This is a genomic window from Streptomyces sp. CoH27 (assembly GCF_020181035.1).
In the GTDB taxonomy this organism is placed as follows: Bacteria; Actinomycetota; Actinomycetes; order Streptomycetales; family Streptomycetaceae; genus Streptomyces; species Streptomyces camelliae.
Genome location: NZ_JAIQYY010000020.1, coordinates 170,456 through 220,374, shown reverse-complemented (window position 1 = coordinate 220,374; position 49,919 = coordinate 170,456). Strand labels below are relative to the sequence as shown.

Annotated in this window: 38 protein-coding genes and 2 tRNA genes; 24 read left to right on the top strand and 16 right to left on the bottom strand. The window is 69.7% G+C overall.

Going from position 1 to position 49,919, the window contains the following annotated elements; genetic code table 11:
- Positions 1-72: 72 nt before the first annotated feature.
- On the bottom strand, positions 73-2,361 hold the full coding sequence (locus LE548_RS31400) for a transglycosylase domain-containing protein (RefSeq protein WP_225100385.1): 2,289 nt from the start codon (positions 2,359-2,361) through the stop codon (positions 73-75).
- Positions 2,362-3,147: 786 nt separating this feature from the next.
- On the opposite strand from LE548_RS31400, the gene LE548_RS31395 reads away from it, so the two are divergent.
- The 3 genes from LE548_RS31395 (at position 3,148) to LE548_RS31385 (ending at position 6,319) form a co-directional block, all read left to right on the top strand.
- Positions 3,148-3,831, top strand: coding sequence for a PadR family transcriptional regulator (locus LE548_RS31395; RefSeq protein WP_225100384.1), 684 nt, complete (start codon positions 3,148-3,150; stop codon positions 3,829-3,831).
- A 43-nt stretch (positions 3,832-3,874) separates the two neighbouring features.
- Positions 3,875-4,957 (top strand): inositol-3-phosphate synthase, encoded by a 1,083-nt coding sequence (locus LE548_RS31390; RefSeq protein ID WP_225100383.1) that lies wholly within the window; start codon positions 3,875-3,877, stop codon positions 4,955-4,957.
- A 102-nt stretch (positions 4,958-5,059) separates the two neighbouring features.
- Positions 5,060-6,319: an MFS transporter gene (locus tag LE548_RS31385; RefSeq protein WP_225100381.1), complete on the top strand. Its 1,260-nt coding sequence runs from the start codon at positions 5,060-5,062 to the stop codon at positions 6,317-6,319.
- A gap of 74 nt (positions 6,320-6,393) precedes the next feature.
- On the opposite strand, the gene LE548_RS31380 is transcribed toward LE548_RS31385, so the two are convergent.
- The gene (locus LE548_RS31380; protein ID WP_225100380.1) at positions 6,394-7,836 is read right to left on the bottom strand and encodes a CCA tRNA nucleotidyltransferase; all 1,443 of its coding nucleotides are present in this window, start codon (positions 7,834-7,836) and stop codon (positions 6,394-6,396) included.
- 298 nt (positions 7,837-8,134) lie between these two features.
- Here LE548_RS31380 and LE548_RS31375 point away from each other — a divergent pair, with 298 nt between their 5' ends.
- The 7 genes from LE548_RS31375 (at position 8,135) to trxA (ending at position 17,939) form a co-directional block, all read left to right on the top strand.
- Positions 8,135-10,516, top strand: a complete 2,382-nt coding sequence (locus tag LE548_RS31375) for a DUF6049 family protein (RefSeq protein WP_225100379.1) — start codon at positions 8,135-8,137, stop codon at positions 10,514-10,516.
- Between the two features lie 45 nt (positions 10,517-10,561).
- A complete protein-coding gene (gene murJ / locus LE548_RS31370; protein WP_225100377.1) occupies positions 10,562-12,961 on the top strand; it encodes a murein biosynthesis integral membrane protein MurJ in 2,400 nt (799 codons plus the stop codon).
- 118 nt (positions 12,962-13,079) lie between these two features.
- Positions 13,080-14,801, top strand: coding sequence for a protein kinase family protein (locus LE548_RS31365; RefSeq protein ID WP_225100376.1), 1,722 nt, complete (start codon positions 13,080-13,082; stop codon positions 14,799-14,801).
- A 24-nt stretch (positions 14,802-14,825) separates the two neighbouring features.
- Positions 14,826-15,563 (top strand): RNA polymerase sigma factor SigM, encoded by a 738-nt coding sequence (gene sigM, locus LE548_RS31360; protein WP_225100375.1) that lies wholly within the window; start codon positions 14,826-14,828, stop codon positions 15,561-15,563.
- Entirely contained in the window at positions 15,560-16,438 is an 879-nt protein-coding gene (locus LE548_RS31355) for an anti-sigma factor (RefSeq protein WP_225100374.1), read from the top strand. The genes sigM and LE548_RS31355 overlap by 4 nt, the downstream gene beginning before the upstream one ends.
- A 156-nt stretch (positions 16,439-16,594) precedes the next feature.
- The gene (gene trxB, locus LE548_RS31350) at positions 16,595-17,566 is read left to right on the top strand and encodes a thioredoxin-disulfide reductase (protein ID WP_225100373.1); all 972 of its coding nucleotides are present in this window, start codon (positions 16,595-16,597) and stop codon (positions 17,564-17,566) included.
- Positions 17,559-17,939 carry a thioredoxin gene (gene trxA, locus LE548_RS31345; RefSeq protein ID WP_374116195.1) on the top strand — a complete coding sequence of 127 codons (381 nt, stop codon included), beginning with the start codon at positions 17,559-17,561 and terminating at the stop codon, positions 17,937-17,939. Before trxB ends, trxA begins: the two co-directional genes overlap by 8 nt.
- Positions 17,940-18,010: 71 nt before the next feature.
- Here trxA and LE548_RS31340 read toward each other — a convergent pair whose 3' ends face one another.
- From LE548_RS31340 to rpmH, 9 genes are all read right to left on the bottom strand, one after another.
- The gene (locus tag LE548_RS31340) at positions 18,011-18,628 is read right to left on the bottom strand and encodes a GNAT family N-acetyltransferase (RefSeq protein ID WP_225100370.1); all 618 of its coding nucleotides are present in this window, start codon (positions 18,626-18,628) and stop codon (positions 18,011-18,013) included.
- 321 nt (positions 18,629-18,949) lie between these two features.
- Positions 18,950-20,053, bottom strand: a complete 1,104-nt coding sequence (locus LE548_RS31335) for a ParB/RepB/Spo0J family partition protein (protein ID WP_225100369.1) — start codon at positions 20,051-20,053, stop codon at positions 18,950-18,952.
- Positions 20,050-21,123, bottom strand: coding sequence for a ParA family protein (locus LE548_RS31330; protein WP_270086482.1), 1,074 nt, complete (start codon positions 21,121-21,123; stop codon positions 20,050-20,052). The genes LE548_RS31335 and LE548_RS31330 overlap by 4 nt, the downstream gene beginning before the upstream one ends.
- Positions 21,124-21,424: 301 nt before the next feature.
- Entirely contained in the window at positions 21,425-22,141 is a 717-nt protein-coding gene (rsmG, locus tag LE548_RS31325; protein WP_225100368.1) for a 16S rRNA (guanine(527)-N(7))-methyltransferase RsmG, read from the bottom strand.
- 116 nt (positions 22,142-22,257) lie between these two features.
- On the bottom strand, positions 22,258-22,770 hold the full coding sequence (locus tag LE548_RS31320) for a R3H domain-containing nucleic acid-binding protein (protein ID WP_225100367.1): 513 nt from the start codon (positions 22,768-22,770) through the stop codon (positions 22,258-22,260).
- 15 nt (positions 22,771-22,785) lie between these two features.
- On the bottom strand, positions 22,786-24,063 hold the full coding sequence (yidC, locus tag LE548_RS31315) for a membrane protein insertase YidC (protein WP_225100365.1): 1,278 nt from the start codon (positions 24,061-24,063) through the stop codon (positions 22,786-22,788).
- Positions 24,064-24,066: 3 nt separating this feature from the next.
- Positions 24,067-24,441, bottom strand: a complete 375-nt coding sequence (gene yidD / locus LE548_RS31310) for a membrane protein insertion efficiency factor YidD (RefSeq protein ID WP_225100364.1) — start codon at positions 24,439-24,441, stop codon at positions 24,067-24,069.
- A complete protein-coding gene (gene rnpA, locus LE548_RS31305) occupies positions 24,438-24,809 on the bottom strand; it encodes a ribonuclease P protein component (protein ID WP_225100362.1) in 372 nt (123 codons plus the stop codon). The genes yidD and rnpA overlap by 4 nt, the downstream gene beginning before the upstream one ends.
- Before the next feature lie 21 nt (positions 24,810-24,830).
- Positions 24,831-24,968, bottom strand: a complete 138-nt coding sequence (gene rpmH / locus LE548_RS31300; protein ID WP_003956500.1) for a 50S ribosomal protein L34 — start codon at positions 24,966-24,968, stop codon at positions 24,831-24,833.
- A gap of 363 nt (positions 24,969-25,331) precedes the next feature.
- Here rpmH and dnaA point away from each other — a divergent pair, with 363 nt between their 5' ends.
- The 9 genes from dnaA (at position 25,332) to LE548_RS31255 (ending at position 38,137) form a co-directional block, all read left to right on the top strand.
- Positions 25,332-27,296, top strand: a complete 1,965-nt coding sequence (gene dnaA, locus LE548_RS31295; protein WP_225100361.1) for a chromosomal replication initiator protein DnaA — start codon at positions 25,332-25,334, stop codon at positions 27,294-27,296.
- A 912-nt stretch (positions 27,297-28,208) separates the two neighbouring features.
- Positions 28,209-29,339 (top strand): DNA polymerase III subunit beta, encoded by a 1,131-nt coding sequence (gene dnaN, locus LE548_RS31290; protein ID WP_225100360.1) that lies wholly within the window; start codon positions 28,209-28,211, stop codon positions 29,337-29,339.
- Between the two features lie 189 nt (positions 29,340-29,528).
- Entirely contained in the window at positions 29,529-30,404 is an 876-nt protein-coding gene (gene gnd / locus LE548_RS31285) for a phosphogluconate dehydrogenase (NAD(+)-dependent, decarboxylating) (protein WP_225100358.1), read from the top strand.
- 44 nt (positions 30,405-30,448) lie between these two features.
- The gene (gene recF / locus LE548_RS31280) at positions 30,449-31,570 is read left to right on the top strand and encodes a DNA replication/repair protein RecF (RefSeq protein ID WP_225100357.1); all 1,122 of its coding nucleotides are present in this window, start codon (positions 30,449-30,451) and stop codon (positions 31,568-31,570) included.
- Positions 31,567-32,115 carry a DUF721 domain-containing protein gene (locus tag LE548_RS31275; RefSeq protein ID WP_225100356.1) on the top strand — a complete coding sequence of 183 codons (549 nt, stop codon included), beginning with the start codon at positions 31,567-31,569 and terminating at the stop codon, positions 32,113-32,115. The genes recF and LE548_RS31275 overlap by 4 nt, the downstream gene beginning before the upstream one ends.
- Positions 32,116-32,499: 384 nt before the next feature.
- A complete protein-coding gene (gyrB, locus tag LE548_RS31270; RefSeq protein WP_308030817.1) occupies positions 32,500-34,581 on the top strand; it encodes a DNA topoisomerase (ATP-hydrolyzing) subunit B in 2,082 nt (693 codons plus the stop codon).
- A 42-nt stretch (positions 34,582-34,623) separates the two neighbouring features.
- Positions 34,624-37,218: a DNA gyrase subunit A gene (gyrA, locus tag LE548_RS31265; protein ID WP_225100354.1), complete on the top strand. Its 2,595-nt coding sequence runs from the start codon at positions 34,624-34,626 to the stop codon at positions 37,216-37,218.
- A gap of 18 nt (positions 37,219-37,236) precedes the next feature.
- Positions 37,237-37,971 carry a DUF3566 domain-containing protein gene (locus tag LE548_RS31260; protein ID WP_225100353.1) on the top strand — a complete coding sequence of 245 codons (735 nt, stop codon included), beginning with the start codon at positions 37,237-37,239 and terminating at the stop codon, positions 37,969-37,971.
- Positions 37,972-38,060: 89 nt separating this feature from the next.
- A tRNA-Ile gene (locus LE548_RS31255) sits at positions 38,061-38,137 on the top strand.
- A 203-nt stretch (positions 38,138-38,340) separates the two neighbouring features.
- Here LE548_RS31255 and LE548_RS31250 read toward each other — a convergent pair.
- On the bottom strand, positions 38,341-42,588 hold the full coding sequence (locus LE548_RS31250; RefSeq protein WP_225100352.1) for a WD40 repeat domain-containing protein: 4,248 nt from the start codon (positions 42,586-42,588) through the stop codon (positions 38,341-38,343).
- A 629-nt stretch (positions 42,589-43,217) separates the two neighbouring features.
- On the opposite strand from LE548_RS31250, the gene LE548_RS31245 reads away from it, so the two are divergent.
- Both LE548_RS31245 and LE548_RS31240 read left to right on the top strand, forming a co-directional pair.
- The gene (locus LE548_RS31245) at positions 43,218-43,688 is read left to right on the top strand and encodes a hypothetical protein (protein ID WP_225100351.1); all 471 of its coding nucleotides are present in this window, start codon (positions 43,218-43,220) and stop codon (positions 43,686-43,688) included.
- A 92-nt stretch (positions 43,689-43,780) separates the two neighbouring features.
- Positions 43,781-43,978 (top strand): ferredoxin, encoded by a 198-nt coding sequence (locus LE548_RS31240; RefSeq protein WP_225100350.1) that lies wholly within the window; start codon positions 43,781-43,783, stop codon positions 43,976-43,978.
- 16 nt (positions 43,979-43,994) lie between these two features.
- Here the strand turns inward: LE548_RS31240 and LE548_RS31235 are convergent, their stop codons facing one another.
- Together LE548_RS31235 and LE548_RS31230 are read right to left on the bottom strand one after the other, a co-directional pair.
- Positions 43,995-44,771 (bottom strand): glycosyltransferase, encoded by a 777-nt coding sequence (locus tag LE548_RS31235; RefSeq protein ID WP_225100349.1) that lies wholly within the window; start codon positions 44,769-44,771, stop codon positions 43,995-43,997.
- A gap of 218 nt (positions 44,772-44,989) precedes the next feature.
- Positions 44,990-45,337 carry a DUF6344 domain-containing protein gene (locus tag LE548_RS31230; RefSeq protein WP_225100348.1) on the bottom strand — a complete coding sequence of 116 codons (348 nt, stop codon included), beginning with the start codon at positions 45,335-45,337 and terminating at the stop codon, positions 44,990-44,992.
- Positions 45,338-45,695: 358 nt separating this feature from the next.
- Here LE548_RS31230 and LE548_RS31225 point away from each other — a divergent pair, with 358 nt between their 5' ends.
- Together LE548_RS31225 and LE548_RS31220 are read left to right on the top strand one after the other, a co-directional pair.
- Positions 45,696-45,824: a DLW-39 family protein gene (locus LE548_RS31225; RefSeq protein ID WP_003999697.1), complete on the top strand. Its 129-nt coding sequence runs from the start codon at positions 45,696-45,698 to the stop codon at positions 45,822-45,824.
- Positions 45,825-46,135: 311 nt separating this feature from the next.
- On the top strand, positions 46,136-47,440 hold the full coding sequence (locus LE548_RS31220; protein WP_225100347.1) for a hypothetical protein: 1,305 nt from the start codon (positions 46,136-46,138) through the stop codon (positions 47,438-47,440).
- Here LE548_RS31220 and LE548_RS31215 read toward each other — a convergent pair.
- Both LE548_RS31215 and LE548_RS31210 read right to left on the bottom strand, forming a co-directional pair.
- Entirely contained in the window at positions 47,404-48,831 is a 1,428-nt protein-coding gene (locus LE548_RS31215) for a serine/threonine-protein kinase (RefSeq protein WP_225100346.1), read from the bottom strand. The two genes, LE548_RS31220 and LE548_RS31215, sit on opposite strands and share 37 nt — an antisense overlap.
- Positions 48,832-48,989: 158 nt before the next feature.
- The gene (locus LE548_RS31210; protein ID WP_225100345.1) at positions 48,990-49,538 is read right to left on the bottom strand and encodes a helix-turn-helix transcriptional regulator; all 549 of its coding nucleotides are present in this window, start codon (positions 49,536-49,538) and stop codon (positions 48,990-48,992) included.
- A gap of 182 nt (positions 49,539-49,720) precedes the next feature.
- On the opposite strand from LE548_RS31210, the gene LE548_RS31205 reads away from it, so the two are divergent.
- Positions 49,721-49,793 (top strand) — tRNA-Ala (locus tag LE548_RS31205).
- Positions 49,794-49,919 lie beyond the last annotated feature (126 nt).

Here is a 49,919-nt window from a genome sequence, read left to right as displayed (position 1 = left end):
GGCATCCGCTGGGGCGGACGCCCCCTCGCCGCCGCGGCCTGAACGACCCGGCGAACCTATGCGGTCAGAGCACTAGCCGCCGGTCTGGCCCGCGAAAATGCCTCCGTTGCCGTTGCCTCGGGTGCCGCCACCACCGGTTGTATCCGTCGGATTGGGCGACGGAGAAGTTCCTCCGGTGGTGCCACCCGTGCTCGTGCCACCGTTGCCGTTGCCACCATTGCCGCCATTGCCGTTACAGGGGTTGCCCCAGTTCCACTGGCAGGTGTCGCTCGTCGACGGCGAGGGGGACGGGGACGCCGCGCTGGGCGACGGGCTCGGCGACGCGCTCTGCGTCGGGCTCGGGGTGATGCTCGGAGTCGGGGTCGGGGTCGGAGCGCCCGCCTCGTCCTGGACCTTGCCGATGTCCGTGGCCTGCGGGAAGCCCTGGTCATTGGCGTTCTTCAGCGCGGCCTTCATGTACTCGGTCCACACCGATGTCGGGATGTCACCACCGTGGATCGACGCGACGCCGGCCGTGCCGTTCATGGACAGCAGCTCATGGTCCTTCGGGTTCTCACGGAACATCGCCACCGAGGTGGACAGCTGCTGGGTGTAGCCGACGAACCAGGCCGACTTGTTGCTGTCCGTGGTGCCGGTCTTGCCCGCCGCCGTACGGCCCAGGGCCTTGGCGTTCTCACCCGTACCGTTCTGGATCACGTTCTGCAGGACGTCCGTGACGTTGTTCGCCACGTTCTCGTCCATCGCCGGGGTGACCTTCGGCTTGGTGAAGCCCTGCACTTCCTGACCGTCCTTCTTCACGGAGGTCACCGAGTACGGGTCCGCGTGCTGGCCGGAGGCAGCGAACGTCGCGTACGCGTCGGCCATACGGATCGCGCTCGGGGTCGAGGTGCCGATGGCGAAGGACGGGTTGAGCGTCGAGAAGCTGTCGCCGAGGATTCCGGACGCCTTGGCGACGTCCCGGACCTTCGTCAGTCCCACATCCACACCGAGCTGCACGAACGGCGTGTTGATGGACTGCTCCATCGCCTTGCGGAGGGTGATGTACCCCCACTTGTATTTGCTCTCGTTGTTCTGATAGAAGGGCGAATTGTCCTTGTTGAGGTAGTACGACCCATCTGGCTTGAACACCTTGAGGTGGTCGTCGCCGTTGTACTTGCTCAGCGGGGAAAGACCCTCCGGTTCTGTCTTGTAGGTCCCGTACTGCATGGCCGCGGCGAGCACGAACGGCTTCCACGTCGAACCGACCGGGACACCTGCGGTGTCCGCGTTGTTCGTGAAGTGGCCGTTCTCGTAGCCGTCACCGCCGTAGAGGGCGACGATCGCGCCGTCCTTGGGAACCACCGACGCCGCGCCGAACTGGACATACTTGTCCAGGTCACGGTGTTTCGGGTCGAGGCGGTCCTTCTGGACCTTCTTCACGGCCGCTGCCAGCTCGTTGACCTTGTCCTTCTGGAAGGTCGTCCGGATCTGGTAGCCACCCTGGTCGAACTGCGTCTCGGTGATGTCCGAGTGCGCGAGGACGTACTTCTTCGCCGTGTCCACCAGGTAGCTGATCTGGCCCGTCATGCCCTTGGTCGCCTTCCGGCCGTCGGGCATGGGGTACTGCTTGATGGCCTCCTGGTACTGGGCGTCCGTGAGGTGGTGGTCGTTGTGCATCTGCTGGAGGATCCATCCCCAGCGGTCCTGCGAGCGCTTGGTGTTGGCCTGCTGGGTCGCCGACTTGTCGAAGTCCGGGTTGCCGGCCGGGTCGAAGTACGTCGGGCCCTTGAGTAGCGCCGCGAGCACCGCGCACTCGCTCGGCGTGAGGTCCTTCGCGTCCTTGCCGTAGTACGTCTGCGCCGCCGCCTGGATCCCGTAGGCACCCCGGCCGAAGTACGAGGTGTTCAGGTAGCCCTGCAGGATCTGCTGCTTCTTGAGCTTCGTCCCCACCTTGATGGAGATGAACATCTCCTTGAACTTACGGGTGACGGTCTGTTCCTGGCTCAGGTAGGTGTTCTTCACGAACTGCTGGGTGATCGTGGAACCACCCTGGGTCTGGCCGCCCCTCGCCATGTTGACCAGGGCGCGCAGGAGACCCTGGGGGTCGACACCCGAGTCCTGGTAGAAGCTCTTGTTCTCGGCCGAGATCACGGCCCACTGCATCGCCGCGGGGATCTGGTCGATGCCGATGTTCTGCCGGTTGACGCCGGTGCCCGTGGCCACCATCTGCGTGCCGTCGGCCCAGTAGTAGACGTTGTTCTGCGATTTGGCCGCGTCGTTCTCGTTGGGGATCGAGACCATCGCGTAACCGATGCCCGCCACCGCCACCAGGCTTCCGATGAAGCCGATGAACATGCCTGTCACGAGCTTCCAGGACGGCATCCAGCGGCGCCAGCCGTACTTCCCGGACCGGGGATAGTCGATGAGTCTCTTCTTGCCGGGTGCGGTCGTCGCGCGGCCCCTGCCGCGCCCGGGACCGCTGGGACCGCCCGGACCGCCACGCCGGGCCCCTGAGCCCGTGTTGTCGCCGCCTCTGCGGCGGCCGCCTCTCTGCGCCGCCCGGCGGGCCTCGGCACGGCTGCCGTAGGGACGCTCCTCACCTCCCGGAGCACTGTCCGACCCATAGGAACTGGGCCCATAGGAGTCGGAAGAAGATCCGGTGGCGCCACGCGGCGCCGCACGGCGGCCGGAGGACGAGCCGGACTGGCCACGTCGGGCCGCGGCACGTCCGCCTCCCTGCGGCTGCGGCGGTTTGCGACGGTGCTCGCTCATCGAACGATTACTCCTCGGGCAGGCGCACCCGTGCGCGCCTGGAACGGCGGCTGGTTTCCGGTCCCCCCGGAGTACGGATGTGGTCGGTCCTGCATTCACCCGTACTGCACCGGGGACGATGACGCTCCCCAGACGTCACTCGGTTCCCGGCGATGTGCATGCCGCACAGACTACGCATCGCCAAAACCCGTCGAGCCCCGAAGTTCACCCCCAAAACAGGCAACTTGCATCGTATGAATCGGTGATGTGATCCCGTTCACCGTCGTCCCTCTTGTCGCCTGCCGAAGGCCGTTCTATCGTCGTGATGTATCGAGTCGATACATCAGCGCGAGATAAAGACGCTGAGAGGCACGGCGAGACCCGCGGGAGCGACTGCGGGACCGAGAGGAGGCGACGATGAGCCGACGTTCCGGCATCCTTGAGTTCGCCGTGCTCGGCCTGCTGCGCGAGTCCCCGATGCACGGCTATGAGCTGCGCAAGCGCCTCAACACGTCCCTGGGGGTGTTCCGTGCGTTCAGCTACGGGACCTTGTATCCCTGCCTCAAGACGCTGGTCGCGAGCGGCTGGTTGATCGAGGAACCGGGCAACACCCACGAGGACGCCCTCGCCGCTCCGCTCGCCGGGCGCCGCGCCAAGATCGTCTACCGGCTGACGGCGGAGGGCAAGGAGCACTTCGAGGAACTGCTTTCGCAGACCGGCCCCGACGCGTACGAGGACGAGCACTTCGCCGCGCGGTTCGCCTTTTTCGGTCAGACGTCGCGCGATGTGCGCATGCGCGTGCTGGAGGGTCGGCGCAGCCGCCTGGAGGAGCGCCTGGAGAAGATGCGTGCCTCGCTGGCGCGCACGCGTGAGCGCCTCGACGACTACACACTTGAGCTCCAGCGCCACGGGATGGAGTCCGTGGAGCGCGAAGTGCGCTGGCTGAACGAGCTCATCGAGAGCGAGCGGGCCGGGCGGGACCTGAGGGGTTCCGCGTCCGGGGGGTCCGCTCAACAGGACACCACCACTGGATCGACGGGCGGCCTGCCCCGTACCGGGGAAACCCCCCGGACGGATACGCCCGGCGACACCGCCACGTGAGTCCCAGTCAGGGCCTCACTCGTACACACAGGGAGCAACCGGAATGGGTTCGGTTCGCGTAGCCATCGTCGGCGTGGGCAACTGCGCCGCGTCGCTGGTGCAGGGAGTCGAGTACTACAAGGACGCCGACCCGGCGTCCAAGGTCCCCGGCCTGATGCACGTGCAGTTCGGTGACTACCACGTGCGCGACATCGAGTTCGTCGCCGCGTTCGACGTCGACGCCAAGAAGGTCGGCCTCGACCTCGCGGACGCGATCGGCGCCTCCGAGAACAACACCATCAAGATCTGCGACGTGCCCAGCACCGGTGTCACGGTCCAGCGCGGCCACACCCTCGACGGCCTCGGCAAGTACTACCGCCAGACCATCGAGGAGTCGGACGCCGAGCCGGTCGACATCGTCCAGATCCTGAAGGACAAGCAGGTCGACGTCCTGGTCTGCTACCTGCCCGTGGGCTCCGAGGACGCGGCGAAGTTCTACGCCCAGTGCGCCATCGACGCCAAGGTCGCCTTCGTCAACGCCCTCCCGGTCTTCATCGCCGGCACCAAGGAGTGGGCGGACAAGTTCACCGAGGCCGGTGTGCCGATCGTCGGTGACGACATCAAGTCCCAGGTCGGCGCCACCATCACGCACCGCGTCATGGCGAAGCTGTTCGAGGACCGCGGTGTCATCCTGGACCGCACGATGCAGCTGAACGTCGGCGGCAACATGGACTTCAAGAACATGCTGGAGCGCGAGCGCCTGGAGTCCAAGAAGATCTCCAAGACGCAGGCCGTCACCTCCCAGATCCCCGACCGGGACCTCGGCGAGAAGAACGTCCACATCGGCCCGTCCGACTACGTGGCGTGGCTGGACGACCGCAAGTGGGCATACGTCCGCCTTGAGGGCCGCGCCTTCGGTGACGTCCCGCTGAACCTTGAGTACAAGCTGGAGGTCTGGGACTCCCCGAACTCCGCGGGTGTCATCATCGACGCCCTGCGCGCCGCGAAGATCGCCAAGGACCGCGGCATCGGCGGCCCGATCCTGTCGGCGTCCTCGTACTTCATGAAGTCCCCGCCGGTGCAGTACTTCGACGACGAGGCCCGCGAGAACGTCGAGAAGTTCATCCGCGGCGAGGTCGAGCGCTAAGGCGCCGAAGCGACCGCTCGCACGCAAACGCTCCTGCCAGGGCTGTGAAGGTCCCCGGGTTTCCCGACCCGGGGACCTTCCGCATATGTGAGGCTGGGGCGCATGCCCGTCGTGCGTGACCTGCGCGTCCTGCTCCGTCTTCGGTACTTCCGACGCCTGCTCTGCGTCCGTCTGCTGTCCCAGGGCGCCGATGGCGTCTACCAGGTCGCGCTCGCCGCGTACGTCGTCTTCTCCCCGGAGAAACAGACCACGGCCGCAGCGATCGCCTCGGCGATGGCCGTGCTGCTGCTCCCCTACTCTCTGGTCGGCCCCTTCGCGGGCGTCCTGCTGGACCGCTGGCAGCGCCGGCAGGTCTTCGTCCACGGCAATCTGCTGCGCGCCGCGCTGGCCGCGATCACGGCCGTACTGATGGTCAGCCATGTCCCGGACTGCCTCTTCTACGTCTCCGCCCTGTGCGTCACGGCCGTCAACCGCTTCATCCTCGCCGGCCTGTCCGCGTCCCTGCCCCGCGTGGTCGACACCGAGCGCCTGGTGCTGGCCAACTCTCTGTCCCCGACGGCCGGCACCCTCGCCGCGACCGCCGGCGGCGGCCTGGCCTTCGCCGTACGACTGGTGGCGTCGGGCTCCGCTGCCGCGGTAGTCCTGCTGGGCGCGTTCCTCTATCTCAGCGCGGGCCTGGCCTCCCTGAGCCTGCCACGGGCGCTCCTCGGCCCCGACCGGCAACCGGCGCGGCCACGGCTGCGCAGCGCACTGGCCGAGACGGCACGGGACCTGGTGGCGGCCGTACGGCACCTGGCGGCACCGCGACGCAGGCAAGCCGCCTGGGCACTGACCGCGATGACGCTGATGCGCTTCTGCTACGGCGCCCTCCTGGTCCTGCTGCTCATGCTATGCCGGTACGCCCTCTCCAGCAGCCCCGAGGACGGGCTCCGGCTGCTCGGGCTGGCGCTCGCGGTCTCGGGGGCGGGATTCTTCGCAGCGGCCGTGATCACGCCCGGGGCGGCGGGACGGCTCGGTCCCGGTCGCTGGATCGTGTCATGCTCCGCTGCGGCCGCCGTACTGGAACCCGCTCTCGGTCTCCCCTTCACCATCGGACCGCTCCTGGTCGCGGCCTTCGTGCTGGGCCTGATCACCCAGGGCGCCAAGATCGCCACCGACACGATCGTCCAGGCTTCCGTCGACGACGCCTTCCGCGGCCGGATCTTCTCCGTGTACGACGTGCTCTTCAACGTGGCATTCGTCGGCGCGGCGGGAGTGGCCGCCCTGATGCTTCCACCGGACGGCCGCTCGGCGCTTCTGGTGATCCTGGTCGCCCTGATCTATGGCGGGGTCGCCGCGGCCTTGGCGCGATGTTTCACGTGAAACAGCCGACCCGGCCATGCGGCACCGACGGGCGATGTTTCACGTGAAACATCGCCATCCCGCTTCGGCAGAGATCAGCTCTGCGCGGCCCACCATTCCTTGAGCGCCGCCACCGCCGCTTCGTGCTCCATCGGCCCGTTGTCCAGACGCAGCTCCAGCATGTGCTTGTACGCCTTGCCGACGGCGGGGCCGGGGCCGACGCCCAGGATCTCCATGATCTGGTTGCCGTCCAGGTCCGGGCGGATCGCGTCCAGCTCCTCCTGCTTCTGGAGCTGGGCGATGCGCTCCTCCAGGCCGTCGTAGGCCCGTGACAGCGCGGCCGCCTTCCGCTTGTTCCGCGTGGTGCAGTCCGAGCGCGTCAGCTTGTGCAGACGGCCCAGCAGCGGGCCCCCGTCCCGGACGTAGCGGCGGACCGCCGAGTCCGTCCACTCCCCGGTGCCGTAGCCGTGGAAGCGCAGGTGGAGCTCGACCAGCCGCGAGACGTCCTTCACCAGTTCGTTGGAGTACTTCAGGGCGGTCATGCGCTTCTTGGTCATCTTGGCGCCGACCACCTCGTGGTGGTGGAAGGAGACCCGGCCGTCCTTCTCGAAGCGGCGTGTGCGCGGCTTGCCGATGTCGTGCAGCAGCGCGGCCAGCCGGAGCGTGAGATCGGGGCCGTGCTGCTCCAGCGCGATCGCCTGCTCCAGGACGATCAGCGTGTGCTCGTAGACGTCCTTGTGCCGGTGGTGCTCGTCCCGCTCCAGGCGCAGCGCCGGAAGCTCGGGCAGCACATGATCGGCGAGCCCGGTCTGTACGAACAGGGACAGGCCCTTGCGGGGGTACGCGGAGAGGAGCAGCTTGTTCAGCTCGTCACGAACCCGCTCGGCGGAGACGATCTCGATGCGTCCGGCCATCTCCGTCATCGCGGTGACGACCTCGGGGGCTACCGCGAAGTCCAGCTGGGCTGCGAACCGGGCGGCCCGCATCATCCGCAGCGGATCGTCCGAGAACGACTCGTCGGGGGTGCCCGGCGTACGTAGCACCCGGGCCGCGAGATCCTCCAGGCCGCCGTGCGGGTCGATGAACTCCTTCTCCGGCAGTGCCACGGCCATCGCGTTGACCGTGAAGTCCCGGCGGACCAGGTCGTCCTCGATGGAGTCGCCGTACGACACCTCGGGCTTGCGCGAGGTGCGGTCGTACGCCTCCGACCGGTACGTGGTCACCTCGATCTGGTAGCCGTCCTTCTGTGCGCCGACCGTACCGAAGGCGATCCCGACCTCCCAGACGGCGTCCGCCCAGGGACGCACGATCTTCAGTACGTCCTCGGGGCGGGCGTCGGTGGTGAAGTCCAGGTCGTTGCCGAGCCGGCCGAGCAGCGCGTCACGCACCGATCCGCCGACCAGGGCGAGGGAGAATCCCGCCTCCTGGAATCGACGGGCGAGATCGTCGGCGACCGGGGCCACCCGCAGCAGCTCAGCGACCGCGCGCTGCTGCACCTGGCTCAGGGCAGAGGAAGTGTCTTCGTTGGGGTTCGGCACAACAGAAAAGGGTACGTGCCCCGGCGACCAGGGGTGTCCTCGATTTCTTCCAGGGGCGGCCCGGTGAAGATCGCGGGACGGCCCGGTGAAAGAGGCGCAGGACAGCTCTCTGCATACCCGCGCAAGGGCTGCCTTTACGGTGTACGGAAGCTCTCCCCTCGATACTGGATATAGAGGACACGTCGCCGGAGTTCTTCGATCTTGTGGTGGAGACCGCGGCACTTCCCCTCAGCGCGCCTCGTTACCATGCGTGGACGCACATTCCGACGACCACTGACGACGAGGGACGGGCGAGCGCGTGGCCGAGGCGGCTGACTTCCAGGCAACCAGTGCCTCCCCTGCCCGCCGCTGGCTGCGGCGCACCGGAACGCTGCTCGCCGGGGCGCCTCTGCTGGCCGGTCTGCTGCAGCTGCCCGCCGCCGCGCCCGCTCAGGCCGCCTCCTCGGACACGGTGTCCGTCGCCCTGGACACGCTGACCCCCAACGCCCCCACGGACGGCGACACGCTGACCGTCTCCGGGACGGTGACCAACAACGGCAAGCAACCCGTCACCGCCGCCCACGTGGGCCTGCTGGTGGGGCCCCCACTGACCACCCGCTCGGCGATCGACAACGTGGCCCAGCACTCCGACGACGTGCAGAGCGCCACCGGGTCCGAGGTCGGCGGGAAGTACGTGGAGAAGTTCTCCTCGCTGGCCCCGGGCGTCGCCGAGCACTTCAGCATCTCCGTCCCCGTGGACAAGCTCGACCTGGGCTCGGACGGGGTCTACGAGTTCGACGTCTCCCTGTCCGGCCAGACCGCCGCCCAGCCCTGGTCCCAGATGCTCGGCATCCAGCGGACGTTCCTGCCGTGGCAGCCGTCCGAGGCCGACACCAAGACGAAGACGACGTTCCTGTGGCCGCTGATCTCCACGGTCCACATGACGGCCAAGACGGGCGCCGGTGAGCTGCAGACGCCGGTGTTCGGCAACGACGACCTGGCCAAGGAGCTGGCCCCGGCCGGCCGGCTGACCCAGATGGTCGATCTCGGCAAGGACCTCGACGTCACCTGGGTGATCGACCCGGACCTGCTGGCCTCGGTGGACGCGATGGCGACCGGCAACTACCGGCTGCCGGGGGACAACGGCACCACCACACCCGGCTCCAAGGAGCACCAGGTCCTCGCCAAGCAGTGGCTGGCGAACCTGCAGGACGCGGTGGCGGGCAAGGAGGTCGTCGCGCTGCCGTTCGCCGACCCGGACCTGGCATCCCTCGCGCACAACGGCACCAGCGTCACCGGCTCGCTCAGCCACCTCAAGGACGCCACCGACGTCGCCGCCACCACCGTCAAGACCGTGCTCCACGTCACACCGACCACGGACTTCGCCTGGCCGGTGGAAGGCGCGGTGGACCCCTCGATCATGAAGGTCGCGACCTCCGCCGGAGCCGACCGCGTCATCGCTCGCAGCGACAGCCTCCAGGAGACCGCCGGGCTGACGTACACGCCCTCCGCCGCCCGCCCGGTGGGTGGCGGCATCACTGCGGTGGTCGCCGACGACCGGCTCTCCACGGCCTTCGAGGGCGACCTGACCAAGGCGGACACCTCTACGCTCGCGGTGCAGAAGTTCCTGGCGCAGAGCCTTGAGGTGAACGCGCAGACGGACAAGCAGCGCAGCATCGTCGTCGCCCCGCAGCGGATTCCTACGGCGAGCCAGGCCCAGGTGATGGCTGCAGCGCTGAAGGCGCTGGAGGGTGCGAACTGGTCGCAGTCCCAGGACCTGACCGCGGCGGCCAAGGACAAGCCGGACCCGAACGCCACCACGCAGATCCCGTCGATCCAGTCCTACCCTTCCGCTCTGCGCAAGCAGGAGCTGCCGGTGACGGCGTTCCAGCAGATCGCGCGCACCCAGGACAAGCTGGACAACTTCCAGGTGGTACTCACCGACCGCTCCCGCGTCGTCACGCCATTCGGGCGGGCCATAAACCGTGAGATGTCCACATCGTGGCGCGGCAGGAGCGGGGACGCGGGCAGCTACCGCGACGGAGTGGAGGGCTGGCTCGACGAACTGGCCGCCCAGGTCAAGCTGATCGACAAGTCGGAGACCAAGCTCTCCGGACGCAGCGCCACCATCCCGGTGACCGTCCAGAACAACCTCGTCCAGCCCGTCGGCCATCTGATCCTGCGCCTCACCTCGTCCAATCCGACGCGTCTGAAGATCGGCGGCAAGGCCTACTCCGAGCAACCGGTGGAGATCTCCGGCGGGCACAGCCAGTCCGTGAAGTTCGCCACCTCGGCCAACGCCAACGGCCGGGTCACGGTCGTCGCGCAGCTGTACACCGAAGACGGCCAGGAGTACGGCGACGCCGTCAGTTTCGACGTGAAGGTCACCGAGGTCACGCCCACCGTGATGCTGGTCATCGGCGGCGGCGTGCTCCTCCTCGTCCTCGCCGGCTTCCGGATGTACACCCAGCGCAAACGCGCGGCCGCCCGCCAGGCCGAGGAGGACGGCCCGGACACCGCGGGGGAGGACACCGACGAGCCCGGGAACCCCGACGAGCCCTCGGATCGTCTCCCGCAGGAACCCGAGGATTCCGGCGCCCCCGCCGGGGCAGACGACCCTGAGCAGCCGAGTGACCCCCCGCTGGACACCGCACAGGAAAACGCCGACCCGTCCGGGACGGGTGAGAGAGTGGACCGTTGAGCGATGTCGTGGCCGGTGGGCCCGGGACGATGAGGTGGGGTAAGCATGAACGCGCCGTACGACGGTGATCGCGGCCAGGGCGCGGCCGGCTCGGGCTACCCCGAGCCGCCGCCGGAGCCCGGTCAGCAGGTACCGCCGCAGCACGCGGCGGACATGTACCTCCAGGACGCCTACGACCAGGACCCCTACCGGGCACAGGACCTGACCGCTCAGGACCCGGTCGCCGAGGCGCTGTACGACCGTGCCGCGCACCCGCCGCCCCCGCCTGGCAGCTACGACCAGCAGCAGATGTACGCCCCGCCCGCCCAGTCGCCGTACGCCCCCGACCCTCGGGTGTGGGCGCAGACCCCCGCGCCGGAGCCGGAGGGCGCGAACCCGTACCTGCCGTACGGTGACGATCCGCGCACGACCCAGTTCGTGGGCGTGGACGACCTGGTCACGCACTCCGGTGAGGAGTACCACGAGCCGGACGCCTTCGCTCATCTCTTCAAGGACCAGCAACAGGGCGGCGGACACATGCCCGCCGATCCCCGGTCCTTCTCCGGCCCGGCCGCCGCGCCGGGCAGCGGATACGGCCCGGTCGGCCAGTACCCGCAGGCGTACGGCCAGGACCGGCAGCAGGGTGCACCCGCCGGGGCCGGCTATCCGGCCGCGCCCGGGAACCCGGCGCAGCCCCCGGTGCACTCCCCGGCCGTGGTGCCGGACTCCGCCGGGCCGTACAGCGCCCCCGCGGCCGAAGCCGCGGCCGCCACTGCTCCGGCCGTCGCCACCGCTTCCGCGGCCCAGTCCGCTCCCGCCACGCCCGCGAAGAAGGGCGGCAAGGCCGCCGGGCTGCTGAAGTCCAGCGCGGTGATGGCGGCGGGCACGATGGTCTCCCGCCTCACCGGCTTCGTTCGCTCAGCGCTGATCGTCTCCGCGCTCGGCCTCTACTTCCTCGGCGACTCCTTCCAGGTCGCCTACCAGCTGCCGACGATGATCTACATCCTCACCGTCGGCGGTGGCCTGAACTCCGTCTTCGTGCCGCAGCTGGTGCGGGCCATGAAGGAGGACGACGACGGCGGCGAGGCGTTCGCCAACCGGCTGCTGACCCTGGTCATGGTGGCGCTGGCCGCGCTGACCGGACTCGCGATGCTGGGAGCGCCACTGCTGGTGCGCCTGCTGTCCAACCCGGTCGCCTCCAACCCGGCGGCCAACGACGTCGCGGTCACCTTCACCCGCTACTTCCTGCCCTCGATCTTCTTCATGGGCATCCATGTGGTGATGGGTCAGATCCTCAACGCGCGCGGAAAGTTCGGCGCGATGATGTGGACCCCGGTACTGAACAACATCGTCATCATCATGACGCTCGGCATGTTCATCTGGGTCTACGGCACCGCCTCCCACTCCCACATGACGGTCACGAACATCCCGGCGGAGGGCCAGCGGCTGCTCGGGATCGGTGTGCTGCTCGGTCTGGTCGTCCAGGCGCTGGCGATGATCCCGTATCTGCGCGAGACGGGCTTCCGGATCCGGCTGCGGTTCGACTGGCGGGGCCACGGCCTCGGCAAGGCCGCGATGCTCGCCAAGTGGACGATCCTGTTCGTGCTGGCCAATCAGGCCGGCGCCATGATCGTCACCCAGCTGTCCACGGCGTCCGGCAAGGACTCCGGCGTCGCGGGCACCGGCTTCGCCGCCTATGCCAACGCCCAGCTGATCTGGGGCCTGCCGCAGGCCATCATCACGGTGTCCCTGATGGCCGCCCTGCTGCCGCGCATCTCCCGCTCGGCGGCCGAGGGCGACGCGGGCGCGGTCCGCGACGACATCTCGCAGGGCCTGCGGACCACCGCGGTCGCCATCGTCCCGATCGCCTTCGGCTTCCTGTCGCTCGGCATCCCGATGTGCACGCTGATCTTCGGCTCCTCGGGCACCGACGCGGCCACCAACATGGGCTACATGCTGATGGCCTTCGGCCTCGGCCTGATCCCCTACTCGGTGCAGTACGTCGTCCTGCGGGCTTTCTACGCCTACGAGGACACCCGCACCCCCTTCTACAACACGGTCATCGTCGCCGTCGTCAACGCGGGCGCCTCGGCGCTGTGCTACTTCGCGCTGCCCGCCCGCTGGGCGGTCGCCGGCATGGCCGCCGCGTACGGCCTGGCCTACGCGATCGGTGTGGGCGTCGCCTGGCGCAGGCTGCGCAAGCGGCTGGGCGGCGACCTGGACGGGGCCCGGGTGCTGCGGACGTACGCGCGGCTGTGCATCGCCTCGGTCCCGGCGGCCCTGCTCAGCGGCGCGGCCTGCTACGGCATCGGGCACACCCTCGGTCAGGGCGTCGTCGGCTCCTTCGCCGCGCTGCTCGTCGGCGGTGCCGCCCTGCTCGGCGTCTTCTTCGTCGCCGCCCGCCGTATGCGGATCGACGAACTCAACTCGCTCGTGGGCATGGTGCGCGGGCGGCTGGGGCGCTGAGGCGGGGGCAGCCGCACAACCTTCGTCCGCCGCCGTGTGTCGTGCATAGCGGCGGACTGTGGGCACAATTGGTTTCGGCGTCGGACAGCGTGCAACGGATGGGGAGGCAGGGACGACGGTGGCGGAACGGAGCACGGCTGCCGTCGACGTGGCAGACAACAGCGGTGAGCAGCCGCTGACCGCCAAGGCGGACCAGTCCACGGCCGACGGGGTGGCCATGAACCCGGAGCGGGACAAGGGCAGCGACAAGGCGCAGGGGAGCAGCTCAATCGACGGTCCTGGAGAGAAGACGTCGTCCCCCGAACTGCACAGCGGTCACAAGCTCGCCAGACGCTACCGACTGGAGGAGTGCGTCACCCGTCTGGACGGATTCAGCAGTTGGCGTGCGGTCGACGAGAAACTCCGTCGTGCCGTCGGTGTCCACATCCTGCCCGCGGACCACACACGGGCCCGTTCCGTCCTGGCTGCGGCCCGCTCCTCCGCCCTGCTCGGCGACCCGCGCTTCGTCCAGGTCCTGGACGCCGTCGAGGAGAACGATCTCGTCTACGTCGTGCACGAATGGCTGCCCGACGCCACTGAGCTGACCGCGCTGCTCGCGGCCACCCCGCTGGAGCCGCACGACGCCTACCAGATGGTCAGTCAGATCGCCTCCGCCATGGCCGCCGCGCACCGCGAGGGCCTCGCCCATCTGCGGCTGAACCCCAACGCTGTACTGCGCACCTCGACCGGCCAGTGGCGCATCCGCGGCCTCGCCGTGAACGCCGCGCTGCGCGGCATCAGCTCCGACACCCCGCAGCGCACGGACACCGAGGCGATCGGAGCCCTGCTGTACGCGGCGCTGACCCAGCGCTGGCCGTACGAGAGCGACGCGTACGGCCTGTCCGGCCTGCCCAAGGGCGTCGGCCTCATCGCGCCGGACCAGGTGCGCGCCGGTGTCCACCGGGGCCTGTCCGAACTGTCCATGCGCGCGCTCGCCAACGACGGGGCCACCGCGTCCCGGCACGAGGCTCCGTGCACCACGCCGGAGGAGCTGGTGAAGGCGATCGGCGAGATGCCCCGCATCCGCCCGCCGGAGCCGGCGTTCACGTCCCCGCCGGACTACCAGCGCACGTCCTACCAGCAGGGCACGTACGGCCGCCCGGCGCCGCACCCCGGTGTCACCCAGCCGATCGCACCCCCGCCGCCTCCGCTGCAGAGCCGCACCGGCAAGGCCCTGAAGTGGGCCGTGTCGGCCCTCCTCATCGCCGCCCTCGGCCTGGGCAGCTGGCAGTTGGCAGACGCCCTGATGGACCAGGGCGGCAAGTCCGACGACACCAACAAGAGCCAGCAGACCGACGACGGGGACAAGGGGGCCGCCAAGCCGAAGCCGACGCCCATCAGCATCAAGGGCAGCCAGGAGTTCGTCGCCAAGGGAGACCCCCAGCACCCCGGCGATGTGGCCAAGACGTACGACGGGAACGCCTCGACGTACTGGCGTACCAAGACCTTCAACGAAGGTCCCGCGATCGCGCCCTACAAGCCGGGTGTCGGCATCGTCTACGACCTGGGCTCGGCCAAAACCCTCAGCACGGCCACCATCAGCCTTCGCTACCCCGGCGACCACACAACGGTCGAGCTGTACGCGGCCGACTCGCTGGCACCGGCGTCCCTGGACTCGATGCACCAGATCGGCAAAACCACGACCACCGGCACCACCGCCACGGTGAAGGTCAGCAAGCCGGCGAAGGCTCAGTATGTCCTCGTGTGGCTGACCGCTGTGCCGTACTCGGGTGCGGACGCGTCCTCGTACGCCGGGGCCGGCTACAAGCAGGCCATCGGCGAAGTGCAGTTCGCGGGCTGACGTCTCACCCGAGCGGAGGGGCAGATGGCGGAGGGCGCCGGATACGACGGGGTGAGCGACAAGGAGCTGCTCACCCGCCACGTGGAGGGCGACCCCGACGCCTTCGGCGAGATAGTGCGGCGGCATCGGGACCGGCTCTGGGCGGTCGCTCTGCGGACGCTGGGCGACCGTGAAGAGGCCGCGGACGCGGTTCAGGACGCCCTGGTGTCGGCGTACCGGGCCGCCCACACCTTCCGTGGGCAGTCGGCGGTCACGACGTGGCTGCACCGGATCACGGTGAATGCCTGCCTGGACCGGGCCCGCAAGGTGGCCTCTCGGAAGACCTCGCCGGTCGACGACACGGAGCGGCTGGAGCAGCTGCTGGAGCCGCACGAGTCGGCCTCGGCACCGGCCGAGCGCAACGATGTGCACCGCCAGCTGCTCAAGGCACTCGGCACACTGCCACAGGAGCAGCGGGCCGCTCTGGTCCTGGTGGACATGCAGGGGTATCCCGTGGCCGAGGCCGCCCGGATCCTCGATGTGCCCACGGGGACGGTGAAGAGCCGGTGCGCCCGGGGCAGAGCGAGACTCCTGCCGCTGCTCACCCATCTACGGCCCGAAGGCAGCGGGGGCGTGGGTGCAGGCGAAAAGGAACCTGGGCCGGGACGGAACCGGGTGGAGGGGGCAGCCGTCCCACCGGCAACGGGGACTCCGCAGCAGAGCCCCACGGACACGGGACCGAGCGATTCAGCCGTAATGAAGGGCGGAGGTGGGCGAGCGTGACTTCCACGACCGGCACGGCCGGGCACCCGGACGTCGAGGAGATCTCCGACCTCACCGAAGGCCTTCTCCCCCCGGACCGCAGCACAGACATACGCCGCCACCTGGAGACGTGCGAGCCGTGTGCGGACGTCCGTGCCGCCCTGGAGGAGATCCGCGGGCTGCTGGGCTCCGCGCCGGAAGCGGAACCCATGCCGGCCGACGTGGCCGCCCGTATCGATGCCGCCCTCGCCGCCGAGGGGCACGTTTCACGTGAAACATCGCCCCCCGCCGATCGCCCCGCCGACCATCCCACCGATCGACCCGCCGGCCGCCCGCAGGCGACGACCGGACCCGGCCGGAAGAAGAACGGACGCGGTCGGCACCGCAGGAACGTCGTCCTGGGAACGGTGCTCACCGCCGCCGTCCTGGGAGCCGGCTCTCTGGTGATCCAGTCGCTCACCGGCGGCAGCTCCACCACTACGGCTCACAGCACGCCGAGCCCGTCCATCAGCGCGTTCTCCGGCGCCAGCATCCAACATCAGGTACACGATCTGCTCGCTGCGAAGAAGGCATCGCAGCCTGGCTACAACAGTCAGCACCCGCGGTCCGGGATCACCAGCGACCGGAGCACCCCGATGGGCACCGAGAGCGCGAACACCCTGCTTCAGACGGAGATCGCCGTTCCCGACTGTGTCCGGCTGGCGATCCCCCGGAGCGATCAGGCCCTGGCGGCGAAGGCAGGCAACTACGGCGGGAAGAGCGCTTACCTGGTCGTCCTGCCGGACCCCGACGACAGCACACGCGTCACGGCCTACGTCGTCGACGCGGCCTGCATTCGGCAACAGTCCGGCACGGCCGGGACTGTGCTCCTGAAGCACTCTTTCGCCCGGCGCTGAGTCCGCCGGAGCGGTCTGTCCATCACCCCTACCCGGTATGCGTGTGCCCGGACACACCGGGAATGCGCGCCCCGTAGGATCCGTTGGGTGGGGTGAGAGTTCCGAAAGGCACTCCCACCGGTCGACTGACGCAGACCAGAGACGAGGAATCAAGCCGTGAGCGACGTCCGTAACGTGATCATCATCGGCTCCGGGCCCGCAGGCTACACGGCGGCGCTCTACACCGCGCGCGCGTCGCTGAAGCCCCTGGTGTTCGAGGGTGCCGTCACCGCCGGTGGCGCGCTGATGAACACCACCGAAGTGGAGAACTTCCCGGGCTTCCGTGACGGCATCATGGGTCCCGAGCTCATGGACAACATGCGGGCGCAGGCCGAGCGCTTCGGCGCCGAGCTCATCCCCGACGACGTCGTGTCCGTCGATCTGACCGGTGAGATCAAGACCGTCACCGACACCGCGGGCACGGTGCACAAGGCGAAGGCCGTCATCGTCACCACCGGCTCCCAGCACCGCAAGCTCGGTCTGCCGAACGAGGACACCCTCTCCGGCCGCGGTGTCTCCTGGTGCGCCACCTGTGACGGGTTCTTCTTCAAGGACCACGACATCGCCGTGATCGGCGGCGGCGACACCGCGATGGAGGAGGCCACCTTCCTCTCGCGCTTCGCCAAGTCCGTGACGATCGTCCACCGCCGGGACACGCTGCGCGCCTCCAAGGCGATGCAGGAGCGTGCCTTCAACGACCCGAAGATCAAGTTCGTCTGGGACAGCGAGGTCGCCGAGATCCAGGGCGAGCAGAAGCTCTCCGGTCTGAAGCTGCGCAACGTCAAGACCGGCGAGCTGTCCGAGCTGCCCGTGACGGGTCTGTTCATCGCGATTGGCCATGACCCGCGCACCGAGCTGTTCAAGGGCCAGCTGGACCTGGACGAGGAGGGCTACCTGAAGGTGGCCTCGCCGTCCACCCGCACCAACCTCACCGGTGTCTTCGCCGCCGGTGACGTGGTCGACCACACCTACCGTCAGGCGATCACCGCGTCCGGCACCGGCTGCTCCGCCGCCCTGGACGCCGAGCGCTTCCTGTCCGCCCTCGCGGACGAGGACCAGGCGGAGCCCGAGAAGACCGCCGCTGTCTGACCTTCTCTTCCTCGCCCCACCCTACGATCAAGGTAAGGAGCCCGCTGTGGCCCTCAAGGCAGTAACCGACGCCTCCTTCGACGAGGACGTCCTCAAGAGCGACAAGCCCGTCCTGGTGGACTTCTGGGCCGCCTGGTGCGGTCCGTGCCGCCAGATCGCCCCGTCTCTGGAAGCCATCGCCCAGGAGTACGGCGACAAGATCGAGATCGTCAAGCTCAACATCGACGAGAACCCGGACACGGCCGCGAAGTACGGCGTCATGTCCATCCCCACCCTGAACGTCTACCAGGGTGGTGAGGTCGCCAAGACCATCGTCGGCGCCAAGCCCAAGGCCGCGATCGTCCGTGACCTTGAGGACTTCATCGCCGAGTGACGTTTCACGTGAAACACGAATGGGCCAACCTCCAGGGGTTGGCCCATTCGCTTATGTCGCACCGCTGACGGCTACAGCGGCCTCAGTGCCGGTTCCTTCTGGACCGCTCCCAGCAGCCGGTCGAGTGCCATCTCCACGTCTTCCTTCCAGGAGAGCGTCGAGCGCAGCTCCAGCCGCAGCCGGGGGTGCGTCGGATGCTGCCGTACCGTCTTGAATCCCACGGCCAGCAGATGGTCCGCCGGCAGCAGGCAGGCGGGCTCCTTCCAGCGGGCGTCGCCGAAGGCCTCGATCGCCTTGAACCCGCGGCGCAGCAGATCCTTGGCGACCGTCTGCACCAGCACCCGGCCCAGTCCCTGCCCCTGATGGCTGGGCATGACGAAGGTCGTCATCAGCTGAACGGCGTCCGGCGAGACCGGGCTGGTGGGAAAGGCCGTCGAGCGCGGGACATAGGCGGGAGGGGCGTAGAGCACGTACCCCACCGGCACGTCATCGACGTAGACCACCCGGCCGCACGACCCCCAGTCCAGCAGGACCGCGGAGATCCAGGCTTCCTTCTCCAGCGCGGAGGTGCCCGCCTTTACCGCTGCTTCTCCTCGGACGGGGTCGAGCTCCCAGAAGACACACGAGCGACAGCGTGGGGGGAGGTCCTGAAGGTTGTCCAGCGTGAGCGGCACGAGCCGACGCCCCATGAAGGCTGTTCCTCGCTTCCTTCGCTCGCCGCATCGCGCGCGGCTGTCAGAGCGCTCCGTTCCCTGAGCAGGCTGCCGACGAATCCGCCGACCGCTCCGAGGCTCAGACCCGCGCTCACCAGTCCGGTACGGCTCATCAATCGCATGGCTCCCGTCTCCCCACTCGCAGATGCAGCTGCTGTCCGGTGGATGCGCCATACCTTTTCGCATCGTATCCACGAAGCGATTCACTCGATACAGACTCAAAGCAAAGAGCGGGCCGTGTTCCGGTACACACCGGACACGGCCCGCGTCCTGTACGCCCGAGAGGATCGGACGGGATCAGTCGTCCTGGTCCTCCGCCGCGCTGTCCTGGAACTCGTGCTGGAGCACCGGACCCTCGCCCGGCGCGAGGGTGCTCAGGATGCGCTGCAGGTCGTCGACGGAGGCGAACTCGACGGTGATCTTGCCCTTCTTCTGGCCGAGGTCGACCTTCACCCGGGTCTCGAACCGGTCCGACAGACGGGTCGCCAGTTCGTTCAGCGCCGGGGAGAGCCGGGAGCCGGCACGCGGGCCTTTGGAGCGCTGGGGCGTCTGGGGCCGCGACCCCATGAGGGTCACGATCTCCTCGACGGCACGCACCGACAGCCCCTCGGCCACGATGCGGTGCGCCAGCCGGTCCTGCTCCTCGGGATCCGTCACCGACAGCAGCGCCCGGGCATGACCGGCAGAGAGGACCCCGGCGGCGACCCGCTTCTGGACCGTAGGCGAGAGCTTCAGCAGCCGCAGCGTGTTGGAGACCTGAGGACGGGAACGCCCGATCCGGTCGGCCAGCTGGTCGTGCGTGCAGTTGAAGTCCTTCAGCAGCTGGTCGTAGGCGGCCGCCTCTTCCAGTGGGTTCAGCTGCGCACGGTGCAGGTTCTCCAGCAGCGCGTCCAGGAGGAGTTTCTCGTCCTCCGTGGCCCGGACGATCGCCGGGATGGCCTCCAGGCCGGCCTCACGGCAGGCCCGCCAACGACGCTCGCCCATGATCAGCTCATAGCGGGCGGGCCCCAGCTGCCGTACGACGACGGGCTGGAGGAGACCGACCTCCTTGATGGAGATGACCAGTTCCTGCAGCGCGTCCTCGTCGAAGACATCACGCGGCTGACGGGGGTTGGGCGAGATAGCGTCGAGGGGGATCTCGGCGAAGTGCGCGCCCATCGGAGGAGCCGACGTCTCCACGGCCGGGGCGGCCGGGGGCTCCTCAACGGCTTCCTGCGTGATAGGCGGCAGCGTGGCCACCTTCGCCGCGGCCACTCCGCGGTCGGTCGTCAGTACCGGGACGGCCGCCGGGGAGGCGGAGGCTCCGCCCCCCAGCGCGGCCGGGGCCGGATTCTTCTCGGTCGGGGCAGCGGGGATCAGTGCGCCGAGACCACGTCCCAGCCCCCTCCGTCGCTCGCTCACTGGATCCCCTCCACCATGCTCGGGTCGTTCTGGGCGCCGATATGGGCCTGGCTCGCGTCGTAGCTGATGCCGATGCCCTTCAGCGCGATTTCTCGGGCCGCCTCAAGATAGGAGAGGGCACCGCTCGATCCAGGATCGTAGGTCAGCACCGTCTGCCCGTAACTCGGCGCCTCGGAAATGCGGACCGAGCGGGGAATGCTCGTCCGCAGCACCTCGTCGCCGAAGTGGGTGCGCACCTCTTCCGCGACCTGGGAGGCGAGACGCGTCCGGCCGTCGTACATGGTGAGCAGGATGGTCGACACATGCAGCGTGGGGTTGAGGTGCCCCCGCACCAGGTCGACATTGCGCAGGAGCTGGCCCAGGCCCTCCAGCGCGTAGTACTCGCACTGGATCGGGATGAGGACCTCCTGGCCCGCCACCAATGCATTGACGGTCAGCAGGCCGAGGGAGGGAGGGCAGTCGATGAGGATGTAGTCCAGCGGCTGCTCATACGCCTGGATCGCCCGCTGAAGCCGGCTCTCCCGGGCCACGAGCGACACCAACTCGATCTCCGCACCGGCGAGATCGATGGTGGCGGGAGCGCAGAAGAGACCTTCGACGTCCTGGACGGGCTGGACGACCTCGGCGAGCGGCTTGCTCTCCACCAACACGTCGTAGATGGAAGGGACTTCGGCGTGGTGGTCGATCCCGAGGGCGGTGGACGCGTTGCCCTGGGGGTCGAGGTCGATCACCAGGACGCGCCCGCCGTGCAGGGCCAGCGAAGCGGCAAGGTTGACGGTCGTCGTCGTCTTGCCCACGCCGCCCTTCTGGTTGGCAACCACGATGACTCGCGTCTGCTCCGGTCGCGGCAGACCTTCGCCGGCGCGGCCCAGAGCCTCTACCGCCAGTTGGGCCGCACGACCGATCGGAGTGTCGTCCATCGGAGGCGGTGTTTCACGTGAAACATCCGCCCCCATCGACTCGGTACGGGGACCGGGGACCGGATCGGTCATCGGTCCCGCGATGTTGGCGTCGGACCGCAAGGATTCACTCTCCTCGACTTCAGGCTCGCAATGAACAGAGCCTCCCATGTCTTCGGGGTCGTGAACCAGTGAGGTCTGGTCTTCTGTGGAGAAATCCACCTCTGTGGACAACTCCGTGCCCCGGGAGAGGGACGGAGTGCCCCGGGAGGCGGGATCCTCTCCCAGAGAACCCAGGGGCTTGCGGTCGCGAGGTTCGGCCGCAGCGCGGCCACGACTGATAATGCCGTGCAGCAGTGAGCGACGTTTCACGTGAAACACGATGCACAGCCACTGCGACCGGACCTCTGCGACACTCCGTCCTGCGTACGTTTGGCAGCTTGTGTGGAGTACGTCTGCTCGTCAGGACGGATCAGCGACGCCGGCGCGTCCGGCCCGTCCGCGCCGCCTTCGCCCGCTTCGCCGCGAACCGCACACCACCCGGGCTCTCGCCCACCTCGACCCGGACCACCGTCGACAGCGGCTCCACGATGCCCTCGCCCACCTGCAGGATGGACGTCTCCACCGCGCCGAGCTTACTGAGAGCCGTGGCCGCGGCCTTCAGTTCCTCCTCCGCGGTGTCTCCCTTGAGGGCGAGCATCTCGCCGTAGGGCCGCAGCAGCGGAATGCCCCAGGCGGCCAGACGGTCCAGCGGGGCCACGGCCCGTGCGGTCACCACATGGACCGGCGGCAGCGTGCCCAGGACCTCCTCGGCGCGGCCTCGCACGACCGTGACATGGTCCAGGCCGAGGAGCTCGACGACCTCGGTGAGGAAGTTGGTACGCCGCAGCAGGGGCTCCAGCAGGGTGATGTTCAAGTCCTCTCGGACCAGGGCCAGCGGAATGCCCGGCAGTCCGGCACCCGAGCCGACGTCACAGACCGTCACGCCCTCGGGAACAGCCTCCGAGAGCACCGCGCAGTTGAGGATGTGCCGCTCCCACAGGCGGGGCACTTCGCGCGGGCCGATCAGACCGCGCTGCACGCCCGCCTCAGCGAGCAGCTCCGCGTAGCGGACCGCATCGGCGAAGCGATCACCAAATACTTCCCGCGCCTCTTCGGGCGCGGGGGGAAGCTCCGCTGCCTCCGTCACGGGGACCGTCCTTCCGTACAGCGCCGGCACTTCACGCGCCGGCCACCACCACTACCAGGCTGACAAAGTTCGGCCCCGCCTGCGGGCAGACGGGGCCGGTGAAACGTGGGGACCGATCAGGCGGGCAGCACGACGACGAACCGCTGCGGCTCCTCGCCCTCGGACTCGCTGCGCAGTCCCGCGGCCTTGACCGCGTCGTGCACGACCTTGCGCTCGAACGGGGTCATCGGCTTGAGCTTGACGGCCTCGCCGGTGCTCTTCACCTCGGCGGCGGCCTTGGCGCCCAGCTCGGACAGCTCGGACCGCTTCTTGGCCCGGTATCCCGCGACGTCCAGCATGAGCCGACTGCGGTCGCCGGTCTCCCGGTGCACGGCCAGGCGCGTCAGCTCCTGCAGTGCCTCCAGCACCTCGCCGTCCCGGCCGACCAGCTTCTGCAGGTCGCGGCTACCGGTGTCGCTGATGATCGACACGGAGGCGCGGTCGGCCTCGACGTCCATGTCGATGTCGCCGTCGAGGTCGGCGATGTCGAGCAGACCCTCCAGGTAGTCCGCCGCGATCTCACCCTCCTGCTCCAGGCGGGTGAGGGTGTCTGCACCCTCGGCAGCGGCGGAGGTGGTGCCTTCCGTCACGGGATGGGCTCCTTCTTACTTCTTGGACGGGGACTTGGGCCGCTGCGGGCCACCCTTGCGCTGGCCGGACTGGGCCCTGCTACGGGTGCCGGAGCCGGGCTTCGAGGGCTGCTGGGCAGCGGAGGGCTTGGCGTCCTGCGGCTCGTCGGACGACTCCGGCGCGGTGGACTCACCGGCCGGCTTGGCCCCGCCGGACTGGCGCTGGGACTTGGACTGGCGCTTGGGCTGCTGGCGCTTGGCGGCGGTCGCGGTGCCGGTCGCGGTGACGGCGGTGCCGTCCTCGGTCTGCGCCGCGGCCTGGGCCGTGCTCTTGACCACGTTTCCGTCGGCCTGGGCGGCCAGACCGGCCTTGTTCAGCGAGTTGATGAACTTGCGCTCGAACTCGTTGCGGTCGCGGCCCTTGGCGACGATCGCCTTGACGATGGTCTTCTCGCTGCGGCGGCTGACCTTGCCGGCGTGCGTGACGTGCTTGGTCAGGCGCTCCAGGTAGGCGGCCTGGGCCTTGGAACCCGGGGTCGGGTTGTTGCGGATGACGTACATCTGCTGACCCATGGTCCACACGTTCGTCGTCAGCCAGTAGACGAGGACACCGACCGGGAAGTTGATACCGAAGACGGCGAACATCACCGGGAAGACGTACATCAGCATCTTCTGCTGCTGCATGAACGGCGTCTTCACCGTGGTGTCGACGTTCTTCGTCATCAGCTGGCGCTGCGTGTAGAACTGCGAGAACGACATCAGGATGATCATGATCGCCGTCACGACCCGGACGTCGGTCAGCGTGGCGCCCAGCGCCGCGACCTTGTCCGAGCTGTCCATGAACTTCGCGGCGAGCGGGGCGCCGAAGATGTGCGCCTTACGGGCGCTGGCGAGCAGCGGCTCGTTGATGACGCCGATCGTCTTGCCCGTCGCGATGCCGTTCAGCACGTGGTACAGGGCGAAGAAGAACGGGGACTGCGCCAGGATGGGAAGGCACGAGGAGAGCGGGTTGGTGCCCGTCTCCTTGTACAGCTTCATCATCTCTTCGGACTGGCGCTGCTTGTCGTTCTTGTAGCGCTCCTGGATCTTCTTCATCTCCGGCTGGAGCGTCTGCATCGCGCGCGTCGACTTGATCTGCTTCACGAAGAGCGGGATCAGGCAGATGCGGATCAGGATCACCAGGGACACGATGGACAGGCCCCAGGCCCACCCGGTGTCGGCGCCGAAGATCGCGCCGTACATCTTGTGGAACTGGACGATGACCCATGAAACGGGTGTTGTGATGAAGCTGAAGAGGCTGGCAATCGTGTCCACTAATCATGCTCCTTGGGCATGGGACGAGGTCTCTGCGGCCGGGCTCGGAGGAAGCTCGGAAGAAGAACTTCCGGGCCTCGCTTCGGTGGCCGGTTCGGCGGCGGAGGGCCCGCCCTTGCGTGCGCTCCAAGCGCTGCGCAGCATTTCGTGCCACCGTGGACGCTTGCGCGGCGGAACATGGTCCACACCGCCCAGCGACCACGGATTGCACCGGAGGATGCGCCAGGCGGTGAGTGCCGTTCCCTTGATCGCACCGTGCCGGTCGATGGCCGTGTAGCCGTAGTGGGAGCACGACGGGTAGTACTTGCACACCGGCCCCAGCAATGGACTGATCGTCCACTGGTACAGCTTGATCAGAGCCAGCAGCGGGTACTTCATCGCGCGCCCCCTCCCAGCAGCCGCTCAAGGGCGGCATCCAGGTCTCGGGCCAGCTGTGCATGGTCTGCGTCGCCCGATCCGGGCAGCGCTCGTACGACTACCAGGCTACCGGGGGGAAAAAGGGCGACTCGGTCACGCATCAGATGACGCAGTCTGCGCTTCACTGTGTTGCGCACGACCGCACCACCCACAGCCTTGCTCACGACGAAACCCGCACGCGTCGGGGGAGCGCTCTCCCCAGGCGCGTGCGGGTCCGTGGCACCGCTACGAAGGTGGACGACGAGAGTCGGGCGGCCTGCCCGGCGTCCTCGCCGTACCGCGGTCGCGAAGTCCTCGCGCCGCCTCAGCCGGTTCTCGGTGGGCAGCACGATGTCATGACCTGACCGGGATCAGGCGGACAGGCGGGCGCGACCCTTGCTACGGCGGGACGCGAGAATCGCGCGGCCGGCACGGGTGCGCATACGCAGCCGGAAGCCGTGGGTCTTCGCGCGACGACGGTTGTTCGGCTGGAAGGTGCGCTTGCTCACTCGGGGGCTCCAGAAATCAAATCGGTGGTGGCGGGTGCCGTCCTGGCTGTCACCGTGCGCCCACGAGTAGCTCGCGTCACGCCCGAGTGCACCGCTTCCCGATCACCTGGAGTGATCTGTGCCCATCGGAGGCAGGCGGCAGCAGCCATCGACAACTCGACCTGGTTACGGTACGCGGGGCTGCGCCATCCGGTCAAACCGAGGGTCACGGAGAGACACTATCCACAGGCTGGGGACAACAACTTGAACCGTACCCGCCGCGCTGACTACCGTGGCTGAACTCCCATTCGTTCCGAACACCCGAAGTACCCCCCGACCCGTCCCGCGTCACACGTTCGTGGGACCTGTGAGAGAGCGTGCCCTGTGGCTGACGTACCTGCCGATCTTGCCGCAGTGTGGCCGCGAGTACTGGAGCAGCTCCTCGGCGAGGGCCGCGGACAGGGTGTCGAGACGAAGGACGAGCACTGGATCCGGCGCTGCCAGCCGCTCGCGCTGGTCGCGGACACCGCTCTGCTCGCCGTGCCGAACGAATTTGCGAAGAACGTACTGGAGGGCCGTCTCGCGCCGATCGTCAGTGAGACGCTGAGCCGCGAGTGCGGGCGGCCCATCCGCATCGCGATCACCGTGGACGACTCCGCGGGCGAGCCGCCGGCCCCCGCGCCGGTGCAGCAGCCGCCCAAGCCGCGCTACGAGGAGCCCGAACTGCCGTCCGGCCCGTCGTACGAGGAACGCTCGTACGAGGAGCGGCCGTACGAAGACCGGTCGTACGAGGGGTACGGCCGTCACCGCGGCGCCGAACAGCCGCCGGCCGACGGGCCGCAGTCCCGCGCGGACCAGCTCCCCGTCGTCCGCCCGGCCTACCCTTCCGAGTACCAGCGCCGCGAGCCGGGCGCCTGGCCGCGGCCCGCGCAGGACGAGTACAGCTGGCAGCAGCCGCGGCTCGGCTTCCCCGAGCGCGACCCGTACGCCTCGCCGTCGTCCCAGGACGCCTACGGCCCCAGACCCGACTCCTACGGCTCGCCGTCCCAGGACTACCGCGCGCAGGGTATGGACCGGCCGTCGTACGAGCAGCAGCGCGGCGACTACGAGGGCCCCCGCGGGGACTACGACTCCGGCCGTTCCGGGTACGACCCGTCCCGGACCGAGTACGACCAGCGCGACCCCGTCCGCCGGGAGCTGCCCGAGCAGCCCGCGGGCGGCGGCCCGGCGCACCGCGGTGGTCCCGGCCGGCCGGACGTGTCCGCGCCCGGTGCGCCGGCCGCGCAGCCGGCGCCGGCGGGCGGGACGGGTGAGCCGACGGCACGGCTGAACCCGAAGTACCTCTTCGACACGTTCGTCATCGGCGCCTCCAACCGGTTCGCGCACGCGGCCGCGGTGGCCGTCGCCGAGGCGCCGGCGAAGGCATACAACCCCCTGTTCATCTATGGGGAGTCGGGGCTCGGCAAGACGCATCTGCTGCACGCGATCGGGCACTACGCGCGCAGCCTCTACCCCGGCACGCGCGTGCGGTACGTGAGCTCGGAGGAGTTCACCAACGAATTCATCAACTCCATCCGCGACGGCAAGGGCGACAGCTTCCGCAAGCGCTACCGCGAGATGGACATCCTGCTCGTCGACGACATCCAGTTCCTCGCGGACAAGGAGTCGACGCAGGAGGAGTTCTTCCACACCTTCAACACGCTCCACAACGCCAACAAGCAGATCGTGCTGTCCTCCGACCGGCCGCCCAAGCAGCTGGTCACGCTGGAGGACCGGCTGCGGAACCGTTTCGAGTGGGGTCTGATCACCGACGTCCAGCCGCCGGAGCTGGAGACGCGCATCGCGATCCTGCGCAAGAAGGCGGTGCAGGAGCAGCTCAACGCCCCGCCGGAGGTGCTGGAGTTCATCGCCTCGCGGATCTCGCGGAACATCCGCGAGCTGGAGGGCGCACTGATCCGGGTGACGGCGTTCGCCTCGCTCAACCGGCAGCCGGTGGACCTGGGCCTGACCGAGATCGTCCTGAAGGACCTGATCCCGGGCGGCGAGGACTCCGCCCCGGAGATCACGGCCACGGCGATCATGGCGGCGACCGCGGACTACTTCGGCCTGACCGTGGACGACCTGTGCGGCACCTCGCGCGGGCGCGCGCTGGTCACCGCGCGGCAGATCGCCATGTATCTGTGCCGGGAGCTGACGGATCTGTCGCTGCCGAAGATCGGGGCGCAGTTCGGGGGGCGGGACCATACGACCGTCATGCACGCCGACCGCAAGATCCGTGCGCTGATGGCCGAGCGGCGGTCGATCTACAACCAGGTCACCGAGCTGACGAACCGCATCAAGAACGCGTGACGGCGGCTGCGCCGGGCCCACGCCGACGCTGAGGGCGCCTTCGGGATCCGCATCCCGGGGGCGCCCTCTGGCATGCCAGCCCCACTGGCACGCCGGCCCCAGCGGCACGACTGCCCGCAGCTGCACCGGTCACTCACCTGCCACCAGCTGTTCGAATTCCTGCCTGGTTACGGCCACTCTCCACAGATTCGGTGACTTTCTTCCGTCCACATGCTGGGGACTGTGAAGTTGTCCCGAACGGTGTCCACAGGGAACCTGTTCATGGGGGATTCGCCCAGCTCAGGTGCCTGTGGAATCGTGGACGAAGGATCTCCACAGGCTGTGGACGGAGGGAAGATCCACAGGCTGTGCATGGAGTTTTCCACCGACGACCCACAGGTCGGCGGCGGTTGTCCCCAGTGATCCCCGGCTTCTCCACATGGCTGTCCACTGTTCGGCAACCCGACGCACCCGATCACCGCGTCGAGTGAAAGGCGTCACACGAAGGTGCCGGGTTGGGGTGTGGGAAACGTGGGTAAACCTGGGGACACAGCTGGGGAGAACTGCCCTCCTGCTGTGGGCGAGGTGTGCAGAACTTTCTGTTCTCCACAGACCAGCCCAGTTGTCCACCGGCTCCACCCACAGGCCCAGTGGACAAAATTCCTGCGCTGAGCTGGGCAAACGTGGTTATCCACGGTATCCACAGGCCCTACTACTACTCCCAACTAGAGAGAGCTCGGCAATCGCTTTGAAGCGGGGGCTGTGCACAACTCGCTGTCTCGCCCTCGGCTGCCGCCCGGACCGACTTGACCCCGACGGGCACCTACTGTCAGTGCGGTGCGTCAGACTGGTCCCCGGTGTCCTTCCCTCCGCAGTGGGCGGTGACACCGAGTCGGAGGACTCAGAAGCAACAGCAGCAGGAGGCGGCTTACGGTGAAGATCCGGGTGGAACGCGACGTACTCGCGGAGGCAGTGGCGTGGGCGGCACGCAGCCTCCCGGCCCGTCCGCCGGCGCCTGTCCTCGCCGGCCTTCTCCTCAAGGCCGAGGACGGCCAGCTGAGCCTGTCGAGCTTCGACTACGAGGTCTCGGCCCGGGTGTCCGTGGAGGCCGAGGTCGAGGAGGAGGGCACCGTCCTCGTCTCCGGCCGGCTGCTCGCCGACATCTCCCGCGCCCTGCCCAACCGGCCGGTGGAGATTTCCACAGACGGTGTACGGGCGACCGTGGTCTGTGGATCCTCGCGGTTCACCCTGCACACCCTGCCGGTGGAGGAGTACCCGGCGCTGCCGCAGATGCCGAACGCCACCGGCACCGTCCCCGGCGAGGTCTTCGCAGCTGCCGTGTCCCAGGTGGCCATCGCCGCCGGCCGTGACGACACGCTGCCCGTGCTCACCGGTGTGCGCATCGAGATCGAAGGCGAGACGGTCACCCTGGCCTCCACCGACCGCTACCGCTTCGCGGTCCGCGAGTTTCTGTGGAAGCCGGAGAACCCGGACGCCTCCGCGGTCGCCCTGGTCCCGGCCAAGACGCTCCTGGACACCGCCAAGTCGCTCGGTGCCGGTGACAGCGTCACGCTGGCGCTGTCCGGTTCGGGCGCGGGCGAGGGCCTGATCGGATTCGAGGGTGCCGGGCGTCGTACGACCACGCGTCTGCTCGAAGGCGACCTGCCGAAGTACCGCACACTGTTCCCGACCGAGTTCAACTCCGTCGCCGTGATCGAGACGGCCCCCTTCGTGGAGGCCGTGAAGCGTGTGGCGCTGGTCGCCGAGCGCAACACTCCGGTGCGGCTGAGCTTCGAGAAGGGCGTGCTGATCCTGGAGGCCGGCTCCAGCGACGACGCACAGGCTGTGGAAAGGGTCGACGCGCAGCTGGACGGCGACGACATCTCGATCGCCTTCAACCCGACGTTCCTGCTGGACGGCCTGAGCGCGATTGACTCCCCGGTGGCCCAGCTGTCGTTCACGACGTCCACGAAGCCGGCGCTGCTCAGCGGGAAGCCTGCGGTGGATGCCGAGGCCGACGACGCGTACAAGTACCTGATCATGCCGGTCCGGCTGAGCGGCTGACCGTCGTCCACAGTGCCGGGTGCCTCTGTGGGTGCCCGGCACCGGCATCAGCCGGGCGGTGGCGATTCCGCAGGTCAGGCCATACGTATGAGCGCGTATGCCCACAGCTGTGCAGGACGGGTCGGGGCTAGGCTCGGACCGGGTACGCAGGTGCCCCTCACGCCACACAGCAACCTAAGGAACCAACTGATGGAGCTCGGTCTCGTCGGCCTCGGCAAGATGGGCGGCAACATGCGCGAGCGGATCCGCCGCGCGGGCCACACCGTCATCGGATACGACCGCAACGCGGACCTCGCGGATGTCCACAGCCTGGAAGAGCTTGTGGGCAAGCTCAGCGGGCCGCGCGTGGTCTGGGTGATGGTCCCGGCCGGCGAGCCCACCCAGTCGACCATCGACCAGCTCGCCGAGCTGCTGGAGCCGGGCGACGTGGTCGTGGACGGCGGCAACTCCCGCTGGACCGACGACGAGAAGCACGCCGAGGAGCTGGCGGCGAAGGGCATAGGCTTCGTCGACTGCGGTGTCTCCGGCGGCGTCTGGGGCCTGGAGAACGGCTACGCGCTGATGTACGGCGGTGACGCCGAGCACGTTGCCAGGGTGCAGCCGGTGTTCGACGCGCTCAAGCCCGAGGGCGACTTCGGGTCGGTGCACGCCGGCAAGGTCGGCGCGGGCCATTTCGCGAAGATGGTCCACAACGGCATCGAGTACGCGATGATGCAGGCCTACGCCGAGGGCTGGGAGCTGCTGGAGAAGGTCGACTCCGTCACGGACGTCCGTGAGGTCTTCCGCTCCTGGCAGGAGGGCACCGTGATCCGGTCCTGGCTGCTCGACCTCGCCGTCAACGCGCTCGACGAGGACGAGCACCTGGAGGGCCTGCGCGGTTATGCACAGGACTCCGGTGAGGGACGCTGGACTGTGGAGGCCGCGATCGACAACGCGGTGCCGCTGCCCGCGATCACCGCGTCGCTGTTCGCGCGGTTCGCCTCCCGCCAGGAGGACTCGCCGCAGATGAAGATGATCGCCGCGCTGCGCAACCAGTTCGGCGGGCACGCCGTAGAGAAGAAGTAGGCCTTCGGCAGGCCGGAGAGACACAGGGAGCCGGCGAAACGACCATGCACGTCACGCATCTTTCGCTGGCCGACTTCCGCTCGTACGCCCGGGCCGAGGTTCCGCTCGACCCGGGCGTCACCGCCTTCGTCGGTCCCAACGGGCAGGGCAAGACCAATCTGGTGGAGGCGGTCGGGTATCTCGCGACCCTGGGCAGTCACCGGGTCGCCTCCGACGCGCCCCTCGTCCGCATGGGTGCCGAGCGGGCCGTCATCCGGGCGCAGGTCCGGCAGGGCGAGCGGCAGCAGCTGATCGAGCTGGAGCTGAACCCCGGCAAGGCCAACCGCGCCCGGATCAACCGGTCCTCGCAGGTCAGACCCCGTGACATCCTCGGCATCGTCCGTACGGTCCTGTTCGCGCCCGAGGATCTCGCCCTGGTGAAGGGGGATCCGGGTGAGCGGCGGCGGTTTCTCGACGAGCTGATCACCGCGCGGTCGCCGAGGATGGCGGGTGTGCGGTCCGACTACGAGCGGGTGCTCAAGCAGCGCAACACGCTGCTGAAGACCGCTGCGCTGGCCCGGCGGCACGGCGGGCGGTCCATGGACTTGTCCACCCTCGATGTGTGGGACCAGCATCTCGCGCGCGCGGGTGCCGAGTTGCTGGCCCAGCGGCTCGATCTCGTCGCGGCGCTGGAGCCGCTCGCGGACAAGGCGTACGAGCAGCTGGCCCCCGGGGGTGGTCCGATCACCCTCGACTACAAGCCGTCCGCGCCCGGTGACGCGCGCACGCGCGAGGAGCTCTGCGCCCAGCTGATGGCGGCGCTGGCGGACGCCCGCAAGCAGGAGATCGAGCGCGGGGTGACCCTGGCGGGGCCGCATCGGGACGATCTCGTCCTCAGGCTCGGTCAGCTGCCCGCCAAGGGGTACGCCTCGCATGGTGAGTCCTGGTCGTACGCCCTGGCGCTGCGGCTGGCCTCCTACGACCTGCTGCGGGCCGAGGGCAACGAGCCGGTGCTGGTGCTGGACGACGTCTTCGCCGAGCTGGACGCGCGCCGCCGGGAACGGCTGGCTGAGCTGGTCGCGCCCGGCGAGCAGGTGCTGGTCACGGCGGCGGTGGACGACGACGTACCGGAGGTGCTGACCGGCGTCCGGTACGCGGTGTCCGGTGGGACGGTGGAGCGCGTATGAGCACCGGCGGTAGCGACGGACCCACCCCCGAGGGCGCGAAGAGGGACGAGCCCTCCGGTGTCGACCTCGCGCGCGTGGCGTTGCGTGCGGCGAAGGAGCAGGCACGCGCGCGTGGGGACGCGGTGCGGCAGAAGAAGCAGGCCCGGCGCGGCGGGCTGCGCTCCGGTGCGCGCGCCGACGGCCGGGACCCGATGGCGCTGGGGGCCGCGATCAACCGGCTGCTGACCGAGCGGGGCTGGGAGACGCCGGCGGCGGTGGGCGGGGTGATGGGCCGCTGGCCGCAGATCGTCGGTGAGGACCTGGCCAAGCACTGTGTGCCGCAGCGCTACGACGAGGACGAGCGCGTGCTGATCGTGGCGTGCGACTCCACGGCCTGGGCGACCCAGCTGCGTCATCTCGCGCCCGCGCTGGTCGCCCGGCTGAACGAGGATCTGGGGCACGGCACCGTGCGGATGATCAAAGTGCTCAATCCGGGCGGTCCGGCCCGCCGCTACGGGCCGCTGCGGGCTCCGGGGAGCACCGGGCCCGGCGATACGTACGGGTGACGTACCTCACGTCGACGGGCCGTGTGGCGGTGCCGTCGTGCCGTCACGCGCGCGTGTGCCGGGCGGTTCGACGCGCATCCGACCCGCATCCGACCCGCATCTGACCCGTGAGTAGCCAGGGGTTGACGGCCCGAAGCGCTGAGTGCCGCTGTGAGCCGCTTGGAGCCCCCTTCCGTATATCGGGACCCGGCCGAGACCGGTTGAGGGCGGCACATGGGGACTCAGGTACCGGCAAACCCCCATCGATGTCAGCGCTACCGGTAGACTGGAAGCCAATCCCGCCCCAACGTGGGGACCGCCCGGGAAAAGCTGAGCAACGCTGATCAAGGCTTACCAACGCAACATGCCGCAGCCGCTCCGGCAAACTGCCGACGAGCCCGGCTCGTGCTGTGCCAGAAAGGGCGCTTCGTGGCCGATTCCGGCAACCCCAACGAGAACATCCCGTCCACCGACGCCGGCGTGAACGGCGGGGCCGCAGAGTCCGGCGCGGCCGCCGCCTCCTACGACGCCAGCGCCATCACCGTGCTCGAAGGGCTGGACGCGGTCCGCAAGCGACCCGGTATGTACATCGGCTCCACCGGTGAGCGCGGTCTGCACCACCTGGTGTACGAGGTCGTCGACAACTCGGTCGACGAGGCGCTGGCCGGTTACGCGGACACCATCGACGTGACGATCCTCGCCGACGGCGGGGTCCGCGTGGTCGACAACGGCCGTGGCATCCCGGTGGGCATCGTGCCGTCCGAGGGCAAGCCGGCCGTGGAGGTCGTGCTGACCGTGCTGCACGCGGGCGGCAAGTTCGGCGGCGGCGGTTACGCGGTCTCCGGCGGTCTGCACGGTGTCGGTGTCTCCGTCGTGAACGCCCTGTCCACGAAGGTCGCCGTCGAGATCAGGACCGACGGTCACCGCTGGACGCAGGACTACAAGCTCGGCGTCCCGACGGCCCCGCTCGACCGGCACGAGGAGACGGCCGAGACCGGTACCTCGGTCACCTTCTGGGCCGACCCCGACATCTTCGAGACCACCGAGTACTCCTTCGAGACGCTGTCCCGGCGTTTCCAGGAGATGGCGTTCCTCAACAAGGGCCTGACGATCAAGCTCACCGACGAGCGTGAGTCGGCGAAGGCCACCAGCGGTGCGGACGAGGCGGGCGCCGACGAGAAGGCCGAGGTCAAGTCGGTCACGTACCACTACGAGGGCGGCATCGTCGACTTCGTGAAGTACCTCAACTCCCGCAAGGGCGAGGCGGTGCACAACACCGTCATCGACCTGGAGGCGGAGGACAAGGACAAGAGCCTGTCCCTTGAGGTCGCGATGCAGTGGAACAGCGGCTACAGCGAGGGTGTGTACTCGTTCGCGAACATCATCCACACTCACGAGGGCGGTACGCACGAAGAGGGCTTCCGGGCCGCGCTGACGTCGCTGATCAACAAGTACGCGCGGGACAAGAAGCTGCTGCGCGAGAAGGACGACAACCTCACGGGTGACGACATCCGCGAGGGTCTGACGGCGATCATCTCGGTGAAGCTGAGCGAGCCGCAGTTCGAGGGCCAGACGAAGACCAAGCTGGGCAACACGGAGGCCAAGACCTTCGTGCAGAAGGCGGTCTACGAGCACCTGAACGACTGGCTGGACCGCAACCCGGTCGAGGCGGCGGACATCGTCCGCAAGGGCATCCAGGCGGCCACCGCGCGCGTGGCGGCCCGCAAGGCGCGTGACCTGACGCGTCGCAAGGGTCTGCTGGAGTCGGCGTCGCTGCCGGGCAAGCTGTCCGACTGCCAGTCGAACGACCCCACCAAGTGCGAGATCTTCATCGTCGAGGGTGACTCCGCCGGCGGCTCGGCCAAGTCCGGCCGGAACCCGCAGTACCAGGCGATCCTCCCGATCCGCGGCAAGATCCTCAACGTGGAGAAGGCCAGGATCGACAAGATCCTGCAGAACCAGGAGATCCAGGCGCTGATCTCGGCCTTCGGCACGGGTGTGCACGAGGACTTCGACATCGAGAAGCTCCGCTACCACAAGATCATCCTGATGGCGGACGCCGACGTCGACGGCCAGCACATCAACACCCTGCTGCTGACCTTCCTGTTCCGCTTCATGCGGCCGCTGGTCGAGGCCGGGCACGTGTTCCTGTCGCGTCCCCCGCTGTACAAGATCAAGTGGGGCCGGGACGACGTCGAGTACGCGTATTCCGACCGTGAGCGCGACGCGCTGCTGGAGATGGGCCGTCAGCGTGGCAAGCGGGTCCGTGAGGACTCGATCCAGCGCTTCAAGGGTCTCGGCGAGATGAACGCCGAGGAGCTGCGGGTGACCACGATGGACCAGGAGCACCGGGTTCTCGGCCAGGTCACCCTCGACGACGCCGCCCAGGCGGACGATCTGTTCTCGGTCCTGATGGGTGAGGACGTCGAGGCCCGCCGCCAGTTCATCCAGCGCAACGCCAAGGACGTCCGCTTCCTCGACATCTGAGTCGGTCTCAGCTGACCGCACCAGGAAGGATCTTCACCAGCAATGGCCGACGAGAACACTCCCGCGACGCCCGAAGAGGGCGGCGAACTCGCGATGCGCATCGAGCCCGTCGGGCTTGAGACGGAGATGCAGCGCTCGTACCTGGACTACGCGATGTCCGTCATCGTGTCCCGCGCGCTGCCCGACGTCCGTGACGGTCTCAAGCCCGTCCACCGGCGCGTGCTGTACGCGATGTACGACGGCGGTTACCGCCCCGAGCGCGGTTTCTACAAGTGCGCCCGTGTCGTCGGTGACGTCATGGGCAACTACCACCCGCACGGCGACAGTTCGATCTACGACGCGCTGGTGCGCCTCGCGCAGCCGTGGTCGATGCGGATGCCGCTGGTGGACTCCAACGGCAACTTCGGCTCTCCGGGCAACGACCCGGCGGCCGCCATGCGCTACACCGAGTGCAAGATGGCGCCGCTGTCGATGGAGATGGTCCGCGACATCGACGAGGAGACCGTCGACTTCACGGACAACTACGACGGCCGCTCCCAGGAGCCGACCGTCCTGCCCTCCCGCTTCCCGAACCTGCTGATCAACGGCTCCGCCGGTATCGCGGTCGGCATGGCGACCAACATCCCGCCGCACAACCTGCGCGAGGTCGCGGCCGGCGCCCAGTGGTACCTGGAGAACCCCGAGGCCTCGCACGAGGAGCTGCTCGACGCGCTGATCGAGCGCATCAAGGGCCCGGACTTCCCGACCGGCGCCCTGGTGGTGGGCCGCAAGGGCATCGAGGAGGCGTACCGCACCGGGCGCGGCTCGATCACGATGCGCGCGGTGGTCGAGGTCGAGGAGATCCAGAACCGCCAGTGCCTGGTGGTCACCGAACTGCCGTACCAGGTCAACCCGGACAACCTGGCGCAGAAGATTGCCGACCTGGTCAAGGACGGCAAGATCGGCGGCATCGCGGACGTCCGTGACGAGACGTCGTCCCGTACCGGCCAGCGCCTCGTGATCGTCCTGAAGCGGGACGCGGTCGCCAAGGTCGTGCTGAACAACCTGTACAAGCACACGGACCTGCAGACGAACTTCGGCGCGAACATGCTGGCGCTGGTCGACGGCGTGCCGCGCACCCTCTCCCTGGACGCGTTCATCCGGCACTGGGTGACGCACCAGATCGAGGTCATCGTCCGCCGGACGCGCTTCCGGCTGCGCAAGGCCGAGGAGCGGGCGCACATCCTGCGCGGTCTGCTGAAGGCCCTGGACGCCATCGACGAGGTCATCGCGCTGATCCGGCGCAGTGAGACCGTCGAGATCGCGCGCACGGGCCTGATGGGCCTGCTGGAGATCGACGAGATCCAGGCGAACGCGATCCTGGAGATGCAGCTGCGGCGCCTGGCGGCCCTGGAGCGGCAGAAGATCGTCCAGGAGCACGACGAACTGCAGGCGAAGATCAACGAGTACAACCAGATCCTGGCCTCGCCGGTCCGTCAGCGCGGGATCGTCAGCGAGGAACTGGCCGCGATCGTCGAGAAGTACGGCGACGACCGCAAGACCATGCTGGTGCCCTACGACGGTGACATGTCCATCGAGGACCTGATCGCCGAGGAGGACATCGTCGTCACCGTCTCGCGCGGCGGCTACGTCAAGCGGACGAAGACGGACGACTACCGGGCGCAGAAGCGCGGCGGCAAGGGCGTGCGCGGCACGAAGCTGAAGGAAGACGACATCGTCGACCACTTCTTCGTCTCCACCACGCACCACTGGCTGCTGTTCTTCACCAACAAGGGCCGGGTGTACCGGGCGAAGGCGTACGAGCTGCCCGAGGCCGGCCGGGACGCGCGTGGTCAGCACGTGGCGAACCTGCTCGCCTTCCAGCCGGACGAGGCGATCGCCGAGATCCTCGCCATCCGGGACTACGAGGCGGCGCCGTACCTGGTGCTGGCCACCAAGTCCGGCTTGGTCAAGAAGACGCCTCTGAAGGATTACGATTCGCCTCGCTCGGGCGGTGTGATCGCGATCAACCTGCGGGAGCGCGAGGACGGTTCGGACGACGAGCTGATCGGTGCGGAGCTGGTCTCGGCCGACGACGATCTCCTTCTGATCAGCAAGAAGGCACAGTCGATCCGGTTCACCGCCACTGACGACTCGCTGCGTCCGATGGGCCGTGCCACCTCCGGTGTCAAGGGCATGAGTTTCCGTGAGGGCGATGAGCTTCTCTCGATGAATGTCGTTCGACCCGGTACGTTCGTGTTCACCGCCACGGACGGTGGGTACGCGAAGCGGACCGCCGTCGACGAGTACCGCGTCCAGGGTCGCGGTGGCCTCGGTATCAAGGCCGCCAAGATCGTGGAGGACCGCGGTTCGCTCGTCGGTGCGCTGGTCGTCGAGGAGACCGATGAGATCCTCGCGATCACGCTCTCGGGCGGTGTGATTCGTACGCGAGTCAACGAGGTCAGGGAGACGGGCCGTGACACCATGGGCGTCCAACTGATCAACCTGGGCAAGCGCGATGCCGTGGTCGGCATCGCACGTAACGCCGAGGCCGGGCGCGAGGCGGAGGAGGTCGACGGCGAGGATGCCGTCGACGAGACCGCCGAAGGGGCGCAGGCCGCCGGTACGGACGAGGGTGAGGCGCCCTCGGCCGAGTAGCACGAGGAGAGAGTCATCGTGAGCGGAGCCACGGGCGCCGGATCGGCCGGTACCTCCACGGGTACGGAAGCGGACGGCGGCGGCCGTGGCTCCGCCGCGCACGGGGGGCGTGCGGGCGGCGCCAGTGACCCGCACACGACCAACCTCAAGCCGGTGAAGGTGTCCGAGCAGGACTCCGCCGGTTCGTCTGCATCCCAGGGGGGAACAGTGACGGACACCCGAGGCCCGGCCCCGGCCGGTGAGGCGCAGGCGTCCTCGCCGCTGCCCGGTGAACGGCGCCCCGAGCAGCCCGCCGGGCCGTACCACCCGCCGCAGGCCTATCCGGCGCAGGCGCCCGAGGGTGCCGTACGCCGGCCGCGCACGGGGGTGCGGACGACGCCGCGGACCCGTAAGGCGCGGCTGCGGGTGGCCAAGGCCGATCCGTGGTCGGTGATGAAGGTCAGCTTCCTGCTCTCGATCGCGCTCGGCATCTGCACGGTCGTCGCCTCGGCGGTGCTGTGGATGGTCCTGGACGCGATGGGCGTGTTCTCGACGGTGGGCGGCACGATCTCGGAGGCGACCGGTTCGAACGAGGCGAACGGCTTCGACCTGCAGTCGTTCCTGTCCCTCCCCCACGTCCTGACGTTCACGACGATCATCGCGGTCATCGATGTGGTCCTGGCCACGGCGCTCGCGACGCTCGGCGCGTTCATCTACAACCTCTCCGCGGGCTTCGTGGGCGGCATCGAGCTGACCCTCGCCGAGGACGAGTGACGGGCCCCCGACAACCGATTTTGGGTCTGACGTGGTCGTGCGCTAATCTTCAGGAGTCAGCGCGCGGGACACACACCGCAAAGCGCGGCGGGGCTATAGCTCAGTTGGTTAGAGCGCATCCCTGATAAGGATGAGGCCACAGGTTCAAATCCTGTTAGCCCCACCAGCACGAAGACCCCCAGCCGATCATGGTTGGGGGTCTTCGGCATCTACGGCTGACATCAACTGCCGCCTGTTCTCTCCTGTGAGCGCCAAAAAGGCCCGATCGCTGGCGACGGGGGATGCACCAGCGATCGGGTTATGGCCAAGGGTAACAAGGTTGAGCGGATTGCGGGGGCAAGTCGGGCGGGAATCAGGCAGGTTGGCCGATCAGCGACCACACGGGGGGTCGTAGGAGAGGCGGGGGAGGTACTCGTGCCACTTCTGCGGGGTCAGGACCTTGCGGGTGACCCCGCAGAGGTAGTCGATCGCCGCGTCGTCGTCCAGGTTCCACAGGCGGGCCGTGTCCGTGCCGCTGGAGACGCCCAGGACGTTGCCCCTGGGGCTGAAGGACAGGAATGTGCCCGACTTGGCGTTGGAGTTCATCGACTGGCCGATGGGGACCGCCGAGGACGGGTGGGTGACATTCCACAGCCGGACGGTGTTGTCATTGCCGCCACTGGCCAGAACATGCCCGTTCGGGGTGAACGTCAGCAGCTTGACCGCCTCGGTGTGGCCGGTGAGCGGCGCGCCCAGCGCGGTCGCCGAGGCGGGGTCGGTGACGTCCCACAGCCGGACCGTGTCGTCGTCGCTGCCGCTGGCCAGAACGTGCCCGTCCGGGCTGAAAGCGAGCGCGTTGACGGGGCCGGAGTGCTGGGTGAGCCGGGCCAGCGCGGTCGCGTGGGCCGGGTCGGCGACGTTCCAGAGCCGGACCGTGCTGTCCGCGCTGGCGGAGGCGAGGGTGCGGCCGTCAGGGCTGAAGGAGATCGCGTTGACGTAGCCCCGGTGGCCCGCCAGCGGTCTGCCGAGCGCGGCGGGGCGCGCGGGGTCGGTGACGTCCCACAGCTGGATGGTGGTGTCGTCGTAGGCGGTGGCCAGAACGTGCCCGTTCGGGCTGAAGGTGAGCGTGGCCGGCCCCGCGAAGCGCGTCCGCAGGGCGATGGGCGATCCGGCGACGACCGGGTGGGACGGATCGCTGACGTTCCACAGATACACCGTGTGGTCGTAGGTGAGGACGGCGAGAACGCGGCCGTCGGGGGAGAACCGCAGCGAACGATGGCCGGCGTCGCCCTGCATGAACGGCTTGCTCAGCAGCACCGGCCGGCCGGGCCGCGTCACGTTCCACAGCCGGAGCCTGCCGTCCCGCGCCGCCGTGGCCAGCAGCCGTCCGTCCGGCCGGAACGCGCCGGTGCGGCCGATGATGTCCGACGTCGGCAGTGACCACAGGCGCACCTTGCTGTCACCGCTGCCGGTGGCGAGGGTCTTGCCGTCGGGGCTGAACCCCAGGGCGTACATCTCCCCGCTGCTGCCCGCGAGCGGCTCCCCGATCTGGGAGGGGGACGTCCGGTCGGTCACGTTCCACAGGCTGGCGGTGCTGTCCGCGCTCGCGGCGGCGAGCCGGCTGCCGTCCGGGCTGAAGGCCACCGACCAGATCGGGCCGGTGTGCCCGGCGAGCGGGGAGCCGAGCGCGGCGGCGTGGGCGGGGTCGGTGACGTTCCACAGGCGGATCGTGTCGTCGGCGCTGCCGGAGGCGAGAGTGTGCCCGTCGGGGCTGAACGCGACCGAGTGCACGAGGTCGGTGTGGCCCTTCAGCGTCGTGTCGTAGCGCTTGGCGTGCCGTGGGTCGGTCACGTTCCACAGCAGGACCGTGTCGTCGTCACCGCTCGCCGCGAGGGTGCGCCCGTCGGGGCTGAACGCCACGCAGCGTACGGCGGCGGAGTGGCCGGTGAGGGCGCCGATCTGCCGCGGCCGGCGCGGGTCGGCCACGTCCCACAGCCGTACGGTGTGGTCCTCGCCGGCGGAGGCCAGCGTACGGCCGTCCGGGCTGAAGGCGATCAGATAGATCGTGCCTTTGTGCCCGGTCAGGGGTGCGCCCAGGGACATCGGACGGGCGGGGTCGGCCACGTTCCACAGCCGGACCGTGCCGTCGTCGCCGGCGCTGGCCAGGGTGTGCCCGTCCGGGCTGAAGACCGCGCTGCTCACCCAGCTGGTGTGCCCGGTCAGCGGCTTGCCCAGTGGCTTCGGGCGGCTGGGGTCGGCCACGTTCCACAGCCGGACCGTGCGGTCGTAGCTGGCCGTGGCCAGGGTCTTGCCGTCGGGGCTGAACGAGGTGAGGTAGACGGCACCGGTGTGGCCGGTCAGCGGGGTGGCCAGCGGCGCGTTCACGATCGAGATCAGCCTGCTGTACGTCCCCTCGTCCTTGGGGCGCAGCCGGTGCGCGACCAGGTCGAGCTGGGCGGACAGGGACGGATCGGTGTTCTGGACCCGGTCGGCCTCGGCGAGGACCTGCTCGAAGACGGCGTCGTCCCGCTGCTGCCGGGCGATCACCGCCGACCCGCCGGCCACGAGGGAGAGCACCACCAGCGCGGCCACCGCGGCCCGGCTCAGCCACACCGAGCGTCGGCGCAGCCGGACCGAGGCGGCCAGGAACTCCACCGCGCTGCGGGTCAGGAAGGTGTCGCCGGCCGACCTGGCCCAGCCGCGGGCCTGCTCCAGCCGGGAGCCCCGGTAGAGCAGCGAGCTGTCCCGGCCCGAGTCCTCCCAGGCCCGGCCGTCCTCCTCCAGCCGCTGGCGCAGCAGATGGTCGTTGCGGTTGTCGTCGATCCAGTGCCGCAGCCGGGGCCAGGCGTGCAGCAGCGCCTCGTGGGTGATCTCCACGGTGTCGGCGTCCAGCGTCACCAGCCGGGCCCGGACGAGGGCTTCGAGGGACTCCTCCGTCTTGCCGGGGTCCGCCGACTCCGCCGCGAGCTGGCGCCGGGTGCCGCGCCGGCGGGTGGCGTGGGTGTCCTCGCCGAGGCGGACCAGGCGCAGCAGGAGCAGCCGGGCCGCCGTACGGGCCGCGGGGTCGAGCCCGGACCAGGCGCGCTCGGCGGTCGCCGCGACGGCGCCCTGGATCCCGCCGGCCGCGCGGTAGCCGGCCAGCGTCAGCTTTCCGGCCTTGCGGCGCTGCCAGGTGGCGAGCAGGGCGTGGGACAGCAGCGGGAGCACGCCGGCGTCGTGCGCCCCGCGCGGGCCGTCGGCGCTCACCTCGCGGACGATCAGCTCGGCGAGCCCCGGCTCCAGCTCCAGGCCGACCGCCTTGGCCGGGCCGGTCACCGCCTCGCGCAGTTCGGCGCTGGTCAGCGGGCCGAGCACCATGTGCCGGTGCTGGAGGGCGTCGGCGAGCTCCGGATAGCCGAGGCACTGCTCGTAGAAGTCGGCGCGGATGCCGAGCACGACGACGACCGGGGCGGGGCCGTCCGCGCCGGCCGGCGGGGTACAGACGGCGTGCAGCAGCTGGATGAAGGTACGGCGGTCCGCCTCGTCGGGGCAGAGGGTGAAGGCTTCTTCGAACTGGTCGACGATGACGACCGGGCGGGAGCCGAGGGGCCTGCTGCCGACGGGGCGGTTGTCGGAGGGGCGGCTGTTGATCGTTCGGCTGTCGGAGGGTCGGTTGTCGGAGGGGCGGTTGTCGACGGGCCTGCTGGCGACGGGTCGGTCGTCGACGGGTCGGCTGTCGGAAGGCCGGATGTCCGGGGACGGGCCGTCGGTGGGCTCCCCGGTCGTCTCGCGGTGCGCCCACGCCGAGACCGCCTCGCGCGCCGCCCGGGCGATCCGGGGGGCGTCGGAGCCGGGCACGGCCGGGTTCCGGGTCGCCGCCCGTTCGGCCTCGCGCGCGTCGGCGGCGACCGCGGCCAGCTCGGGGACCCGGCGGACCAGCTCGCCCAGCGGATCGGCGCCCGGCACCAGCTGGAGCACCAGTCCCTCCCCCGGACTTCGTCCGAAGGGACCCCCGTCTCGCTGCGCTCGCCCGGGCCGGTCCGCCGCCAGGGCGCCGTCGCGGACGGCGGGCACCAGACCGGCGTTGAGGAGGGAGGACTTGCCCGCGCCCGAGGCGCCCACCAGCATCACCAGACCGCCGGTGCGCTCCGTGGCCCGCAGCTGGCCGACGAGCGTGCTCGTGCTGCGCTCACGGCCGAAGAACCAGCGGGCGTCCTCCTGCCGGTAAGGGGCCAGACCCCGGTAGGGGCACACGCCGCCGGCGACGGGCGGGGTCTGGGCGGGCGGCTGCCGGCTCTCCTCGTCGGGGGGTGCGGGCCGGTCGCCGACCGGGTCGGCCAGCGCGCGCTCCCACAGCCGCTGCCAGTGCGCGAGCTCGTACAGGCCGGTGGAGACCGGGGCGGGGCGCAGCCGGCGCGCCTCCGGTATCAGGATGTGCAGCACCGCGGCGAGGGCGGCGAACTGTGCCGGAACGTTTCTGGCCCGGCGCCAGTCGCTGATGCGCTGCGCGGACACCCGTACGGGCCGGCCGCGCTCGTCGACCCGCTGCAGCCGTACGACCGCCTCGGCGACGCTCTTGAGGGGAGGATTTCCGGCCTCCTTGTACAGCAGCGCGAGACGCTCGGCGAAAGCTGTGCGTGCCCCTGAGTCGGAACTCAAGGCCCCTCCCCTTTTCTTTCCCCCCGCATCTGGACGTCCGGACCGGAAAACTCACCTTATACGCCTGACCTGCGAATAAGCACCGGACCGGAGGCCGGAACCTCCTCGCCGACGGCAACAGATGGCAGGATCCGGACCCGGTAGCGGATCCGTCACACACCGTCCGGACAGGCCACGGGCCTGGGACGCGAGCCGACCGACCGCTTTGCCGAAAGATCTCGGTCAACTTCCACCGGGGACCCGCGAGCGGGCCCCGCAGCAGGCAGGGAGCGGCAGCGAGGCCGTCGCGTGATTCCGCGACCACTCCAGGAACCGGCTCCCCTTCCGCGACTCGTGACGAGCCGACGCGTCACGGGTTGGCAGCCCCGCACCGTTCGGCACCGGTCCCCACGAGGGGAGGGACCGGTGCCGAACGGGCGGCGGACTCATACCGGTCTCCTACAAGACTCATCCTTCACTTTTCACCCTGACACCTTCATTCCGCCCGGATCCGGTCGGCCGTTCCGTCCGGATCCAGTCGGCCGTTCCGCCGCCCGGACCGAGTCGCCGCGCGGGCAGCGCCCTGGATATCTGACGCATCGTCAGATATGGTGCCGCCCCGGCCGGCTGTCCCCGAAGGGGTGAGTGTCATGGAGAAGGCGGAGAAGCGGCCCCCGTGCCCGCACGGCGCCCCGCGCTGGGTCGCTCTGTTCCATCAGCCCGCACAGGACTCCTGGACGGTGGCCGCCGAGTCCCCGGACCGGGCTCCCGTGCTCTACGCCGTCGCGGACATGACCAGGACCGTGCGGGCGCGCGGCGAGGAGGCCACGGTCGCGCTGTGGGGGCCCGGCGACGGCGCCTGGCGCCTCTACGGCACCCCGTCCGCCAAGGCGCCCGCCGCCCCGGCCGACGGGCCCGGACCCGCCGCCGCACCGGCCAAGCTCGCGGAACGCATGACGGACCGCCGTCACCAGGTGCTGATGGCCGCGCTGGGCACGGCGGGCCTGTACGACCTGAGCCCCGAGGACGACGAGGCGGTCCGGGCGATGGCCGACCTGCTGGACGAGCCCACGGTCCGCCGAGTGGCCCACTGGCTCTCGGCCGCGGGCGGGCAGCGCTAGGACGAGGGCGACGGGTGGGTCCGGTTCGGCGCGCGCTTCGTGGGGCAGTGACGTCCTGGAAGTCGACGTCATCACCGACGACTGGAGGACGCATGAAGGTCTCCGTCGACCGCGCCCTGTGCTACGGCTCCGCCGAGTGCGCGCACCGGGCGCCGGCCGTGTTCGCGTTCGAGGACGGGTACGGCGTCGTACGGCCCGGCCGCGCGGAGTCCGGCGACGACCCTGAGGTGCGGGAAGCGGCGGAGAAGTGCCCGTCGCAGGCGATCGTGCTCGGCGGAGCGGCGGAGTAGGTCCACGGAGCAGGCCTCAGGAGGCGTCGGGGCCCGGCAGCGCGGGCGGATAGGCCCAGCCCAGGTCGGCCAGTTCCCGCGCCCTGGCCTCCGCCACCGCCATCCGGGCCGCGCGTTCGGCGGGTTCGACGTGGGAGGCCTGGCCGGTCGCCTGCCCCTCCCACTTGCGGTACAGCAGACCGACCTCCGCCGAGAACCAGCCGCGGCTCACCGCGTTCAGCGCCAGCAGCAGGCCCGTGTCCTCGGAGGCAGGCAGGGCCATCCAGCCGCCCAGGGCGATCAGCAGGTCCCGGCGGACGCACAGGGTCGCCGGGTGGACCGGCGCGCGGAAGTCGCTGCGGCTCCAGTGGGCGAGCACGACACCGCGTTCGAGCGGGCCGTCGTCCGGATCGCCGGGAAAGCCGGCCGTGGAGCCGTCAGGCAGCAGGTCCAGGACCCGGGAGGTGGTCCAGCCGACGGTGCGGTCGGCCTCCAGTACGGCCACGTCACGGGCGAGTGCGCCCGGGGTGAGCAGGTCGTCGGCGTCCAGCACCCTGACGTACACGCCCTCGGCGTGCGCCAGCGCGATCGTCCGGGCGACCCCGGGACCGCCCGGCCGGCCCTGCCGGAAACTCACGCGCGGGTCGTCGGGGACGTAGGGGCGCACCTCGTCCGTCGTGCCGTCCTGCTGGATCACCCACTCCCACTCCCAGCCGTCGGGGAGCCGCTGCTCGCTCAGCGACGCGTAGGCGTCCGGCAGGAACGGCGCGGACGGGCCGTGGACAGCGGTGACGACGGTGACGCGCCGGATCACGACAGGCTCACCACCTTTGTCTCGTGTGTCTCGTGTGTCTCGTGGGGGAGTCGTTCTGGGGTGCTGGCGTTCGTCGTCCATCCTCCCAGGCGGGGAGTGGCGACAACGCGAGACCCCCGGCCGGGTCCGGCCGGGGGTCGTTCCGTGTCGACTGAACGGATGGGTACGCAAGTCGCCTGGTTCGTCGAGACGGCTGCGGTGCTGCTGAAGGGGCCTGCTCAGCAGTCGAGGGTGCCCGCCGAGGGGTGGTCGAAGGCCGCCGTGCTCTCCGCTTCCGTCGAGTCGAGGGGCCGGTGCCGGCAACTGGGGGTCTTGCCGTGGGCCTCGGCTCGGATCCGCTGCTTCATCGTGGGGGGCAGGGCCCTGGCGTGGGACCAGAGCCAGTGGTGTGCCGCCGGGTTCGTCGGGACGGTCCGCTGCGCGGTGCCGGTGCCGGGGGTCTCGGTCAGGGGCGCGGCCGCCGCGGTCGTGGCGGTGGTGGCGGTGACGAGTCCGAGCGCCGTGCACAACGCGAGGAAGGCGGTGACGATGGCGGTCCACAGCTTCATGACCTTGTTCTGGGTCATGGCCCCTCACTTTCGGGTTGGGCGATTTGCGTACTTTCCTCATGATGTGTATGCGGATCGCGAAGTGGGGGACCGACGCCCGTGGCGCGTCGATGTTCCGATGAACACCACTCGGATGGCGGTAAGCGGGTCCGAAAACCCCAAAGCTTGGTGAGAGAGGGCGGAGAGGGGTGACGTAACCGCCCGTGGAGGTGTGATCACCCTCCGATCGGATCGGCCGCGGACCTGCCCCGGACCTGCCCTATCGAGCTCCAGGAGGCGGGAGTTGGGCCGGGACGCAGGTCACCGATTGATATCGGCCGGTGTGTATAGTCGGGCGCCAGAGGTCCCCTACGTCAAGGAAAGACGAGGTCGCGCGGTGAAGAAGCTGCTCCTGGTCGCACTGGCCGCCATCGGCGGGCTCCTCGTGTACCGCCAGATCCAGGCGGATCGCGCCGAGCAGGACCTGTGGACGGAGGCGACTGACTCCGTGCCCACGGGTTCGTGAGTGCCGATACCAGAATCTGAACAGACCCCGGTCGCCGAAGCGGCCGGGGTTCTGCGTTTGCGGGGGCGCGCGGGGCGCGGTAAGCGCTTCTGCGGGCCGACGCGCCGTCGTACGCCTCCCGCTGAGCGGTGCCGGGCTTTTCGGACGGCCGCACGCGTTCCCCGGATGGCGCAGGGACGCACGGGGCAGGATGGGCAACGGTCCGGTACGGCGGTGACAACGCGGCGGGCGACGACTGGGGAGGCCGGCACGTGCGGGGGCGATGGCTGACGTCGAGGCTCAGGCTGAGGCTCGGGCGCAGGCGACGAACGGTGTGGTGGCCGGCTCTGCTGCTGCCGGGGCTGTGCGCCCTGGTCACGCTGCCCGGCGCCACGGCGGCCGCCGCCGACGACACGCCGTACGCCTTCGCGCCCGGTGCGTCCGTGGTCGCCGGCGGGCAGGCCCCCGCCGCCGCCGGACGGCTGGCGGCCGGCCGCGTCTACCGCAGCTCCCTGCCGGGCGACGGCACGCTCTACTACCGCCTCCGGCTCGCGGCCGCCGACACGGCGTACGTCCCCGTCACCGCCGTACCCCCCGCGAACGCGACCGTCACCAGCACCGACGGCATCAGCGTCACGGTCCAGGACGCGCGCGGCACCCGCTGCTCCTATGCCGACGCCCGCTTCGGCGCCGGACTCAGCCCCCGCCCGGTCACCGCGCTCGGGCAGCGCGAGCCCGGCCACTCGGTGTGCCAGGGCGGCGGGACGTACTACGTGACCGTCCAGCGCCTCGCCACCGGGGGCGTCTCCTCCGCCGGGCCCTGGGACCTGGAGCTCGCGCCCGCCACCGAACCCCGCCCGGCGCACGCCGGGGCCACCACGGCGCCGGAGACCTGGGACTCCGCCACGCCCGAGCCGCTCGGCGGGGCGCCGGTGGAACGCTCCGGCGGCACCGGTTTCGCCTTCGCCCGCCCGCTGGGCCAGGGCGTCTGGCGCACCGAACTGACGCCCGGCGAGACCCGGTTCTACAAGGTGCCGCTCGACTGGGGCCGGCAACTGCACGCCTCCGCCGAGCTCGGCGGTTCCACGGGCCACGGCTATGTCGGCGGCGCCCTGGAGCTCTCTCTCCACAACCCCGTCCGCGGCTACGTCGAGGACACCGCGCTCGGCTACACCGGCACCGGGAAGTCCGCCGTGCTCGCCCCCGTCCCACCGGTGGAGTACGCCAACCGCTACGCCGTCCCCGCCGCGGTGACCTCCGTGCGGTTCGCCGGTGACTACTACCTGGTCCTGCACCTCAGCGAGCGGCTGACCGGCACGTTCGGGCAGGGGCCGTTCCCCGTGACGCTGCGGGTCCGGGTGACCGGGCAGGCGCACGCGGGGCCGGAGTACGCCGGCCGGCCCGTGCCCACGGACGTCTTCACGGTCACGGACCAGGACCGGGCGGCCGCGCTCGCCGGGGGCGGCGCAGGTGTGGCGGGAGCGGAGGGCACCGGGGGCGGGGGTGATCCGGTGATGAAGCTGGTCGCGGCCGGTGGCATCGGCCTGGGCACGCTGCTCCTGCTGGGGCTCGGCGCGTGGACGCTGGCGGCCCGCCGGCCTCAGACCCGGGCCAGCGCCCAGAAGCCCACCGCGTAGCAGGCCAGCGCCAGCAGCAGGATCGGTATCACGGCCTTGGCCGGCGGCCCCGGCCGCCGCTCCCGCCGCGCCCGACGCCCGCGCCGACCGTGTCCGGGGGCGGACGGGAACGGCTGCGGGTTCCGGGCGGTGTACGACGCGGTGATGGACGGCTCGGCAGCCCAGGGGGCCGGCTGGGGCTGGGGAGGCAGAGGCGGAGGGGGAGGGAGAGGTTCCGTCGGTCCGTGGAGGGGGGTGTGGGGGGAGACGTACGGGGGCTCGGGGGCCGGAGCCGGCGCGGGGAGCGGCGTCGGAGCAGGAGTCGGGGTCGGGGTCGGGGTCGGGGACTCCAGGGGTGGCGGCAGACGGAAGCTCCCGGTGTCCGAGAGGGATCCGGTGCCGGTGGGCGTATCACCACGGACATGGCCGTGATCCCCCGTTGTACCGGCCGTATCAGCAGGACTGGCAGGACCGGCCGCAGAGGCGGTGTCCGTGTCCGGGAGCAGTTCCCCGGCCACCCCGGAGGCCAGGGTGAGGGGGCCGTCGGGGCCGAACCCGGAGGGAAGCGGGCCGAGTTGGTCGAAGATCTCGATCAGCTCGTCGTCGAGATCGGGCTCCGGCAGGAGTTCCACGGCGGAGGCGAGCGCCTTGCGGGCACCCGTGGCGGTACGGAACCGGGCGGCCGGGTCGGGCTGGAGCAGGCCGGCGACGACCTGCCAGAGCGGTTCGGGGACACCCTTGGGCGGGCCGGGCGTGCCGTGTTCGGCGAAGTACTCCACCAGCGCCTTGGCGTCCGGCTTGGCGCCTTCGAGGAGGTAGAGGGCGACCAGGCCCACGGCGAAAAGGTCGGCCGGGAAGTCGGGTTCGGCGCCGAGCAGCTGCTCGGGGGCGAGGTAACCGGGCGTCCCCACCACGAGGTTGGTCTCCGTCAGCCGGGGTTCGCCGAGCCGCATGGCGATGCCGAAGTCGGACAACCGCAGCCGGGGCCGGCCGGTGCCGGTGGCTTCGAGGAGGAGGTTGGCGGGCTTGATGTCCCGGTGGATGACGCCTTCCGCATGGACGGCGGCGAGACCGGACAGCAACTGGTCGAGCAGCGTGCACACGTACGCCGGCGGCAGGGGGCCGTAGTCGCCGACGAGATGGACCAGCGAACCGCCGGCGACCAGGTCCATGGTGAACAGCACCTTGTCGTCGTCGGCGGCCCAGCTGGCCGGGGCGAGGACATGGGGGTGGTCGATCCGCAGGGCCTGCTCGCGCACGAAGCGCAGCAGGGAGTGGGCGTCGCGCTGCTGGAGGACCTTCGCGGCCACATAACGGCGCCGGCGGTGGTCCCAGGCACGCCATACGGCGCCCACGCCACCGCGTCCGATCGGGTCGGCCAGCTCGTACCGGCCGGCGAAGACCTCACCCATGGCTGTGCGCCGCTCCTCCCCCGAGCTCCGCGTGCCCCCCGACCGCCAAGCCCCCTGACTACCCCTACTACCCCTCGCTACCCCCCAGCCCCTGCTGTCACTCTGCCCCCCGGGCTCTCCCCCGTACCGCTACTGGCCCCCGTGTTGCCCCCGTGGGGTCAGCTCTGGTGGGACTGGTAGTGGGCGACGGCGTCGGAGGTGCGGCCGGCGCCGTAGACACGGAGGAACTCCGCCAGTTCGGGATGGGCCGGGGCGAGGCTGTCCGCGGCGTCGATGATGTCGCCCGCGGCGGCCACCGAGCGCAGCAGCGACTGGATCTCGCGGACCACCCGCTTGACGGTCGGCGCACCCGAACCGCTCGTGGTGTGGGTGGTGTTGCTGAGCACGGAGCCCCCCTGCGACTTCTTGATCTCTTCCATGCGCTCGCTCGCCTCGGCGGCGCTGACGCTGCCGTCCGCGACCTGCGCCGCCAGCTCCTGCAGCAGCTGGACCCGCTGGACCACGGCGGGATTGCCGATCTTGGCCCGCTGGCCGCTCATCAGCTGCGAGAGCATCGGAGCGGACAGCCCGAGGACCGCCGCGAGACGGGCCTGATTGAGTCCCAGATCCTCGATGAGCTTACGGAAGAGCGCCCCCAACGGCTCCCCGTACCAGTTCCGCTGCAGCTCCCGCGCTCTGGCGGTGGCTTCCTGCTGTGCGGCGTCCATTGCGTCTCCCCATCGCTTCCCCTGAATACCGCGGTTCGCTGTAGCGAACCACGCCGAGCATCTTACGGAGAGTGGTCATCCGCGGGGACCCCCAATCTTTTTGCGGGATATGGGGGGTGACCCGGTAGTCTGGTCAGCGACGCCTGCCGGACAAGGTTCCTTCCGGCCGGTCGTTCCCTTCTGGGGCCTTAGCTCAGTTGGTAGAGCGCCGTCTTTGCATGGCGGATGTCAGGGGTTCGACTCCCCTAGGCTCCACTCGCATATACCCCCTGACCTGCGGAAACATGGTCAGGGGGTGTTTTTGTCCCGGACGCGTGAACCCAGGCCACCTCAAAAGACGGCGCCGCGCCGGGCGGGACGGCGATCGTCCACCTCTCCTTC

Coding starts and splice junctions, on each gene's coding strand:
- LE548_RS31400 (WP_225100385.1), bottom strand. CDS start 2,361: ATGCCGTCCTGGAAGCTCGTGACAGGCATGTTCATCGGCTTCATCGGA.
- LE548_RS31395 (WP_225100384.1), top strand. CDS start 3,148: ATGAGCCGACGTTCCGGCATCCTTGAGTTCGCCGTGCTCGGCCTGCTG.
- LE548_RS31390 (WP_225100383.1), top strand. CDS start 3,875: ATGGGTTCGGTTCGCGTAGCCATCGTCGGCGTGGGCAACTGCGCCGCG.
- LE548_RS31385 (WP_225100381.1), top strand. CDS start 5,060: ATGCCCGTCGTGCGTGACCTGCGCGTCCTGCTCCGTCTTCGGTACTTC.
- murJ (WP_225100377.1), top strand. CDS start 10,562: ATGAACGCGCCGTACGACGGTGATCGCGGCCAGGGCGCGGCCGGCTCG.
- sigM (WP_225100375.1), top strand. CDS start 14,826: ATGGCGGAGGGCGCCGGATACGACGGGGTGAGCGACAAGGAGCTGCTC.
- LE548_RS31340 (WP_225100370.1), bottom strand. CDS start 18,628: ATGGGGCGTCGGCTCGTGCCGCTCACGCTGGACAACCTTCAGGACCTC.
- LE548_RS31330 (WP_270086482.1), bottom strand. CDS start 21,123: ATGGGAGGCTCTGTTCATTGCGAGCCTGAAGTCGAGGAGAGTGAATCC.
- yidD (WP_225100364.1), bottom strand. CDS start 24,441: ATGAAGTACCCGCTGCTGGCTCTGATCAAGCTGTACCAGTGGACGATC.
- gnd (WP_225100358.1), top strand. CDS start 29,529: ATGGAGCTCGGTCTCGTCGGCCTCGGCAAGATGGGCGGCAACATGCGC.
- recF (WP_225100357.1), top strand. CDS start 30,449: ATGCACGTCACGCATCTTTCGCTGGCCGACTTCCGCTCGTACGCCCGG.
- LE548_RS31275 (WP_225100356.1), top strand. CDS start 31,567: ATGAGCACCGGCGGTAGCGACGGACCCACCCCCGAGGGCGCGAAGAGG.
- gyrA (WP_225100354.1), top strand. CDS start 34,624: ATGGCCGACGAGAACACTCCCGCGACGCCCGAAGAGGGCGGCGAACTC.
- LE548_RS31245 (WP_225100351.1), top strand. CDS start 43,218: ATGGAGAAGGCGGAGAAGCGGCCCCCGTGCCCGCACGGCGCCCCGCGC.
- LE548_RS31240 (WP_225100350.1), top strand. CDS start 43,781: ATGAAGGTCTCCGTCGACCGCGCCCTGTGCTACGGCTCCGCCGAGTGC.
- LE548_RS31230 (WP_225100348.1), bottom strand. CDS start 45,337: ATGACCCAGAACAAGGTCATGAAGCTGTGGACCGCCATCGTCACCGCC.
- LE548_RS31215 (WP_225100346.1), bottom strand. CDS start 48,831: ATGGGTGAGGTCTTCGCCGGCCGGTACGAGCTGGCCGACCCGATCGGA.
- LE548_RS31210 (WP_225100345.1), bottom strand. CDS start 49,538: ATGGACGCCGCACAGCAGGAAGCCACCGCCAGAGCGCGGGAGCTGCAG.